Origin of the sequence: Gordonia asplenii (assembly GCF_012933505.1) — a bacterium.
GTDB lineage: Bacteria > Actinomycetota > Actinomycetes > Mycobacteriales > Mycobacteriaceae > Gordonia > Gordonia asplenii.
Map to the genome: position 1 here is coordinate 1 of NZ_JABBNB010000015.1, position 57,671 is coordinate 57,671.

Below are 57,671 nucleotides of genomic sequence, written 5' to 3' on the forward strand. Positions count from 1 at the left end.
ATGCGCGTCGCCGAATCCCCGTTCCCCCGTTAGGCTTTCGGGTCACCAGCCCCCTCGTTACACCGAAGCTCGTTCCTCGCTTCGGCACTCGGGGAGCAGAAGATTGCGACGCGACCGACGTCAATTGCACTCCGGGGGCAGGAACGCTCAGCGTCTCCGAAAGCCGGTTCCCCCGGTCTGCTTTTCGGCTCACCAGTCCCCTCGTTACACCGAAGCTCGTGCCTCGCTTCGGCACTCGGGGAGCAGAGAAGGTTGCGGCACGACCGACGTCGACAGCATTCGGGAAACGATGCACGTCGCCGAATCCCCGTTCCCCTGTGGGCTTTTCGGGTCACCAGCCCCCTCGTTACACCGAAGCTCGTTCCTCGCTTCGGCACTCGGGGAGCGGAGGCGTACGACGCGACCGACAACGTGGACGGCACCCGGGGAGCGGACGGTTGCGGCGCGACCAACAACAACAGCGCTCGGGGAGCAGAAGGTTGCGCACCCGCGGAGCGATGGGTTGCGCACCCGCCGAGCGATAGGTTGCGCACCCGAAGTCCGGCGTCGCGGCGCCCGATCGTCACGCACTCGGATACGGTGGCAGTTCGATGTCTGTCGCGAACCGATCTGTCAGCTTCATCATCAACAGGAACAATGGCGATGCCTTGAAGGTCCAGTTGCGCAAGGTGATTCGTGCTTTCGATGCCGGCGCCAGGAACGGCCCGGCGCTTGCCTTGCGGATCACCTTGGAGTACCGGCGCATCAGGTCGTCGTAGCACGCGAACGCCACCCGATGATCACCGTCCGCTCGAGCCAGTTCGCCCGCCAGCACATACGCACCGACTATCGCCAACCCGGTTCCGAAGCCGCCCAGCGTGTTTCCGTAGGCGGAGTCGCCGACCAACGCCACTCGCCCGCGCGTATAGCCGTCCATGGTGACCCGACCGAACGAGTCGAGATAGAACTCGGGCGTCGCAGACATCTGCTCCAACAATTCGGGAACCCGCCATCCGGCCCCGGCGAAGTTGTGCCGCAACAGCTCTCGCTGCTTCACCTCATCATCACGGTCGTGGCCTCGCTCCGACGAGGCGAACACGTACAACTGCGCGGCCTTCTGACCACCGGTCCACACCAGCCGCCCCGGCTCGTTGTAGCCGATGCCGTGCGCGCGCTGGTCGCTGTGCTCACTCGCGCCGACCACCGCGTAGTAGTACCCGAGGAACTCGACGAACTCCACCTCTGGGCCAAAAGCCAAGCGCCGCACCGCAGAATGAATTCCGTCAGCACCGACGATCAAGTCGAACGACTCCGCAGCCGACCGCGCGAACACCACATCCACCCGGTCATCGCGCTGAGCGAGCTCGGTGATTCGGTCATCGAATATATAACGCGTCGTATCTTTGGTCCGCTCATACAGAATTGCCGCCAGATCTCCCCGCGCGATCTCGACGTCGCCGCCGATGAACTCGCCCGGAATCACCGCCTTCTTGCGACCTCGAGCGTCGACGATCTCCAGATCGGTCTTGCCCGTTTGCCTTGCGTACACCTCGTCGCGAATACCCAACTCGCGTAGCACGCGGTCGTGAACGGCTCCCTTGAAGTCGACGGCCTGACCTCCGGGTCGCAAACCCGCGGCGAGTTCGACGACCGTGACGTCGTGCCCATAGCGCCCCAGGCTCAGGGCCAACGCCGGACCCGCGATGCTCGCCCCGGAAATCAGGATCTTCATTGCTTCTCCCCTAAACTGTGTCTGTAGGACACGGTTTAGAGTAAGTCGAGAACAATGACTGCGCAACCACCCGACGGAGGAGTCGATGCCCGACCACGCCAGGACGCACGAACTCTTGTGGGGCACTCCTCGGGCGCCGCGACGAGGCCCCCGACCATCGATGACGCTCGACGCGATCGTCGAGACCGGCATCGACATCGCCGACCGTGAGGGTGTCGCGGGTGTGACCATGCAGAAGGTCGCCGCCGCCCTCGGCGCGACCAAGATGGCGATCTACCGGTACGTCCCCGGTCGCGACGAGTTGCTCGCGGTCATGCTCGACCGCGCCATCGGTGGCGCGCCGGACCTGAGCACAATCGGCTGGCGCGACGGGCTCGCCGACTTCGCCCGGAAGATGTACGCGAGGAGCGCTGCTCACCCGTGGATCTTCGACGTCGCCAACGGCGTCCGGGTGTACGGACCCAACGAGTTGTCCTGGCTCGAGGCGGGACTCGGCACATTGGCGACGACGACGCTGCCAGGCCCGGCAAGGCTCGACACCATCGTTCTCGTCACGGCGCATGTCCGCATGTTGACCGCACAGCACACGCAGTCGCAGGCAACCGAGACTGAGATAGCCGCCCTGATGGCCAAAATCCTTACACAGCAACCGGATTCGTTCCGACATGTCGCCAGCGTGTTCAGCGACCCGGACCGCGCGGGCCGGGACAACGCCTTCGACTTCGGCCTCTCGCGAATCCTCGACGGCGTCGCGGTACTGGTCGAGCAATCCCATGAGTCTTGACTTTCCAAGCAGGAAAGTAGAGACTACTTTCCACCAAGGAAAGTGAGGGAAACAATGTCCGGTATCGATCATGACCAGGCGCGCAGCGCTCTCGACGCAGCCAGGCGCGCACAACGCAGTGTCGCCGACGAGGTGGGGCTCCCCCGCGGCTATTGGTGGGGAATGGCTGCCGGTTGGGTAGTGCTCGGCCTCCTCGCCGACTTCACCCCGTCGTGGGTCACCACCGTCGCGACCATCGCCTTCTCGTTCGGTCACGCCCTCCTGGCGACCCGACTGCTCGACGGTCGGCACCGGACGTCGGGCATTCAGCTCAGCCGGGAAACCGCCAGCCGCAAGATCCCGCTGATCGTGACCGGGATCCTCCTGGTGATGGTTGCCCTGACGATCGCCGCCGGATTCGCGCTCGGCGCCGACGGCGCCGCTCACTCGGCGTCGTGGGCAGCGGTGATCGTCGGAGCCGTCGTCGGATTCGGTGGGCCCGAGATCTTCTCCGCCGCACGACGTCTGGCGCACGCGTGACACCCGACGGATTCGATGAGTTGATTCATCCGAGCACCAGATTGTCGCTGATGGCGACGCTCTCGGCGGCCGACTGGGCCGAGTTCGCATTCCTCCGCGAGCGGCTCGGCCTGTCCGATTCGGCTCTGTCCAAACAACTTTCGACCCTAGAGGACGCCGGCTATCTCACCACCGAGCGGCAGGCGACGGGGCGACGTCGAACAGTGCGGGCACAGCTCACCGACAAGGGCCGGCAGGCACTCGCCGGACACCTGGCGGCGCTGCAGGAGATCGTGTCGCAGAGCGCGCCCACCCGATGACAAACCTGCCGGATGATCGTTCGACGTATCTGGAGCGATTACATACCGACCTACCCGGCCACATCGTCGACGTGTTCGTGTACACGGTCGTGCTCAATCTCGCGATTCAGTATGTGCCGCAACTCATCAGCGAGACTTTCACGCTGTCGTTGTTCACCGCGATCCTGCTCAAGTTCGTCCTGGAACTGATCGTGTCCGCGAAGACCCGCCTGAAGCGGAACTTCCGGGCGGCTTCGTCGCGGGCGGGCCGCGTGGGCGCCGCGGTCACGCTGTGGCTGGTGCTGGTGGGCAGCAAGTTCTTGGTGATCGAACTGACGCACCTGCTGTTCGGTGACCGCGTGCACCTCGGCGGCTTTTGGTCGGTCAACGGTCTGATCGTGGTGCTGATGCTCGCACGCGGCGGGGTGCGCCTACTCATCACACCACCTGAACTCAGCCCCGAACTTCGTTCTCCACAGCCATCCCCAGCTCCGCCCGCTGACTAGCCACCCACGACGCCAACAGTTTCAGTCCGTCCGCGGCGGGTGTACCCGCTGCGGCGGTGTAGATGTTGAGTTGCAGTCCCGGCTCCGACGGAAGTTGCAACGCCTCGAAGTCCAGATCCAGCTGCCCGACGGCGGGGTGGCGCAACCGCTTTCGACCGCTGCGATGGAAGCGCACATCGTGCGACGCCCAACGCTGACGGAAAAGCTCACTGCGCGTGGATAATTCACCGACCAGCTCGATGAGGGCCTTGTCGTTGGGATTGCGGCCGGCCTCCATTCGCAGAAACGACGCGGCGTCGGCGGCGATGTGGTCGTAATCGACGAATAGTTCGCGGGCCCGCTCCGGGTAGAGGTAGATGAACCGTGTCGTATTCGCCGGGCGCCGCGGGTCGTCGAACACCGGTACATACAGGGCACGCGCGAGATCGTTCATCGCGAGGATGTCGTGGCGGCCGTTGCGTACCCAGGCCGGGGCGTCCGGGATCGCGTCGAGTATCTGCTGGACCGCGGGGCGCACCGTCTGCGCGGTAGCACGCGTGCGGCGTCGACCATGCTCATTCGACGCTCGCGCCAACGACGACAGATGGTCGCGCTCGGCCTCGTCCAGCTGCAGCGCCGCGGCGAGCGAGTCCAGCATGCTGTCCGACGCCCCGGACAGACTGCCTCGCTCGAGCCGGATGTAGTAGTCGACCGACATGCCGGCCAGCATCGCGACTTCCTCGCGGCGCAGTCCCTTGACCCGGCGGTTGCCGCCGTATGCGGGCAATCCCGCTTGATCCGGAGTGATGCGGGCACGCCGTGTACTCAGAAACTCGCGGATCTCCGCACGTAGATTCGCTGAACCCATCACTCCACGGTAGGCCCCGCGCACCGACGAAGGGAGGTACCGCCAATACCCCGAACGATCGTCACTCCCCAGCTCGACGCCGGAGGAGTGAAGTAGAAGGCATGCGAGCAACCTACATGTACGGTGCGGGCGACGTCCGCGTCATCGAAGCGACCGATCCGACCATCGAACTTCCCACCGATGCCCTGGTGCGCGTGGTCCGCGCCTGTGTCTGCGGCAGCGACCTTCATCCCTACCATTCGATGCCCCCGACCCCGGGCGGCTCGACGATGGGTCACGAGTTCATCGGCGTCGTCGAGGAGATCGGCTCCGACGTGTCGACGCTGCAGGTCGGCGACTTCGTGATCGCACCCTTCGCAGTCTCCTGCGGTGAGTGCGAGTTCTGCCGCGCCGGCCTGCAGACGTCGTGCCGCATCGGCGGATTCTGGAACGACGCGCACCTCGGCTCGGCCGGTGGACAGGCCGAAGCGGTCCGCGTTCCCTTCGCCGACGGCACTCTCGTGCCCGTCCCGGTCGACGAGTCCGCCGACGACGCCCTGCTGCACTCACTGCTCACGCTCTCCGACGTCTACGGCACCGGCTGGCACGCCGCGGTACAGGGCCGCGTCCAGCCGGGCAGCACCGTCACGGTGATCGGCGACGGCGCCGTCGGTCTGCTCGCGGTGCTGTCGGCGAAACAGCTTGGTGCACAACGGATCGTGCTGATGGGACGCCACCGCGACCGCACCGATCTGGGTCGCGTGTTCGGCGCCACCGACGTCGTCGAAGAACGCGGTGACGAGGGTATCGCCGAGGTCGTCGAACTGACCGGCGGTCTGGGAAGCGAGATCGTCTTGGAGGCCGTCGGACATCGTCCCGCCTATGATCAGGCCCTCGGTGTCGTCCGCCCCGGTGGCGTCATCAGCCGCGTCGGGGTACCCCAATACGCCGATGCGCCAGTCGGTTTCGCGACGCTGTTCGGCCCGAACATCACCCTGACCGGTGGCCCCGCTCCGGTGCGCGCCTACATCGAACGTCTGCTGCCGGCGGTGCTCGACGGATCGGTGAATCCCGGTCGGGTATTCGATTCTGTTGTCTCCCTGGATGACACGCCGGCCGGCTATGCAGCGATGGATGCGCGCGAGGCACTGAAGGTGGCAGTACGACCGTGACGACCGATCTGCGTGCGCCGACGACGTCGGCCTCACCGGCAAAGGCCGGTGCGATCCTCGCCATCATTCTCGTCGGCTATTTCATGGTGTTGCTGGACAATTCGGTGATCTTCACCGGTCTGCCGAGTATCCGTGCGGGACTGGGACTTTCGGCGGCGCAGTTGTCGTGGGTACAAGACTCCTACGTGCTGGTGTTCGGCGGTCTGCTCCTGTTGGCCGCACGGGCCGGCGACATCGTCGGTCGTCGTCGACTGTTCATCGTCGGCTTGGCGATCTTCGGCGCGGCCTCACTGCTGGTCGGCGTCGCACCGTCGGCCTGGTGGATGATCGCGGCGCGGGCCCTCCAGGGCGTCGGAGCGGCCATCGTCGCGCCGACGTCGCTGGCGTTGATCACCACCTACTTTCACGGCGAAGCGCGCAGGCGAGCCGTCGCGTGGTACGCCGCGGCCGCCGGCATCGGCGCGAGCGCAGGGCTGTTGATCGGAGGCGCCGTCACCGAATGGCTGTCGTGGCGCGCGGCGTTTCTGATCAACGTCCCGATCGCCGTGGCGATGATGGTCGCCGCACACCGGATTCTGGCCGAAACCGACCGTCGGACAGGACGATTCGACGCGGTCGGCGCAGTGGTGTCGACGCTCGGCGTCGGGTCCCTCGTCTACGGTGTGATCACATCGTCGGAGACCGGCTGGGGTTCGTCGCGAGTAGTCGGATCGCTGACCGTCGGTGTGCTCCTCCTCGTGCTGTTGGCGATCAACGAGAGTCGTGCCGACCAACCGATCATGCCGCTGCGCCTGTTCGCGAGCCGAGAGCGCAGCGGAGCGTATGCGGTGCGTTTCCTGTATCTCGGCGCGATGATGGGCTTCTTCTACTTCACGACCCAATTGATGCAGGACGCGTTGGGCTTCACGCCATTTCAGGCGGGGCTGGGCTTTCTCCCGATGACCGCCGTCAACTTCGCTGTGGCGCTGACCATTCCACGACTGGCCCGCCGCTACTCGACGGGAACCTTGCTACTCGCGGGAACTTTCGTCACGCTGGCGGGCATGGCCTGGTTGAGCCGCGCGTCCCTCGACGACTCCTATCTGCTGTCCGTCGCCGCCCCGATGGTCTTGATCGGCATCGGCCAGGGGCTCGCTTTCGCACCGATGACCGGTGCGGGCATCGCACGTGTGTCGCCCGACGACGCCGGTGCCGCGTCGGGCGTGGTGAACACCGCACACCAACTGGGTTCCGCGATGGGACTCGCTGTGCTGGTGGCGATTTCGTCCGGGATCGGCGGACTCTCCACGCCCGACGGTGTCGTCGCCCAGGTGTCGGCAGCTCTGTCCGGCAGCGCCGTCCTATTGCTCGTCGCGACCGTGATCGTCGCGGTCGTGATCGTTCCCGCACAACGCAACCAACCCGAAGGAGTAGTGCGATGACTGTTCCCACCATCACCCTCAACAGCGGAATCACCATGCCCGCCTTGGGCTTCGGTGTCTTTCAGACTCCGCCGCAGGAGACCATCGACGCGGTCACCACCGCGCTCGATGTCGGCTACCGCCATATCGACACCGCCGCAGCCTATTTCAACGAGCGCGAGGTAGGCGAGGCGTTACGACGGTCGTCGTTGGATCGCGACGAGATCTTCGTCGAGACCAAAGTGTGGATCAGCGATTTCGGCTACGACGCCACGCTGCACGCGTTCGACAAAAGTGCGGGAAAGCTGGGCATCGAGCACATCGATCTGCTGATCCTGCACCAGGCGCTGCCGAGCCGATTCGATCTGACCGTCGGCGCCTACCGCGCGCTGGAAACGCTTCTCGCCGATGGGCGCGTGCGAGCCATCGGCGTCAGCAACTTCATGCCGGATCACTTGCGAAACCTCCTCGACGCCACGTCGGTCGTGCCCGCAGTGAACCAGATAGAGGTGCACCCCTACTTCCGGCAGACCGCGGTGCTCGACGCCGACGCCGCGCACGGCGTCGTGTCGCAGGCATGGTCACCGATCGGCGGAATCACCTTCTATCGCGACAGTGGGCACTCGTCGACGCTGACCGACCCGGTCATCGGCGCGATCGCCGCCGCACACGGGAAGTCCGCGGCCCAGGTGATGCTCAGGTGGCACCTGCAACAGGGGCGCCAGGCGATCCCGAAGTCGGTGACGCCCGCTCGCATCGCGCAGAACTTCGACATCTTCGACTTCGAGCTGAGCGAAGGAGAATTGGCGCAGATCGATGCGCTCGACACCGGCAGCCGGGGCGGTCCGGAACCTGAGCAGATCACGCTGGAAACCTTCGGTCGGGAAATCCCCGAGGCGTAGGGCGGCGTCGAACAGCCCGGCGTCGAACTAGAACGTGTTACAGTTCCCGGTGATACCGTGCGTCTGCCCGAGGAGGGTTCCACCGTGGGACAGTTCAGTCGAGCCGAACTCGAGGCCGAGTTCCAGCTTTTCGAAGATCGCGCGAATACCGCTGCGGTGACTCATGATTGGGATCAGTGGGCAGACCAGTTCGCGATCGACGCCGAGTATGTCGAACATGCGATGGGCAACTTCGGTGGTCGCGAGGAGATCCGACCGTGGATCAAGAAGACGATGAGCCGCTTCCCCGGAAATCACATGACGTCGTTTCCGTCGCTGTGGCATGTCATCGACGAGGACACCGCTCGGGTGATCTGTGAGATCGACAATCCGTTGCGCGACCCCGGCGACGGTTCGGTGCACTCCGCCACCAACATCACCATCCTGACCTACGGCGGTGACGGCCGATGGGCGAAGGAGGAGGACATCTACAACCCGATGAAGTTCCTGGAATCGGCCAAGGGCTGGTGTCTGCGGGCGCGCGAACTCGGCACCATCACCGACGAAGCCGCGACGTGGTTCGACCGGATGGGACGCTTCTAGCCGAGATACGCGCGTATCAACTCTGCCGGAACCTCTGGTTCCGGATCGTTCGTCGTGCTTACCTGAGATACGAAGGTACAAACAGCGTTAGTTTGTATCTCCGGAACGAAGGGGACACATGATGGATCACAGCGCAGTCAGCAGGCGCGACGCGCTGAAGCTCGGTGGGGGAGTGCTCGGCTCGGTGGGCGCGCTGTCGCTGCTCGCGCCACCGGCCCGCGCCAAACCGTGGACGTGGTCGCCGGCCGGATCGGTCGCCGGATCCGGATCCGGAAAGGACCCGCGCACCAGGTGGGATCCGGAAGCCGACCCGGTGATCGCGAATGTCATCGAGCACCACGATGTGCCGAGAATCAATGCGGCACTGAGGAGTTGGGTACGCAACGATCAGCAGCTGCCGGCCGGTCTGCCGAACGAACTGCGCGATTTCATCGAGTACGCACGCGTGCTGCCGCCGTGGACCGACCAGGGCAAGCTGGCCGCCGGCTTCGAGTACACGAAGAAGCACGGGACGATCATCTCCGCGCTGTATGCCTTCGCGAGCGGCATGATGTCGACGGTGATCCCGCACGAGGCGCGGGCGGTGTACTACTCGCAGGGCGGCAAGTACTTCAAAGACCGGATCGCGAAGACCGCCAAGCTCGGATACGACATCGGCACCGTCAACGCCTACGGGCCCGGCGGCGAGATGATCGTGACCTGCGTGAAGACCCGGATGATCCACGCGGCCGTGCGTCATCTCCTGCCGCAGGCGCCGTATTGGCCGGCCAACGCCGTCCCGATCAGCCAGGAAGATCTGATGATCACCTGGCACAGCCTGCCGACGACGATCATGCAGAACATGCTGCGGTGGGGTGTGCCGACGCCGGCCGACGAATCGGTCGGCTACCTGCACACCTGGCAGGTCTGCGGGCACCTGCTGGGCATCCGCGACGAGTACATTCCGGCGTCGTGGAGACAGGCCGACATTCAAAAGCGCAAGGTCCTCACGCCGGTTCTCGCGCCGACGCGGGAAGGCAAGGCCTTGGCGCAGGAGTTGTTGAAACTCGGCAACGACCTCGACCTGACCCTGCTGTCGAAGCCGATCCTCGGCGCGTTCACCCGGTTCATTCTCGGTGACCGCATCGCCGACTGGATCGACATTCCCCGCGAACCGGTCTGGAGTCCGCTGCTCGAAGTCAGCTGGGGGCCCTACATCGCCGTCCGCGAAGGTGTTCTCGGCGCGATTCCGCCGACCGACAACGCCTATTGGTTGTTCGACGAATTCCTCCGGCAGTTCGTGCTCTGGTACATGTCGGAACTGCGCATGCCGATCAGCATCGAGATTCCGACTATGAACCGGAAATTCTGAGTACCCACTCACCGTCGATTTCAGGAGAAGACAATGGCGTTCTACTTGATGATTCAGGACTGGCTCAATCGGCTCGACGTGGGGTCGTCGGGGTACGGTCCTTGGTGAGGTTCGCGGCGAGTCGCCGCTGGATCACACACAGATGCTGGACCGACGAGGAGGTACCCGGTGGAGTCCACGACGGGCGTCGACGCCCAGGCGCCGGGATCGGCGGCGATGCTCGCCCGTGTACTCACCGACGTGATGAGCGGCTCCGACGCCGACGACCGGCTGCGTAAGCGCATCGTCGACGCCGCAAGCGAACAGTTCGGGCAGATCGGCGTGCGGCATTCGACGATGGAAGATGTGGCGCGTCGGGCCAATGTCGCGCGAATAACCATCTATCGTCGCTTTCCCACGAAGGACGCATTGGTGGAGGCGGTGACGGCGCGCGAGTTCCGGAACTATTTCGCGCAGTTTCTCGTCGATATCCGGCGAGCCGAGACGGTTGCCGATCGAGTGGTCCTCGGATTCGTGAGTTCCCTTCGGGCGATGCGTAACAATCCGGTACTGGGTGGATTACTGTCCGTCGATCCTCACTTATTGGCGAGCTCGATGATCGGCGACGGCGGAGAAATGGTGTCGGTGGTCCGGCAATTCGTCGCCGGCCAACTTCGGCGCGAGCAGACCGCCGGACACGTCGCACCCGACGTCGACGTCGACCTCGTCGCGGAGATGATGGTGCGGGTCTCGGCGTCGTTTCTCGCCATCCCCAGCCGCGTCGTGGATCTCGACGACGACGAGCAGCTCGCCGATCTGGCTCGCTGGGCTCTGGTACCACTGCTCGCCGGACGCTGACCGCCCGCGATCTGTCGCGAATGTTCAAGCCTCGCCGCGACGCCCCGCGATAGCGTGGGGGAATGGAAACGATACCCGTAACATACTGCGCCGCTGGAACTTTCAGTGTCGCGGAGATGACTCCGCAAGCATACGAATCATCGGTGACGACCGGCACGCCGACCGGCTTCGCTCTGATGCGCAAGGAATTCGACGGCGCGATCGACGGTTACGCCGAGACCCTCTTCGTCTACGCCTACGGTGAGACCGTCGGCGGCACCTACGTGGCGCTCGAATCGTTCGACGGAACTATCGACGGACGCCGCGGCACCTGCAACATCGCACACAGTGCCACGACGTCGGGGACCGATCGCAGCCTGGAGATGCTGGTGATCGTCCCGGGCAGCGGCACCGCTGAGTTGCGCGGAATCACCGGTACCGGGACGATCACCATCGACGCCGATGGGACGCATCACCTCCGCCTCGACTATTCGGTCGACGAGAGCACGTTGTCCGCGTAGAACGCCAGATGGGCACGGGCGGCAGCCTCCCAGGTGAGGGATTTCGCCAGCGCCCGCCCGCGTTCGGCGCGGCTCGCGGCACCGCCCAGCGCCTCGCACAGCCCGGCGGCGAGCGCCTCGGGGTCGGCTCCGTAGGCCACGGCATCGCCGAAAACCTCACGCAGAATGGGCAATTCGCGTGCGACGACCGGTCTGCCCGCCGCCAGGGCTTCCATGGCGGCAAGGCCGAAGCCCTCCTTGGTCGACGGGAAGGCGAACACGTCACACGCGGCGATCACCGAGGCGACGTCGGCATCGCGCAGCGCACCGAGGACGATCGGCTGCACCTCCAGTTCGGCGGCGACCCGGTCGAACTCCGCCCGGTAGTCCCGATAGTCGAACAGCGTCTCCCCGCCGCCGAAGACGAGTTTCACGTCTGGATACTGTTGGCGCGCAACGGCATACGCCCGCACCAGGTCGATGCTGCCTTTGCGCGGTTCGATGCCGCCGACGGCCAGCACGAAGGGACCGAACTCGTCGTGCCAGCGGCGCCGGGCGGCAACGGCGTTCGCGTCACCCGACGCTGCGTCCGAGAAACGTTGATACTCAACACCATTGGGGATGACCGTGGGAGTCAGTCCCCACCCGGCTTCCACTTCGCGCGCCACCGCGCGCGACACGCAGATTCGGGCGTACGGGTTGACGATCGCCTTCTCGTGGCATTCCACCAGCACCGGGGTCGTGAATTGATCGAGGTGGTGGATCGTGCGGATGCAGGTACCGACGGCGTTGGCGCTGATGCAGTCCTGCGCATGCACGATGTCGTAGTCGTCGGCGGTGAACGCGGCGCTCATCGCGTCGATCGATCGCACGATGCGATCGGTGACGGTCTCACCGTCGACGTCGGGGAAGGGGATGAGCCGCACCGTGACCGCGTCGTCGACGTCGCGGAAGAAGCCTGCGTCGCCGCCGCGGGCGAGCGACCAGACGTCGACTCGCACTCCCAGTTCGCTCAGCGCCTCGGCCAGGTTGAGGGTGTGCACCACACCGCCGCGGGGCTTCGTCGAATAGGTCAGCAGAGCGACTCGCAGGCCGGTCATCGACGCACCTGATCCTGCCCGGCGAGCCGGTACACCTCCGGGCGCAGCTCACCGAGGTGATTGAGAACCCTTCGGGCGCGGCCGATTTCGGCTTCGACGTCGACTTCGGCCGACGCCAGCCCGCCCTTGGACCGCGTCGTCGCCAGAATGTCGCCACCGGGCCCGACCACCTTGGCCTGCCCCAGAAAGCGCAGCGAGCCGGTCACGCCGGTCAGATTGGACGACACCAGAAACACCTGGTTCTCCGCGGCCCGCGCGCAGTCGTAGAGGTCGAACAACCGGGCCTGGCGGTCGGCGGGAAGCCGCGCCGCGCGATCGGTCACACTGGCCGGCCAAGCGGAGAGGGCGGCCAGGATGGTCGCACCGTCGAGGGCGAGGGTGCGCGCGGACTCGGGGAATGTCTTGTCGTAGTCGATGAGCATGCCGATCCTTCCGACCGGAGTGTCGAAGGCGGCGAACCGATCACCCGCCCGGTACGCCGCGGATTCGCCCGCGGGTTGATGAACTTTGCGATGGATGCCGAGCACACCGTCCCCGGACAGGCACACCGCGGTGTTGTAGTGGTCACCGCAGTCCTGTTCGGTGATTCCGATGCAGACGGTCATGTCTCCGGCGGCGTCTGCGATCGCTCTCAGTTCGGGACCGTCGGGGTCGATGGCGGGTGGCAGATCGTCGGGATCGGGATGCGCGAGGTCGCCGATGTAGCCGCCGAGCGTCGCATCGGGGAAGACGAGCAGATCCATCCCGTCGCGCGACGCCGAGGAGACGATGCCGACCGCCTTCTCCACGCCCCGTGCGACGTCACGGCCGAAATGTCCCGCGAGCGCACCCATGTAGACCGTTCCCATGTCATCGCACCCTACCCATCAGCGGACCCGTCTGTACTGCTCACGCCGCTGGCACTGCTCACGCGGTGCCCAGTCCGGTGACCGTGGAGGCGACGGCGGTGGTGACCGCCCCGTCCGGCCACCGCAGGCGTACACCGGCGTCGGCCGTCAGTCGCCCGCACGCGGCGGAGGTCGCCGGACTCCGATGCGGTTGCCGTGGTTCCCGATCGGCGGTCAGCATCGCGAAACCAGGGAAGCAGGTCAGCCACGCACCCATCGTGACGTCGCGTGGGCGCGGGATGGCGGCGACGTCGAGCTCGGCGCCCGTTCCCGACGCCTCGGCGAGCATGCCGAGGGTTCCCGCCAGACCGGCCATGCTGACATCCTTGACCGCCCGCGGTCGCAACTGTGCGACGAGTGATCCCATGGCCACGAGCTCGTCGCTGGTCCGGGAGCTGGTGCTGTCCCACTGGCGGTCGGTGTAGCCGGGCCGCCACGATCCGCCGAGGTCGGCGGTCAGCGACACCACGTCGCCAACCCGCCCACCACCGGCGGGCAGCGGCGCCGGGGTGGTTCCCAGCGCGGTGACCGACAATGCCGACGGCACACCCACCTGCGTATGACCGCCGAGAACCGGTGTGCGCCAGGCCTGTGCGGCTGCCGCGATACCGTCGATGATTCGACTCAGGTGCGCGGTGGTGGGCGCACCGACGGCATCGAGCAGGCCCACCGGGCGCGCACCCATCGCGGCGAGATCGTTGAGGTTGACCAGCACCGCGCACCATCCCGCCCACCGCGGATCACGCTCGACCATCGACGGCAGGATCGCGTCGCAGGCCGCGACGATCTCACTGCCGGGGACGGGGACACCGTCGTCGCCGCGAAAGCCCGCCGGCCCGAGGCCGCCGGGTTGGCGAGACAACGGTGCGAGCGCCTGGGCGAGAACCGATTTGGTTGCATCCACCGTCGCTTGGATGCGTCCGATCGGCCACCGCACCTGGCGGTGCGCACGACCGCGGAGGGTTTCGCCCGGGCCGCAGTCCGCCCAGCCGAGGGAGCGAAAGAGCCCCGCGTACCGATCTTGCACGCAGGCGTCGAATCGGAGCGCACCCGCCGACTCGACGAAGGCGCACGCCGCGTTGATGAGCGCGGCGCCGACTCCCGATGTCGCGGCGCGCGGCGTCACCACCAGCCGACTGCCCGACCACCACCCGATGTCGAGTGGCGTGCACGGGGCCACCCGGACCCCGCCGATGGCGGTGCCGTCGCCGGTCACCGCCACGAGCACCACGGTGCGTGGGTCGGCGTCGACGTCGTCGAGGTCGGTGTGGTCGAAGAGTTGTTGCCGCTCGACGAACTCGGTGTGCCGCAGCCGTCGGTACGCGCAGGTCAGCTGATCATCGGCGGTGACGATCAAGTATTCGCGCGGCGGGGCCGCCGGTGTCCCGGCGAGGATGGACAACTCCGGCGCACCGCTGCGACTCCGGGCGACTTTCGGTGCGGGCGACCAGGTTTGGGTGTCGAGCATGTCATCCTCCGACGTTCTGCAGGATGCTGCACGCACCGCACGCGGCGCATCCTGCTCGTTGATCGTCACCCGCCATGCCGATCAGCCGGAGGTGGTGGGCCACCTCCCGACTGATCTTCTCCACGACGGCGCGCTCCGGGCCGACGGCATGATCGACGTCGACGGCCAGGGTGCCCTGTTGCGGTCGGAACGGCACGATGAAGGGGTACACCCCGGTGTCGGCGAGTTCTTTTGCCGCGGTGATCATTTCGTCGGCGTCTTCACCGAGACCCACCAGCAGGTAGGTGGAGACCTGATTGCGGCCGAAGACTCGGACGGCTTCGGCCCAGGCCGCTCGGTAGTCGCTCAGCGGCACCGACGATTTGCCCGGCATCCAGCGGCGCCGCACGTGGTCGTCGAGCGACTCGACGTGGATGCCGATGGCGTCGGCACCCGCGGTGCGCAGGTCGGTGATCACCGCGAGATCGGCCGGCGGCTCGCACTGCACCTGGATCGGCAAATCCGGCACGGCCGCCTTCACCGCGCGGACACATCGGGCGAGATGCTTTGCGCCCCGGTCTTTACCGGCGGACGTGCCGGTGGTCATCACCATCTGCGTGACGCCGTCGAGGGCGACGGCGGCCCGCGCGACCTCGGCGAGCTGCTCGGGCCGCTTGACCGCGACGGTGGTGTCGGCTCGCAGCGATTCCTCGATCGAGCAGAAGCGGCACCGTTGGTCCTCGCGGTAGCGAATGCAGGTCTGAACAACGGTGGTGGCCAACACATTCCGACCGTGAAGGCGAGCGATCTTCTCGTACGGCACACCGTCGGCGGTTGTCAGGTCGTAGAACTGCGGCCGCGCGATCGGCTGCACGTCGACGCCGAGGTCCGCACCGTCGCGAAGTACTCGATCACCGTCGAAGACGAAGGGGCTCTGCGGGTTTCGGGGAATCGCCGCATTGAGTCCATCGATGACGAGGTGGCCGTCGTCACTGGGACCTGCTCCGCCGGTCCGGCTGACCGGAGGCGTGCCGCGGATACCGAGCAGGGCGAGGTCGACACGGGTGGAGGCGGTCATCGTTCTTCTCCGTTCGGGGGTCTTCGCTACTCGCCCGAGGCGAGCCGTAGGCGGGTGTCACCGAGCGCGGCGACGACGGTGTCGGCGATGTGCCGGGCGTCGTGGTCGATCCCGAGGAATCGGCCCGAACCCCAGGTGTGCATCCACGGGAGTCCGATGAAGCTGAGTCCGGGAACCTCTGTGACACCACGGGTTTGGATGGGGCGGCCCCCGCCGTCGAACGCGCTGACCTCGAGCCATCGATAGTCGGGGCGATAGCCGATGGCCCAGATGATGGTGGTGATCCCGGCGTCGAGCAGATCGAGCGTCGTCGGGTCGGCGGGCGGTTGCCACACGGGCTCGTAGCGCGACGCCGGAGGCGCGGCGACGTCGTTGGCGTCGATGTAGCGGTCGATGTCGGCGCATATCGAGTTGTACACGGCATCGGCGGCGTCGAGTGATTCGGTGAGCGTGGGGGCGAAGGTGAGGACGGCGTCCTTGCCCGACGTCAGATGTCCGTAGAGTTTCATTCCCTGCGCGGCGAAGGTACGCAGATCGACGTCACGTCCCCCGTCGCGGCCGGTGACGTAGTGATTCGTCTTCTCTTGGGCTGCCCGGCCGCCCGGATACTGTTGTGCCGGTGTGTCATACACGCCCATGTCGGCCAGCCAGGTCATGCAGTCGCGGCCGCGGTAGAAGCGTGCGACCCGCGGTGCGTTGCCGATCGCGAGGTGCACCTCGCGCCCGGCCAGGTGCAGATCCTCGGCGATCTGGGTACCGGATTGGCCGGAGCCGACGACGAGTACGGCACCGTCGTCGAGCTGCTCGGGGTTGAAGTACTCCTCCGAATGAATCTGTGCGACAGCGCTATCCAGCGCCGGAGCGTATGGCGGCAGTACCGGCAGCGGGTATCCGCCGGTGGCGATGATCGCCTGGTCGCAGGTGATCTCCTCACTGCCGCCCGCGGATTCGAGCGTGAGGAGGAATCCCGTCGCGGTGCGCTTGAGGCGAGTGACGGTGGTGCGGGTGCGAATCGGGACGTCGAATGTCGCCAGCCAGCCGTCGAGCCATTCGACGACTTCGTCGCGGGTCATGAAGCCGTCCGGATCGTCGCCGGTGTAGCTGTAGCCGGGCAGGCGGCAATGCCAGTTGGGTGTGACGAGGGTGAAGTTGTCCCAACGTTTGTCGGCCCAGGCGTGGGTCGGGGTGTGCGATTCGACGACGAGGTGATCGATGCCGGCGCGGCCGAGATACCAGCTGACCGAGAGACCGGCCTGACCGGCGCCGACGATGACGACCGGGACGTGTGCGGTGGAGGTGGATCGGGGGATGGTGTCGGTGGTGCTCATGGTGGCTCCAGGAGGAATTGCATCGGAGGAACTTCTAGGGAATTGCCCGGGGGACAGGGTGATTGAGGTCAGCGCGCGGAGGACAGCGGCGGCCGCAGGTCGAGAACCTCGACCGTCGACGTCGGACCGTAGGTACGCGCGGCGTCGACGATGTCGTCGGCGGCCGCCGCTGCCGAGGTGCAGGCGAAGCCGAACTTCTCACGTACTCGCTCGGTTGCCTGCGCCAGGGCTTTCGTCGAGCGCGCGGTGAAGTCTTCGACGGTGTAGCTCGCGCCCGCCGTCAGGAAGTCGTGCATCACCAGACTCGGCGAATAGTACTGCCGCACTTGGCCGTCGGGCCAGCGCACGCTGAACGTCATCTCAGGCATGAGCGAGGTCCCGCCACGGTGCCGTTCCGGTGGCGTCGAGCTCGGTCAGTTCGGCATAGACGTCGGGCCGCCGGTCGCGCAAGTGGAACATGCCCGCCCGCATCGCGGTGAAGGTGCCCGCGATGTCGACGTCGGCGACGGCGAGGCCGCTGCCCAACAGGGTGGTGTCCAAGACGTTGCCGCCCGGATCGACGATTTTCGCGTTGCCGACGTAGCGTAGCGAGCCGAAGGTTCCGGATTGATTCGACGCGATCCAGAACACCTGATTGTCCAGTGCGCGAGCGGTGTCGAAGAGGTTGAATCGGTACGTCCAGCGGTCGTCCTGGAGGTTCTCGGCGGTCGCCGTGCGGGCCGCCGGCCACGCCGACATGCTGGCGATGATCTCCGCTCCCCGCAGCGCCATCACGCGTGCCGCCTCGGGGAATGCTTTGTCGTAGCAGATCTGCAGCCCGACGCGGCCTACCGGAGTGTCGAAGACACCGTAGTCGGAGCCGGAGGCGTACGACATGTTCTCCCCGAGGGGCTGATGCACCTTGCGGTAGCTGCCGTAGATCTGCTCGCCGTCGATGACGGCCGCCGCGTTGTAGCGGGTCTCGCCGTCGTCGGCGAGTTCGCAGAAGCCGATCGCGATCACCAGGTCGCCGATGATCGACTGAACTCGTGCGATCTCTGGGCCGTCGAGCGTAATCGCCGGTGGCAGTGAGCGTTTGGTGTTCTTGACGGTGTCACCATGATTTCCCAGCGACGACAGGTAGCCGCCGATCGCGGCTTCGGGGAAGACCAGGAAGTCGACGCCGGCGGCCCGCGCCCGCGCGACGTAGTCGGTGATCACCGCGTAGTTCTGTTCGAGGTCGCGGGTAAAGTTGGCCGCGACCGATCCGAGCGTAGTCATGCGTTCCTCGATGTGATCTGTTGTCCCACAGTTCGATTCAGACCATGTAGGTGGAGTTGATGATGGCGCCCTTGCGGGCGAAGTGGATCAGCGCGTCCTGAACGTCGAGCGGGTGTGCCGGGATGACGCCCTCGATCAGATCTTCTTCCCGGCCGCCGTGCAGGGCCAGCCCGAAGCGGCAGCAGAAGACGGTTCCGCCTTCGGCGATGAACGTCGCCAGCGAGTCGTTGATGTTCTGCTCGCCCGGGAAGCCGGAGTCACCTGTGGTCGGAAAGCCCCGCGTCGCAAGGCAATTGATGGCGCCGGGTCCATAGAAGTAGATCGCTGACTCGAATCCTTTGCGCAAGGCGCGAGTGGCCTGCAGGACTGCGACGAACGACACCGAGGACTCGTGGGCGATCCCGTGGACGAGGGTGAAGTAGCTTTCGCCGTCCTCGGCCTGGTAGTCGGGGAAGATCTTGGTTCCGCCGTAGATGTTGGAACCCTTCGGCAGCGACGGGTGGGGGATCTCGGCGACCGATTTGGCGATGTTGGCTGTGATGGTTTCGTCGAATACAGCGGACATGGGTATCCTCGTGTTCAGCAGTGCCCGTGGCGGCGGGCGATGTGTGGGGGAGTGGGCGGCGTTGCCCGGATGTGAAAGGTGACAGGGAGACCGAGTAGGTATCCGGCTCTTGTTCGATCACCTGGTACCCAGTTCACCGCCGACTGATTTCCGAGTGGTTACCGACGGAATAACTGATCGACGAATTCGTGTAACAAAGGGCCCGACGCCGCTTTCGCGGTTTCCATCCCCATCACGTTGTGCACAGTCCGGCCACGTCAATGCACATATCCACAGATTTCGCCAGATTTGTCAGTTGCACCCGAAAAATGCAGAACATCCCATTACTGTCGTCGCATGACTCGGGGGGACAACGATCATCGCAGTGACGAGCAGCTGCTCGACGCGCACATCGCCGGGGAGCCCGATGCCTTCGCAACGCTCATCGAGCGCCACCAGACGAGGCTGATGGCCATCGCCTATCGCACCACCAACTGTCCCGAAGACGCCCACGACGCGTATCAAGAAGCACTGCTGAACGCGCATTGCATGGCAACTCACTATCGGGCCGAGGCCAAGGTGATTTCCTGGCTGCACCGCATCGTGGTCAACGCGTGCCTTGACCGGATCCGGCGCAACAAAAATCAACACACTATTCCGATACCGTCCTTCGATATCTTGCCGCTCGCCGATCCGCGCGACCGCACCACCGACGTCGACCTGGCCATCTCCGTCGGCCAGGCCCTCGATTCGCTTCCCGCCGATCAGCGCGCGGCGGTCATCGCCGTCGACGTCGAGGGACTCTCCGTCCTCGATGCCGCCACTCGCCTCGGCGTGCCGACCGGAACCATCAAGAGTCGTTGCGCACGAGGGAGACTCAAACTCGCGACACTGCTCGGGCATCTGCAAGAGTCGGTGTGACGCTAGAATCCGTTACACCACAACGACTTACCGAGTATCGGCCCGTTTGCGGTGGTTGAGCCGCGCTGATGTCGCCGTCCTGGTCTGCACCGACTCACCGAAATCCGTTGTGTCACCGTGGTTTCGACACGGGCTTGCGCTAACGCTGCGGACCGGCTCAACCGGCGGACGGGGTCGGCTGTCGCTGGACCCAGGCTCAACCAGCCGTGACCGCTGAGACTCGCTCGGAGAGCGGAAATTGGTCGATGAAATGTGGAACCAAACGGGCTCCGGCTGCGTCGTAGAGTGAGAGCATCGAATGCTCGCACACCGCGTCGACGAAAGCATGGGATATGACTCCATTCGAGCCCGGCACCCCGTCCGCCGGGGCAACGGGTCTACCTGAACCGCCGTACTCGCCGGAACTGCTCGCCGACCTGCATGCCGATGCGCTGGAGCCCGACGTCGCAGCACACGTGCGCGCACGCATCGTCGACGACCCGGCGGCCCAGGAGACCCTTGCATCACTCGATCGCACCCGCGCGATCCTGCGACGTCTGCCCGTCGTCGAGCGCGAGCTTCCGCCCGCGGTACGTGCCGCCACCGACCGCACGCTGGCCACCATCGCCGCAGACCAGCGTCGTCGATCAGCTCGTCAACGTCGGGTCCGAGCCGTCGCCGTCGCGGCGTCGCTGCTCATCGTCGCCGCGATTGCGCCCACCGCATGGCGAGTCACTCGCTCCGACGATCCCGCAACACCCGTCGCCCGTCCGTCGAGCGTCAGTCCGAGCGAAGCCGCAACGGCGTTGTCGTTCGTCGGGCGCAGTACGACGGCTCCGCTGACCATGACCGCCCTGCGTCGATGCACGGCGGCCAACGGAGTGCCCGCTTCGACGCCGGTCGTCGGCTCCGGGGAAGCCCGCATCCGCGAGCAACCATCGATCGTCATCCTGCTCGCGACGCGTCACGCGGGCCGGTTCGACGTCCTCATCGTCGCACTGGACTGCGATACCGGAAATCCGGCCACGATCGCGCGATCGACCATCGGAGCGTGAGGCGACTCACGCACCCGGGAACAACTGTCTCTACCCTTGTGTTGAACAAGCGGAACGAGCTCGGCGCCTGAATCAAGACTTCTGCCGAGCCCAGGTGAAACCCGGAGGACGAATTGACCGACAACGACCAGATCCACGACATCATCATCATCGGATCCGGACCCGCCGGTTACACCGCGGCCGTCTACGCCGCCCGCGCCGAACTGTCGCCGATCGTGTTCGAAGGCACCCAGTTCGGCGGCGCGCTGATGACGACCACCGAGGTGGAGAACTTTCCCGGCTTCCAGTCCGGCATCCAAGGGCCCGCACTGATGGACGAGATGCGCGAGCAGGCGTTGCGCTTCGGCGCCGACCTGCGCATGGAGGACGTCGACGCGGTACGCCTGGCAGGCGACGTCAAAGAGGTCGAGGTCGACGGTGAGATCTACCGTGCTCGTGCCGTGATCCTCGCGATGGGCGCCGCCGCCCGCTACCTGGACGTTCCCGGCGAACAGGAATTGCTCGGCCGTGGCGTGTCTGCCTGTGCCACCTGTGACGGGTTCTTCTTCAAAGATCAGGACATCGCCGTCATCGGTGGCGGCGACTCGGCTATGGAAGAAGCGACCTTCCTCACCAAGTTCGCCCGCAAGGTTTACCTGGTGCATCGCCGCGACGAGTTCCGTTCCTCGCGCATCATGCTCGACCGCGCCCGCGACAACGAGAAGATCGAATTCATCACCAACGCCGCAGTCGAATCGGTGCACGGTGAGACCGGCGTGACCAGCCTGACGCTCCGCAAGACCGACAACGGCACCGCCGGAGACGAGACCGCAACCCTCGACGTCACCGGCATGTTCGTCGCCATCGGCCACGATCCGCGTAGCGAACTGGTCCGCGGCCAGGTAGAACTCGACGACGACGGCTACGTCAAGGTCTCCGGTCGCACCACCTACACCTCGCTGCCTGGCGTTTTCGCCGCCGGCGATCTCGTCGACCACACCTACCGACAAGCGATCACGGCCGCGGGCAGTGGTTGTTCGGCCGCCATCGATGCCGAACGCTGGCTCGCCGACCAGAAGCACGCCGCACCGGTCGCCGCAGCCACCGTCTGATCATTCACCCCCTCATTAAGGAGACAGCCATGGGAAACAACACCATCGCAACCACCGACGCCACCTTCTCCGCCGACGTCATCGAATCCGGCAAGCCCGTCCTCGTCGACTTCTGGGCTACCTGGTGCGGCCCGTGCAAGATGGTCGCCCCCGTCCTCGACGAAATCGCCCGCGACTACGGCGACAAACTCACCGTCGCCAAGCTCGACGTCGACCAGAACCCGGTGACCGCCCGCGACTTCCAGGTGATGTCGATCCCGACGATGATTCTCTTCGAAAACGGCAAGGCGACCAAGACCATCGTCGGCGCAAAAGGCAAGGCAGCGCTGCTGCGCGAGCTGAGCGGCGTCGTCGAAGCCAAGTAGTGCGACACGCCTGAGTTCAGGCGTTCTGTGGGGGTCGGACGCCCCCGACGAGATCATGCGATAACTCACGATCATTTGTCTGGCGGCGTCTACCCCTGCAACAATCTTTCTGCACGGTAAGCTCGTCTTGCCGTCGTCCGTACCAAGCCAGAGTCACCGAGGAGTACATGGATGCCGTCGTTCAGGTTGGGTGACCACGGCTCAGCAGTCGCTGAAGTCCGATCCATCCTGATCAGCCATGGGCTGTTGGCCGGGTCCGCGGCCACCGACGTCACTTTCTCCAGCAACGGCTGGACCAGCCCCGACGCCGTGTTCGACGCCGCAACCGACCACGCGGTGCGAGCGTTCCAGCAGCAGCGCGGTCTACTCGTCGACGGTGTCGTCGGGCAGGCCACCTACCGGGTGCTGCGCGAATCGTCGTACCACCTCGGAACGCGCGTACTGCTGTACCGCCTGTCTGCTCCGATGGTCGGCGACGACGTCGCCACACTCCAATCCAGGCTGCAGAACCTCGGGTATTACACGTCGGTCATCGACGGCATCTTCGGTGAAACGACGCACAATTCGGTTTGCCTGTACCAGAGTGAGTACGGGCTGTCGTCGGACGGCATCTGTGGTCCGGCAACGCTGCGCTCCCTCGAGCGCCTCGGCACCCGCATCACCGGTGGCTCGCCGCACGCCATCCGCGAGGAAGAGCATGTGCGCGCCTCCGGCCCACGATTGAGTGGCAAACGCATCCTCATCGACCCGGGATCCGGAAACGGTCAGCCGTCCACCGAACTGGCCGACTTCGAAGCCCAAGTGCTGTGGGATCTCGCATCGCGCCTGGAGGGCCGCATGTCGGCTGCAGGCATGGAGACCTTCATCTCGCACGACGGCCGCGGTCGACCCACCGACCAGGAACGCGCCCGCGTCGCCAACGCCGTCGACGCCGACATCGTGCTGGCCCTGCGGTGCGCCTCGAGCGCGAGCTACTCCGCCAACGGCGTCGCGACGTTCTACTTCGGTAATTCACACGGGTCGTCGTCGATGATCGGACGCAACCTGTCGAGCTTCATTCAGCGTGAGGTCGTGGCACGTACCGGCCTGGCCGACTGCCGAACCCACGAGCGCACCTGGGACATCCTCCGACTCACTCGGATGCCCGTGTCGCTGATCGACGTCGGGTACCTCACCAATTCGAACGATGCCGCGATGCTGGCCGACGCGGCGACGCGTGACGTGATCGCCGAAGCGATTCTGGTCGCGGTGAAGCGGCTCTACCTCCTCGGCAACGACGACCGGCCCACTGGCACATTCACTTTCGCCGATCTGCTCGCGGCGGAGAACATCGCCAACTGAGCAGTCCGACGCGCCTTGCCGGGAAGATGTCATCCCACCGGCAGGGCGTCGATCTTTTCCTGACGTGAGGTCAGTTCCAGCGCCGCTTCGACGACCAGCTTCTCCAGCGCGCCTTCGACGGCTGACTTCCAGCCGAGGCCCTCATCGAGCTCTAGACGGAAACGTGGGAATCGTGGGTGAGGCGCCACGAGGTCGAAACCGGAGTCTTTCAAGAAGTCGGCGTCCATCATGCAGTTGGTGCAGAGGTCGGTGACCAGCTCCGCGATTCCGTCGTCGGCGCCGATGATGCCGAATGCTTCGATCGCGCGAACACCGCGCTGCATGAGATCGGACACCACGGCGTCGAGCAGTATCGGTGCGGCTTCAGCGAAACCCGCTTCGGCGGTGATCGACGTGAGCAATACCGCGTCGGGGCTGACCGGGGAAGTGGGGAAGTGGCTCGCGCGCGGCACTCGAGCCGGCGGGGCGTAGAACGCGGTGCCGACGACGGTCTGCAGCGTCGACTCGACGGCGAGCTGCGCACACGTTCCCCATTCGAGGAGAAGGCCCGATACCCACGCTTCCTTGTCGAATTCACTTTCAAAGATCGCGGTCGTCGTCGATGCCGCATCGGCGAACATCGGGGTGGCCAAGCTCTGCTCGACGGTGGCTGGATCCACTTCCCAGTAGACACATCGTCGAGTGTGTGACGGCAGATTCTCGAATCCGGGGAGATCGAGGCGGACAATGGTCAGTCCCATAGTCAGTTCACCGAGTCCTAGCCACGCGGATATGGAAATCGTTGTCCCGCAATATCTTTCGCAAGATATCCAACTTTCTCCGCTTCAATCGTCACGGTGACGTAATTATCCGGTACTCGGGCCTAGGGAAAATCGCGGCTATCCGCGCCCCTGTTCGGAGATCATCTCGACAATCCGCTCGAGGTCGTCCACCGAGCCGAACTCGACCACGATCTTGCCTTTGCGCTTGCCGAGACTGACCGTCACGCGAGTGTCGAGCTTGTCGGACAGCCGCTCGGCCACGTCCTGCAAGCCCGGCATCTGCATCGGCTTACGTCGTCCCGGCGTCGGGGACGTCGGAGCGTCCTCGCGATTGGCTAGCGTGACGGCTTCTTCAGTCGCACGAACCGACAGACCCTCGGCGACGACTCGAGCGGCCAACGCTTCCTGCGCATCGCTACCGGTCTCGAGGGCGAGAAGTGCACGCGCGTGCCCGGCGGACAGCACCCCCGCCGCGACCCGGCGTTGAACCGGGATCGGCAGCTTCAGCAGGCGGATCATGTTGGTGATCAGCGGCCTCGAGCGGCCGAGCTTGGCCGCGAGTTCTTCGTGTGTCACGTTGAACTCCTCGAGCAGCTGCTGGTACGCGGCAGCTTCTTCGAGCGGGTTGAGCTGCGCCCGGTGAATGTTCTCCAGCAGCGCGTCACGCAGCATCGCGCTGTCGCTGGTCTCGCGCACGATCGCCGGAACAGCCTCGAGGCCGGCTTCCTGGCTGGCTCGCCAACGACGTTCACCCATGACGATCTGATAGCTGATGCCGTTCGCTGTCGGCTTCGCCAACGGGCGGACGACGATCGGCTGCATCAATCCGAACTCGCGGATCGAATGCACCAGCTCGGCCATCGCCTCTTCGTCGAATACGGAGCGGGGCTGATGCGGGTTCGGCTGGATCTGATTGGGTGCGATCTCGCGATAGACGGCGATGTCGCCGGACACCGACGAGCTATCTCTGTCGAGGTCGGGCACGGCGGTCGGTCGGGGAGTGGCGACGTGCGTCGAGCCGCCGCCACCTATCAGTACATCCGCCGCGGCGCTCCCGAGCTTCGGGGCGTTGATTCCCGGTGCGGCGGCCGTTTCCTCCGGGGGAGTGGTCGGAATCAGTGCCGCGAGCCCGCGGCCCAGACCGCCTCGACGCTGTGCTTCCCGACTCATTGGACACCCTCCGCGGCGACGGCTTTGAAGGCGAACTCACGCGCGGCGTCGAGGTAGCTCATCGCTCCACGTGAACCCGGGTCGTATTCGATGATGGTCATGCCGTATCCGGGCGCCTCGGAGACCTTCACACTGCGCGGGATGATCGTGCCGAGCACCTTGTTCCCGAAGTGATTGCGCACCTCTTCGGCGACCTGATCGGCGAGTTTGGTGCGGCCGTCATACATCGTCAGCAAAACCGTCGAGACATGCAATTGCGGATTGAGGTGCGCCTGCACCAGCTCGATGTTGCGCAGCAACTGACCGACACCCTCGAGGGCGTAGTACTCACATTGAATCGGGATGAGGACCTCACGCGCCGCAACCATTGCGTTGACCGTCAGCAAACCGAGCGACGGCGGGCAATCGATGAGGACATAGTCGATGCCGAACTCGGCCAGCGTCTCATGTGCAATCGCATTGCGTAGGCGATTCTCGCGCGCCACCAGCGACACCAGCTCGATCTCGGCGCCTGCGAGATCCAGCGTGGCCGGAACACAGTAGAGGTTCTCGTTGCTGGGCGACTTCTGGATCGCCTCCCGCAGACTGACTTCCCCGAGGAGGAGTTCGTAGACCGAGGCGATGTCGGGTCGGCGATGGTCGATCCCGAGCGCTGTGCTCGCGTTGCCCTGCGGGTCGAGGTCGATGACGAGTACACCAAGCCCGTGCAGCGACAGACCCGCTGCCATGTTGACCGCAGTCGTGGTCTTTCCGACGCCGCCCTTCTGATTGGCGACCGTGATGACTCGCAACTCTGGCGGGCGGGGGAGGTTACCGCTTGCGCCCGGCGTCAGAACCTGGCTAGCGCGGGCCGCGGCAGCGGCGATCGGCGTGTCATTGAAGTCCGGCTGCTGCGGTTGCCTCGCGGCGTCGGCCGTTGTTTCACGTGAAACAGTCGGTCTTTTGTGGGCCACGCTGGAGCTCCTCGGGTCTTCACTCAGTGAATGTGAATCGACACTATCGGTGCCCACTGACACTCGTTGGTCGCGATCTCTATTGTGCGCTTTCCGGCGCCTCCAAGCCAACTTCAGCCCCTCTCGGATCCGCGATGTCGACGTGGCTTCGAGTTCTTCGCACCACGCCCCTTGGCCGCGATCGTCTTCTCACCGATGATCACGATCGTGGGCGTCGACAGTACCTCGGTCCCGCATTCGCGCACCGTCAGTCTCTCGAGACCGACCCGACGTGCCGCGGCGGCGTGGGTGGCGATCTCTTCCGCGGCTGACGAGCCTTTGAGTGCAACCAATCGTCCGCCGCTACGGATCAGGGGAGCGGACCACCGCGCCAAACGGTCGAGCGGCGCGACTGCTCGCGATGTCACGACGTCGGCACCACCGGCGCACTCGATGACCGACGGCTCCTCTGCTCGACCACGGACAACGGTGACGTCGAGGCCGAGGTCGTCGACGACCTCTTGTAGGAACGTCGCGCGCCGCAGAAGTGGTTCGACCAAGGTGATTCGGACGTCCGGGCGTGCGATCGCGAGCGGTATCCCGGGTAGACCCGCGCCACTCCCGATATCGACGACGCGCTCCCCGGCGTCGAGGCATTCACCGACCACCCCGCAGTTCATGATGTGACGTTCCCACAGGCGCGGAGTCTCGCGTGGTCCGACCAACCCGCGTACCACTGCGGGCCCCGCCAACCAGTCCCAATACTTTTCGGCCGTGGGTACCGCTGCACCGAAGATCTGCTCCGCGAGCTCGGGCGCATTGCGGGCCACCGTCGGGTCCAGTTCTATCGGCTCGTCAGTGTCGTGAGCCATTGATCGATCCCTTCGTCGAAGACGATGTTTCACGTGAAACGGCGTCAAGTCTGCCGTCACCGTTTCACGTGAAACATCCGGTCGAGGGGCGAATGACACAGATGTGATTTGACCCCGAAACCAAGAAATCCCGGCACAGCACCGGGACGCTACTTCCTGGATATGACTCTAGTGCGTCACCGTCGACGTCGGCGCGAGAGACCGGACTGAGGTCAAAGCTCACCGCGGGGGAGGGGAGGGGTTCATGAGTTGCGCACGCCGTCGTCGGCGTATGTGGGTCTTCATCGGGGCGAGGATGTCGCCGGGTTTCGACTCGCTGCGCTCGCTCAACCAGCGAGAGGATGCCTCGGTCGTCTGTGTGCCGCAATCCTCTCTGTGCCGGCGAACCGCGGCTCCTCCACCGCCGGTTGAGCGAGCGCAGCGAGTCGAAACCACACCGGCCTACAGGCTTCACATGGCCTTCGCAGCCGACCCTCCGCCGCGGATCAACCACGCGAACCGCAGCACTCCTCCGCCGATTAAGCGAGCACAGCGAGTCGAAACCACACCGCCTACGGGCATCACATGGTCTTCCCAGCCGTCCGTCCTTGTGCGTCTCGATGCAAACAGGACCGCCGAAGCGCGCTGAGTCACCGTGATTTCGACTCGCTGCGCTCGCTCAATCGGCGGGTTGTTTACGACTCGATCCTCAGCCAGCGCTCGGTCCGGGAACGCTCCCGCTGACGCCGCGGCCACGTAGCTGGCGCAGACCGTCCGACAAGACCCCATATTGGATCACCCCTACGAACAGTTTGCCCCGCTGCCTCGGACGCTCAACGTCTCCAGCGTCGCAACGACCGGCACACAGTGATCGCCGGCGGTGTGGCTCGTCGTCGTGGTTTCGACACGGGCCTACGCTTGCGCTTCGGCCCGGCTCAACCACCGGCGTGGGCCTCGGCTTGCGCTTCGGCCCGGCTCAACCACCGGGGTGAGCCTCGGCTTGCGCTTCGAATCAAAACACCGTCGATTGAGCGAGCGCAGCGAGTCGAAATCATGGCGACGCGAGGACCTCGATGAGTTCGACTCGGCCTCGCTTCGCTCAGCCGGCAGGACAGCGCAGCGAACGCCAGCTCAACCAACGGAGAACTTCATCGACGATGTTTCACGTGAAACCCCCGCTAACACCAATGCGCGCAGTTGAGCACTGACGGTGTTGCCGCTCACCCCTACGAGACGAAGCGAGCATGGAGCCGACCCCCTTGGCCGGTCGAATAGCAGACGTGCGAGCGCAGCGAGCCCCGCCTGCATATCTCGAGACCCAGCGACACGAACTCCGATCACCACCGGAAAAGCGCAGCAGCAACAGAGCAGAACTCACATGACGGAGAACTACGACCGCAAGTGGTGGGGTGCGTCGAATACCGCGTCTCACCCGATCTCGATACGCCGACGAGCTCGTTCACTTCGACTCGTTCCTCGCTCAGTCCGGCGCCTCACCCGACGCCCACTCGATCAACCAGAGACAGCACCCCCACCACCGCAACAGCGCCTACTCGATCAACCAAAGGCAACACTCCGACCAACCGCAGCAGCGGCCTCAGCTGAACAGCATTGCCAACTAACGCAGAAGTGGCCCCGACCTTCGGCCGGGACCACTTCATGTCATCGCCGCGAAGCGGAGACGCCTAGCTCGTCTTGATCACCACGACGTGCCGCTTGGGCTCGACGCCCTCACTCTCACTGACGACGCCGTCGACGGCCGCCACAGCGTCGTGCACGATCTTGCGCTCGAACGGGGTCATCGGGTCGAGCGCCTCACGACCGCCCTTCTCCGCAACACGATTGGCGACCTCGGTACCGAGCCGCGCCAGCCGGTCGCGTCGATCGGCGCGCCAGCGGGCGATGTCGAGCATCAGCCGACTGCGATCGCCGGTCGCCTGCTGTACCGCGAGGCGAGTCAGCTCCTGCAGGGCGTCGAGCACCTCGCCCTTGCGCCCGACGAGCTTCGACAGATCGTCGCCGCCGTCGATGCTCACCACCGCACGATCGCCGTCGACGTCGAGGTCGATGTCGCCGTCGAAGTCGAGCACGTCGAGCAATTGCTCGAGGTAGTCGCCGGCGATCTCACCTTCTTCTACCAAGCGATCTTCGTCGTCCGGTGCCTCGGCCGGGGCAGCGGTCTCGGTGGGGGAGGGGACACCCTCGGACTCCACACCCTGCTCGGCGACCGTCTCTACCGCTTCCTCTGCGGCTTCGGGCTGTGCGGCGTCGTGAGCCGCAGCTTCCGTAGTCATCTCATTCACCTAACTGTCATCCGTCACCCAGCGCCGAGGAACGCTCAGTCGCGTCGGATCCGGCTTTCTACAACGTCTGCGGGGGGCGACGGCTAATGCCGTCCACCCTTGCGCTGGCCCTTGCGGCGATTCTTGTTTCCGCCGCCCGGTTGCGGCTTTCTCGACTGAGCCGCTGACTCACCGGAGGCGGTGAGCTTGTCAGACGCACCGTCGGAGTCTTTGACGAGGCTCGACGTCGACGGCGGTTCCGCACTCTCAGCAGCCGACTCGCGCTTCGTTCGATCCGGACGAGCACCCGGCTTGGGCGCATTGGCCTTCAGCTTCTCCTGTTTGGCTTCACGGGCAGCACTCTCTTCGCGCTCGATGCGACCGAACACGATGTGTTGCTGGCCGTAGGTCCAGACGTTGTTGGACACCCAGTAGAGCAGGATGGCGACCGGGAAGAACGGACCGGTGACCAGAATGCCGAGCGGGAACACGTACTGCGACAGCATCGTCATGAAGCGTGTCTGCGGGTTCTCCAGGGCCTCGGCGGTCATCCGCTTGGCCGACGCGCGAGCGTTCATGTAGGTCGCGAAAGAGGCGATGATCATGATCGGGATGACGACCATCGCGATGTTGGCGCGGGTGAAGTCGATCGCGTCGGTCGGGTGGGCCATGAAGGCTTTCCACTCATTGACCGGTTCGGTGATGAACGACGACAGCGGCACACCGAAGAAACGAGCGTCGAGGAAGTTCTGCACCTGGTCGACGCTGAAGAAGTAGTTCGGATGCAACCGGGTCTGTTCCGGCGTCATGCCCAGCTGACCCACGCCGGTCGCGGTGCGGTTGAACGATCGCAACACGTGGAACAACCCGATGAAGACCGGGACCTGCAACAGCATCGGCAGACAGCCGAGGAGGGGATTGAAGCCGTGCTCGCGCTGCAGCTTCTGCATCTCCTCGGTCATCTTGACCTTGTCTTTGGCGTACTTCTTGCGAACCGCCTGCATCTGCGGCTGAATCTCTTGCATCTTCTTCGTCGTCTGAATCTGTTTGACGAAGGGCTTGTAGAGAATCGCACGCAGGGTGAACACGAGGAACACCACCGACAGGCCCCACGCGAGGCCATCCCAGCCGGGACTGCTGGGGAGCACGGCGTCGAACAGCCAATGCCACACCCACATGATTCCCGACACCGGGTAGTAGATGAAGTTGAGCACTTCTTAGGAACCCCTCACTGCTTCGCTGACTCGGGCCTGTGGCACCGGGTCATATCCAGGCTTGTGCCACGGCCCGCATTTCGCGAGTCGTACCAACGACAGCCAACTGCCATATAGAAATCCGTGGGTGTCCAACGCCTCGACGGCGTAGGCACTGCATGTCGGCTCGAACCGACACGTTGGGAGCCGCATCGGGGAGATCCACGTGCGGTACAGCTCGATGATGAAGATCAGCGTTCGACGCGGCGACCGATACACCGCAGACCACCAGGAGCGCTCGGTCATGGCCGCACCGCACCCGACGTCAGCGAATCAGACACCGGCGAATCGGCGCCGACGACGCCGGCTTTGGCGAACGCACGAACGAGCTGCTCACCGAGTTCGACGCTGCTGCGTTCGACGACGCTGGGCCGGGCCCGGATCACGACGTACGTCTCGCCGAGGTCGACGGTGTCGGCAAGATACGCAAAAGCCGCCCGCAACCGGCGTGCCACACTGTGGCGCACGACCGAGTTGCCGACGGCTTTGCTGACTATCAATCCGAACCAGGGACCACCGGTGAGCGCGACGTCCTTGCGCACGCCGGTCTCGTCGGGCCAGTCGGAACCGACCTCGAGGAAGTGGATCGTCAGATCGCGACTACCCACTCGTGCGCCGGATTTGATCGTGCGGCCGAACTCGCCGGACCGAAGTTTCCCGGCTCGAGCACTGCTGCGTCCCAATCGGCGCGAAGACTGCTGTGCATTCATCCACGCCTCGCCTCACGCGACCCGATCCGGTGGATGTCTCATCCACCGATTCGCCTGCGCCGACGCTGCGGTCGGTTCAGCCGAAGTCCAGGTCAGCTACCTGCCCGATGAGACTCAGGCGGTCAGCTTGGCGCGGCCCTTGCTACGACGACCGTTGACGATCGCGCGGCCGGCGCGGGTGCGCATACGCAGGCGGAATCCGTGCACGCGGGCACGACGGCGGTTGTTCGGCTGGAAGGTACGCTTGCCCTTGGCCATGGGGTACTCCTCGGTTCAGGCCATCGATGCCGGTCACACACTAAGTGCACCCGTCAGCGACAGCATTTGCAGTCTTGGCGGTCCGGGGGATGGTGCCGAGCGATCTCGGTTCGACCGAACTGCAAAATTCCGCGCAGGCCAGTCCGCAAATCCACACCCTGGTAGACCGCTCGAGACTACTGACCGCGCGGTGACAAATCAAACCGCGCCGATGTACACCACGTCACCGCGACACGCCCGGCGTCATAGCGAATTTCAGATTGTTCTTCCGCGAAGAACGTTTGCTCTGTTAAGTTTCTCAACACGGCCGCAACGACGCCGCCGGCGATCTTCGCCGTCGCCGACCCGACGCGTCGATCCGCTCGCAGGCTGTCGCGAATCCGAGGAACGCTCCACCAGTTGTTCACACCTGTGGATAAATTGTGTGGACAACTTGGCACTGGGGCCCCGTAGGTGGCAACCTCACTGCAGACCAAGTCGTCGATCTGCGCCATTCACAGGGTTATGAAGGACATATCCACAGCCCCGACCGGCACCCGCGGACCGACGCTCCCGAACTACCGCACGTGCAGGAGGGCCAGTCCGAGATGACATCGGAACGTGACTCATTCGGCGAGGTGTGGACGGCTGTCGTCGCCGAACTCAATGCCAATTCCGACGCCATCGACCACCATCCACTCTCGCGTCAACAAAAGGCGTGGCTGTCTCTGGTAGAACCCTTGACTCTCGTCGAAGGCTTCGCGCTGTTGACGGTTCCCAACCCGCTCGTCCAAGAGCAGATCGAGCGGACGCTGCGCGAACCGATCCGGTCCGCATTGTCGCGCCACCTGGGACAACCCGTCGAACTCGGCGTCCGGATCGCCCCGCCGACCAAAGAGCCGGCGCCGGTCGAGGCCCCGCCCGAATACGACGCACCGCCGCCGCACGCGATCAGCGAGGGTCATCCCGGCCGCCGACGATTCTCCGGCCGCGACGAGCCGGAGAGCAGTTCGCGCGGCGACTGGTCGAGTTTCTTCAACAACGACGTACCCGACGCAGGCGCCACCGGTCCGACGGCGCGCAGTCTGCACCCGCGCTACACCTTCGACACCTTCGTCATCGGGGCGTCGAACCGCTTTGCGCACGCCTCGGCGGTCGCGGTCGCCGAGGCGCCCGCCCGCGCCTACAACCCTCTGTTCATCTGGGGGGAGTCGGGACTGGGTAAGACACATCTGCTGCACGCGGCCGGTCACTATGCGCAACGTCTCTTTCCCGGCATGCGGGTGAAGTACGTCTCCACCGAGGAGTTCACCAACGACTTCATCAACTCGCTGCGCGACGACCGCCGCGTAGCCTTCAAGCGTCGTTACCGCGACGACATCGACATCCTGCTCGTCGACGACATTCAGTTCTTGATGGGCCGCGAAGGTATTCAGGAGGAGTTCTTCCATACCTTCAACACCCTCCACAACTCCGGCAAGCAGATCGTCATCTCCTCCGACCGGCCGCCCCGCCAGCTCGCGACTCTCGAAGATCGCCTGCGCACCCGCTTCGAGTGGGGACTGATCACCGACGTTCAGCCGCCCGACCTGGAGACCCGAGTCGCGATCCTGCGTAAGAAGGCGCAGATGGACGAGATCACCGTCCCCGACGACGTGCTCGAATTGATCGCGTCGAAGATCGAGCGCAACATCCGTGAGCTCGAGGGTGCGCTGATCCGCGTCACGGCATTCGCATCGCTCAATCACACCGAGCTCGACAAGGCGCTCGCCGAAGTCGTCCTGCAGTCGCTGCTGCCGGAGACGAATGCCATCGAAGTGAGCGCGGCGCGCATCCTTTCAACCACCGCCGATTACTTCGAACTGTCGGTCGACGAGTTGCGTGGCCCCAGCCGCACCCGGGCGATCGCTCAGGCCCGGCAGATCGCGATGTACCTGTGCCGTGAACTCACTGACCTGTCGTTGCCGCGGATCGGTGAGACCTTCGACCGTGACCACACCACCGTCATCCACGCGGACAAGAAGATCCGTGGCGCGATGGCCGAACGTCGCGATATCTACAACCACGTCCAGGAACTGACCGCCCGCATCCGTCAGGGCGCTCAGGGCTGACCCGCCACACCCTCGAGTGACACCCGAGGGTTCCGGCGAGCGGTCGTCGTGCTCGAGCGCACGTGGCGAATCGCTGTGTACAAGCTCCGGATAACCGAACCGAATCTGTGGATAACTCGGGGACGGCCGGAGAACACTGAATCGACTGTGCACAGCCGTCCACAGCTCGACCAGAATTCGTCCACCACCGGCCAACACCCCGAAAACCGTTCCGAACTGGGAAAAAGCCGGTTCTCCACAGGCTCCACAGGCCCTATGACTACTACTGAGTTCTATCTAGGAAATCTCTTTAAAAGTAGATCTGTGCACAACGTCGCCTCGCGTGCGCTCGTCACGAGCGCACAGCTCGACGAAACCAGCCCAAGCCACCCCCGCCTCGGCGTCGCGTTCTACAGTGGAAGCCCAACCCGAAGAAACGACTCCAGGCGAAGGTGACTCCCAGGCATGAAATTCCGTGTTGCTCGCGATGACTTTGCAGACGCAGTTGCCTGGGTTGCCCGCAGCCTGCCGTCGCGCCCACCGGTTCCCGTCCTCGGCTGTGTGCTGATCACCAGCACCGACACCGGTCTGACCGTCTCCGGCTTCGACTACGAGGTCTCGGCTCAGGAGAGCCTTCCCGCTGAAATCGCCGAACCCGGAACCGTCCTGGTCTCCGGGCGTCTCCTCGCGGACATCACCAAGGCATTGCCGAACAAACCGGTCGACGTGGTACTCGACGGCTCTCGAGTCGCCATCACCTGTGGCAGCGCCCGTTTCTCGTTGCCGACGATGCCGGTGGAGGACTACCCGCAGCTGCCCGACGTCCCGAGCGTCACCGGCACTGTGCCCTCGAGCGTGTTCGCCGAGGCGATTTCGCAGGTCGCGGTCGCGGCGGGTCGGGACGACACACTTCCTATGCTTACCGGCGTACGCGTGGAGATCGACGGCGACAAGGTCGTTCTCGCCGCCACCGACCGATTCCGCCTCGCCGTCCGTGAGCTCGAGTGGCAACCGACCGATGCCGGCGCCACCGGCGCCGTGCTCGTCCCGGCCAAGACACTTTCTGAGTCGGCCAAGACCGCGGGTTCGGAGACCGGGTCCGACGTCTCGTTGGCATTCGGCACCGGCTCAGCTATCGGCGGCGAGGGCATTCTGGGCATTCTGGGCTCGAGCAAGCGCACCACCACTCGACTGCTCGACGCCGAGTTCCCCAAGTTCCGTCAGCTGCTGCCGGCGAGTCACACGGCGGTCGCCAGCATCGAGAGCGGTCCGCTCCTCGAGGCCATCAAGCGTGTCGCCCTCGTCGCCGAACGCGGCGCTCAGGTGCGGATGGAGTTCAGCGAGGGATCGGTTCTGCTGACCGCGGGCGGCGACGACGCGGGCAAGGCCGAAGAAGAACTGCCGGTGAACTTCTACGGCGAACCGCTGACCATCGCGTTCAACCCGGCGTATCTGCAGGACGGCCTCAACGCCATCGGAGCCAACGCCGTCGACTTCGGCTTCACGACGCCGAGCCGCCCAGCCGTGCTGCGTCCGGCTACCGGCGATGAACCCGTCGCCGACGAATCCGGCGCATACGTCGCACCTGATTCGGCGTTCAGCTATCTGCTGATGCCGGTTCGACTCCCCGGCTGACCGGCCCCAGGTGTTCGTCCGCGAGCTGACCCTCCGCGATTTCCGGTCCTGGCCACAGGTGTCACTGTCGTTGCGGCCCGAAGCCACGATCTTCGTGGGCCGCAACGGATTCGGGAAGACCAACCTCGTCGAATCACTGTTCTATCTGACGAATCTGCGGTCACATCGGGTCAGCTCCGACGCCGTGCTCGTACGGACCGGCGCGGCGGATGCACAACTCACGGCCACCGTCGAGCATGCCGGTCGTGAGCTCACTGTCGACCTGACCGTGCGTAGCGAAGGCTCCAACAAGGCCGCCATCAACGGCCGTCCGGTACGACGAACCCGCGAGGTCGTCGGAATCCTGCGATCGGTGCTATTCGCACCCGAGGATCTGGCGCTCGTCCGCGGCGAACCCGCCGATCGGCGTCGATTCCTCGACGAGATCGTCGCGAACAGGGGCCCGGGGGCCATCGCCGACAAAGCCGACTACGACCGCGTGTTGCGTCAACGATCCGCATTACTCAAATCCGCAGCCGCCGCCATGCGGCGAGGTGGCAGCGAGGCCGCGTCGATCATCTCCACTCTCGATGTCTGGGATGCACAACTCGCGGGCTTCGGCGCCCGGGTGACCGCCGCGCGCATCGACGACGTCGCAAAGCTGAATCCGCTTTTCACCCAGGCGTATTCGGCGATCGCACCGCATTCGCGCCCGGCGTCGCTGACCTACCGGTGTTCGCTGGGACCGGAGGTGATCAACCCCGACGGCAGCGCCGTCGACACCGCGGCCATCGAAGCGCTGATGATCGAGAAGCTCGCCGCCGTCCGTGGCAAGGAGATCGATCGGGGCCAGTCGCTGCTCGGCCCGCATCGCGACGACCTTGACATCGTGCTCGGCTCCGACGTAGCGAAAGGCTTTGCCTCCCATGGAGAATCGTGGTCGCTGGCGTTGTCGTTGCGGCTGGGGACAGTCGAGCTGCTGCGGACCGAGGGCATCGAGCCGGTGATCATGCTCGACGACGTGTTCGCCGAGCTCGACGCCGCGCGACGTACCCACCTCGCGACCTTCGTCGAATCCGCCGAGCAGCTGCTGATCACCGCCGCCGTCGCCGAGGATCTGCCGGACGGGATCGGCGGGCGCATCATCGGCGTCGATATCGAGGACAATGAGGGTGAACGTCGTTCCCAGATCCGCGAGGTGAGCCATGAGCGGTGATGCACAGTCGTCGGCATCGGCGTCGGACGGGCTAGAGGGCCTGTCCGGCTACGAACTGGCGCGCAAAGCGCTCGAGCAGGCCCGTGCGCAGGGGAAGGTCGTCGGGAAGGGCAAGGCGTCGCCGGTCCGACGCGGCGCGGCCGGCGGTCGGACCCGCAAGCGGTGGTCGGGACCCGGACCCGACGGTCGGGATCCGCAATTGTTGGGCGTGTTGACCGGCCGGCTGGCCAACGACCGCGGCTGGAAACCGAGGATCGGGGAGGGAACGGTCTTCGCGCGATGGCCCGACATCGTCGGTGAGGAGATCTCCGCCCACGCCACCCCGACGTCGTTGCTCAACGGAATCATGCAGGTCCAGGCCGAATCGACGGCATGGGCCACCCAGTTGCGCTACGTGCAGGCGCAGATTCTGGCGAAGATCGCGGCTGCCGTCGGCGACGGAGTGGTGACGTCGCTGCGGATCACCGGGCCCAAGCCGCCGTCCTGGCGCAAGGGCGAGCGCCACATTTCCGGCCGCGGTCCACGCGACACCTACGGGTAGTCGCTGACAGCCTGCTGAGCAAGATTTTCGTTCCACACCCACAATCGGACCGCGATCACGTCTCGTTCGTCGTTCTGTGCGCAAATCAGCGTGGCGCAGCGCTACCTCTAGTTCGTTCACCAAATGACCAAGTACTATGTAGGGGTGCCCCGTCGAACACTCGGCGCGGGGCCCATCACCTGCGGGGTAACACCTGGTCTGTCCCAGACCTAAACGTGCAACGACGCCGATGCGTTCGCGTGCGGTGAGCAGCGACATAGAACAGGAGCGGACGCACGTCGTGACCGACACCAACAGTTCCGACTCGTCAGCCAGGGGCTCGAAGAAGAGTTCCGATTACGGCGCCGATTCCATCAGCATTCTGGAGGGCCTCGAGGCCGTCCGCAAACGCCCCGGTATGTACATCGGTTCTACCGGTGAACGCGGTCTGCACCATCTGATCTGGGAAGTCGTCGACAACTCGGTCGACGAGGCGATGGCCGGCTACGCGTCGCAGGTCGACGTGACGTTGCTCGCCGACGGCGGTGTCCAGGTGGTCGACGACGGTCGTGGCATCCCCACCGACATGCACAAGACCGGAGTCCCGACCGTCGAGGTCGTGATGACGCAACTGCACGCCGGCGGCAAGTTCGACTCGGACGCGTACGCGGTGTCGGGCGGTCTGCACGGCGTCGGTATCTCCGTGGTCAACGCGCTGTCGACCAAGGTGGAACTGTCGATCAACTACGGCGGCTTCCACTGGGAGCAGTCCTACGACCACGCCGTCCCCGGACCGCTCGACAAGGGCGCGGCCACCCGCAAGACCGGTACCACCGTACGGTTCTGGCCCGACGCGAACATCTTCGAGACCACGACGTTCAGCGCCGAGACCGTCGCGCGCCGGCTGCAGGAGATGGCCTTCCTCAACAAGGGCCTGACCATAACCCTCACCGACCAGCGCCTCTCCGACGAGGCCGCCGAGGCCGAAGCCGAGATGGGCGGCGACGGTGACGACACCGCCGAGAGCGTCGGCAACAAGGAAGACAAGGCCAGCCGTGTCGCGCGGATCAAGACGCGCACCTATCACTACCCGGACGGCCTCGTCGACTACATCAAGCATCTCAACCGCACCAAGAACCCGATTCACAACTCGGTCATCGGCTTCACCGGCAAGGGCACCGGCCACGAGGTCGAGATCGCCATGCAGTGGAACAACGGCTACTCCGAGTCGGTGCACACCTTCGCCAACACGATCAACACCCACGAGGGCGGCACCCACGAAGAGGGTTTCCGCGCGGCGCTCACCAGCACGGTCAACAAGTACGCGGCCGACAAGAAGCTGGTGAAGGAGAAGGACGGCAAGCTCACCGGCGACGACATCCGGGAGGGTCTCGCCGCGGTCATCTCGGTGAAGGTCGGCGACCCGCAGTTCGAGGGCCAGACCAAGACCAAGCTCGGCAACACCGAGGTCAAGGGCTTCGTGCAGAAGATGTGCAACGAACATCTCGCGCACTGGTTCGAGTCCAATCCGGCCGAGGCGAAGATCATCATCAAGAAGGCGTCGGACTCGGCGCAGGCGCGCATGGCCGCACGCAAGGCGCGAGAGTTGGTGCGCCGCAAGACCGCAACCGACATCGGCGGCCTGCCCGGCAAGCTCGCCGACTGCCGCAGCAACGATCCGTCCAAGTGCGAGGTCTACATCGTGGAGGGCGACTCGGCGGGCGGCTCGGCCAAGTCCGGGCGCGACTCGATGTACCAGGCGATCCTTCCGCTGCGCGGCAAGATCATCAACGTCGAGAAGGCCCGGATCGATCGCGTTCTGAAGAACGCCGAAGTGCAGTCGATCATCACGGCCTTCGGCACCGGCATCCACGACGAGTTCGACATCTCCAAGCTGCGCTATCACAAGATCGTGTTGATGGCCGACGCCGACGTTGACGGACAACACATTTCGACGCTGCTGCTGACTCTGCTGTTCCGCTTCATGCGGCCCCTCGTCGAGCACGGGCATGTCTTCCTCGCGCAGCCGCCGCTGTACAAACTCAAGTGGCAGAAGGGCGCGGCACCCGACTTCGCCTACTCCGACCGTGAGCGCGACGCCATGCTCGAGGCCGGTAAGGCAGCGGGCAAGAAGATCAACACCGACGACGGCATCCAGCGCTACAAGGGTCTCGGCGAGATGAATGCGAAGGAATTGTGGGAGACCACAATGGATCCCGACGTGCGCATCCTCCGCCAGGTCACCCTCGACGACGCCGCGGCCGCCGACGAACTGTTCTCCATCCTGATGGGTGAGGACGTCGCCGCGCGCCGCAGCTTCATCGCGCGCAACGCCAAGGACGTCCGCTTCCTCGATGTCTAGACGATCCGCCCCCGACGACGCGCGCCGAATCGACATCGCGGTGAAAACTGTTGGGGCACAACATTGTTACGGCATCACTGACTTCGAAGGTGCGAAACTTCAATGACTGACACCACTTTGCCACCCAGCGGCACCGACGACGACGGCGGTCGCGACCGCATCGAACCCGTTGACATTCAACAGGAGATGCAGAGCAGCTACATCGATTACGCGATGAGCGTCATCGTCGGTCGCGCGCTGCCGGAGGTCCGAGACGGCCTCAAGCCGGTGCACCGACGCCTGCTCTACGCGATGAACGACGCCGGCTTCCGCCCGGACCGCAGCTACGTCAAATCGGCGAAACCCGTTGCCGAGACGATGGGTAACTACCACCCGCACGGCGACACCGCGATCTACGACGCCCTGGTGCGTCTGGCGCAGCCGTGGTCGTTGCGTTATCCGCTCGTCGACGGCCAGGGCAACTTCGGCTCCCGCGGCAACGACGGCGCTGCCGCGATGCGTTACACCGAAGCCCGGCTCACGCCGCTGGCGATGGAGATGCTGCGCGACATCGACGAAGAGACAGTCGATTTCATTCCCAACTACGACGGCAAGACGCAGGAACCGACGGTGCTGCCGTCGCGCATCCCCAATCTGCTGATCAACGGTTCGGGCGGCATCGCCGTCGGCATGGCCACCAACATCCCGCCGCACAACCTCAATGAGGTCGCCGACGCGGTGTTCTGGGCGCTGGCCAACCCCGAAGCCGACGAAGAGGCGACGCTCGCCGCCTGCATGGAAGCGGTCAAGGGCCCCGACTTCCCGACGGCCGGTCTGATCGTCGGGGGACAGGGCATCAAAGACGCCTACACCACCGGCCGCGGTTCCATCCGGATGCGCGGCGTCGTCGACGTGGAGGAGAACAAGGGCACCACCACCCTCGTCATCACCGAGTTGCCCTATCAGGTCAACCCGGACAACCTCATCGCGTCGGTCGCCGAGCAGGTCAACGAAGGAAAACTCAAGGGCATCAGCCGAATCGAGGATCAGTCGTCGGATCGTGTCGGCATGCGCATCGTCGTCACGCTGCGCCGCGACGCGGTCGCCAAGGTCGTGCTGAACAACCTGTACAAGCACAGCCAGCTGCAGACCAACTTCGGCGCCAACATGCTGTCCATCGTCGACGGCGTGCCGCGTACCCTGCGCCTGGATCAAATGATCCGGCTGTATGTGGCGCATCAGATCGACGTGATCGTCCGCCGGACCCGCTACCGGTTGCGCAAGGCCGAAGAACGCGCGCACATCCTGCGCGGCTTGGTGAAAGCCCTTGACGCACTTGACGAAGTGATCGCGTTGATCCGAGCGTCGGCGAACACCGACGAGGCCCGCCGCGGGTTGATCGACCTGCTCGACATCGACGAGATCCAGGCCGATGCCATCCTCGCGATGCAGCTGCGCCGACTGTCGGCACTCGAGCGACAGAAGATCATCGACGAGTTGGCTGACATCGAGCGCGAGATCGCCGACTTGAAGGACATTCTCGCCAAGCCGGAACGCCAGCGCGCCATCGTCCGCGATGAGCTCGCCGACGTCGTCGACAAGTACGGCGACGAGCGTCGCACGAAAATCGTTGCGGCAGAAGGCGATGTGACCGACGAGGACCTCATCGCACGCGAAGACGTCGTCGTCACGATCACCGAGACCGGCTACGCCAAGCGCACCAAGACCGACCTGTATCGCAGTCAGCGCCGCGGCGGCAAGGGTGTGCAGGGAGCCGGACTCAAGCAGGACGACATCGTCGCGCACTTCTTCGTCTGCTCCACGCATGACTGGTTGCTGTTCTTCACCACCAAGGGACGGGTCTACCGTGCCAAGGCATACGAACTGCCCGAGGCCAACCGCACCGCGCGTGGTCAGCATGTCGCGAATCTCCTCGCGTTCCAACCGGAGGAGCGGATCGCGCAGATCATTCAGCTCAAGTCGTACGCCGACGCGCCGTATCTGGTGCTCGCGACCCGCAACGGTCTGGTGAAGAAGTCCAAGCTGGAAGATTTCGACTCCAACCGGTCCGGCGGCATCGCCGCGATCAACCTGCGCGGCGAGGACGAACTGGTCGGCGCACAACTGTGCAGCTCCGACGACGACCTGCTGCTGGTCTCCGACCACGGACAGTCGATCCGCTTCAGTGCCACCGACGAGGTGCTGCGCCCGATGGGCAGGCAGACGTCGGGCGTGCAGGGCATGCGATTCAACGACGAGGACAAGCTGCTCTCGCTCAACGTCGTCGTGCCGGACACCTATCTGCTCGTCGCGACGTCGGGCGGCTACGCCAAGCGGACCGCGATGGACGACTACCCGGTGCAGGGCCGCGGCGGCAAGGGCGTGCTGACGATTCAGCACGATCGTCGCCGTGGAAACCTCATCGGCGCGCTCATCGTCGACGACGACACCGAGCTGTACGCGATCACCTCCGGTGGCGGGGTGATCCGCACCGCGGCCAAGCAGGTCCGCAAGGCCGGCCGACAGACCAAGGGTGTCCGCCTGATGAACCTCGACGAAGGCACTACGCTGTTGGCGATTGCCCGAAACGCGGACGAGCCCGACGAGGAACTGTCGAGCGACACGACCGGTAAGAAGTAACGTCGGTACCGTGAGATCAACGTCCGCGCACCGCGCCGGACCCACCGCCCGCATCGTCGATTCAAGGAAATGTCATTGAGCACAGCGAATGAGCCAGATGAACACAAGGTCGACGGTGCGGGATCGTCGTCCGGCGGCCAGGCGGCCCGGGCCACGGTAGTGCCGCCGTGGCAGCGCGGCCAGGCGGCCACGGCAACCGAGTCGTCGGAGACCGAGTCGGGCGAGCGCGGCGGCCCGCCACCGCGCGGCGTCGTGAGCGGGACGCCCAGGGGCGAGGCGAGCGCGTCCGACGATGCCGATGCGCCGACGCCGACGACCCCGCCGGCGTCGGGGGAGCGTAAGCCGGACACATTCGTCGAGTCGCCGACGCGCCACATCGACCGGTCCAATGTGGCGACGCAGAATCTGCCGGATCTCGATGCGATCCACCATGCGGAAAGCGCCAAGGCGGCCAAAGCGGTGCCGACGTCGACGCGTTCGATTCCCGCGCAGGTGGGTCCGGGGCGCGCGCTGCGGGCGTCGGTGCAGATCCGTCGGATCGATCCGTGGGCGATGTTCAAGATCTCCGCGGTGCTGTCGATCGTCGGATTCTTCGTGTGGCTGATCTCGGTGGCGGTGCTGTATCTGATCCTCGACGGCATGGGTGTCTGGGATCAGGTCAACAGCTCGTTCGGCACGTTGACGACGGCTGACGGATCGTCGGGCGGTGGTGACATCTTCGGAGCGGGCACCATCTTCGGCTGGGCCGTCGGGCTTGGGGCGATCAATGCGATTTTGCTCACAGCGTTGGCCACCATCGGAGCGTTCATCTATAACTTGTGCGCCGATCTGATCGGTGGCGCGGAGGTCACTCTCGCCGACCTCGATTGATTCAAACCGGGTGTGACCTGCGCGGATGCCACCGTTTTGATTATTGGTGGCATCCTGCGGTAATCTCACTTCTCGGTTCAAGGGCCTATAGCTCAGGCGGTTAGAGCGCTTCGCTGATAACGAAGAGGTCGGAGGTTCAAGTCCTCCTAGGCCCACCGCGAACGTCGAAGAGATTCGGCCGACGCAACCCGATGAAGTCCGGGAGACCGGAACGGGGCCTTAGCTCAGTTGGTAGAGCGCTGCCTTTGCAAGGCAGATGTCAGGAGTTCGAATCTCCTAGGCTCCACAGCAAAGACACCTGAAAGCGACCGTCGATCGACGGTCGCTTTCGTCGTCCGCGGCGCCGATCGCCTTGCGACGCTAGTCAGCCAGCCACGCCCCGTGCAGCCCGGCAGGAACCCGCTGTGGCATCGCGATCTCCGCTATCGGTCCATGATCCAGATCGTCGGCCGCGAGTATGACGAACCCCGACGTTCCGTCTCGCGGATCGTTGGTGAAAGCCCCCCAGTACTCGTTCTTGGTTCCCGGCAGGAAGATCGGTTCGCCGTAGACCAGACCAGGCTCAGCGACCAGCTGATCGGCCCCAGTATTCATGTCGAAGAACCGCAACGCATTCATCGGGCCTGGACCGTCGTCGACCTTTCCGACGGTCGAGATCCACCGATGTTCGCTGGTGCTCAGCCGGTCGTCGATGCGGGGAAACTCGATGTCGTGTGACGCTCGGGCGTCGCGGGTGATGTCGCGTGTCGCGGGGTCTATGGTCGCCCGAACGAGTCTCGACGTCGCCGGTTGCCCAACATCGGCGAAGCCGCCGGGGTAGGTCCACTCGACGTAGTCGACGACGACGGTGCCGTCGGTGCCGTCGAAGGCGTTCGCGAAATGCCACACCCAGAACGCGTCGGTGTCGAGCCAGGTGATCGGCGACCCGTCGCGAGGTATCAATGCGATGCGAGTCCCGGCGTCGGGGCGCCAGTCGAGCACCGAACCACCGGTCATCGCAGCGGCGATGTCGAAGACCAGGGGGCACAAGAACAAGACGACGTAAGTGGGCGTGAGCGCCATGTCGTGGATCATCAGCGACTGCGTAGCGCCGGCCACTGGCGTCGGAGGACGGCTGCACGTGCCGTCCGGCGCGACTACCGCCCACGTCAGATACGGCGCCTCGAGGAGATAGTTGAACAACACCAGCTCGCCCGTCGTCGGATCGAGTTTGGGATGCGCGGTGCTGCCTACTGCCATCGCGCCGTCGCAGGTCTCCCGTCCCAGCGTCGCGAGGTCGGCGGGATTCAGCCCATACGGCGGAGCCGATTCCGCCATCGCGAGTAGCCGCCCGCCGTGGCGCACGATATTGATGTCGGGAAGGTCACGTGTGGTGCCCGCGAGTGCGGGCCCCACCTCGTCGGCGTCCGGTGTCCACAAATCGGTCACGCCCGGCCAGATGGCATGGCCGACCTTTTCCTCTTCGACGACCATCGGTGTTCGAACGAAACGATTGACGTAGTCTGCCCGCCCCTCCCGAAAGGTCAGCCGATGGACCATGCCGTCGCCGTCGAGCGGGTACACGTAGCGCCCCAACGGGTCGAATCGGGGGTTGGGTCCGTTACGCAGATAGGCGCCGTGCAAATCGGCGGGTATCTGCCCGGTGACCGCCAGGTCGTCGACCGAGATCTCCGTACGCTGTGGCGCGAAGACCCCGGTCAAATGACTGTGGTGGGCGACGTCGACGGGTGTGGGGCGGGCGAACGGATCAGCAGTTGTGGGCATCTTGAAGACTCCCGACTCGAAGGTTCCGGTGTTTACCGTCACAACGCGACGTCCCTAATGCTACAAGTTTTCGTTGTGTGTCGGTGATTCTCTGATCCACGCCGGTCGTCTGAGAAACGGGTGCTGCAATTGTCCAGCAAGACGGGTGAAGTCATCACCGAGTCCTTCGACTACGACGGTGGCCGCTGTGTCAGCGTCTACGTTCCGCGGCGCGCGGTGGAGGCAATCGTGTTCGCTGGGGACGGCCAGTTGATCGCGTCGTGGGGCGCGGAGGTGGAGCGCGCCGGTGCTCCGGCGACGATGGTCGTCGGCGTGCACCGACCGGCGGACGAGACGGAGCGTCTGCGCGAATACTCGCTCGGCTTCGATCCAGAGCGATTCACGGCGCACGAACGGTTCTTCACCGACCAGGTTCCAATTTGGATTGCCGCGGCGTTCGGAGTGTCGATGCCGGTGAAGCGCACCGCTGTAATGGGGGTCTCGGCGAGTGGCGAACTGGCGGTCGCCCTGGGCCTGCGGCATCCCGAGTTGTACGGGGCGATCCTGTGTGCCTCTCCGGGAGCCGGCTATCGCCCGCCCGCCGAGTTGTCCCCTCCGATTCCACACGCCTACTTCGTGGCAGGCGACCAAGAGCCGTTCTTCCGCGACAACGCCGCCCGCTGGGTCCACGCGTTGCGAGCGGCCGGCACGGAGGTCGTCGCAACCGAACGACGCGGGACGCACGGCGGCCCGTTCTGGCGCGAAGAGTTCCCGTTGATGGCCAAGTGGGCCTTCGGGACGTAGCGCCGCCACGCGACTGGTCGTGAAACCGGATGCCGTGGCCGCCCGAGGAAGCAACCACGGTCGTATCCGGGTCGGAGATGCGGATCAGTCTCGCGACCTGCGCGCCTCACCGTCGACGATGGTGTTCGTGAGGATCCCGAGACGGTCGACTTCGACCTCGACGACGTCGCCGGGCTGCAGGAGCCAGGCGGGGGTTCGGGCGTAGCCCACGCCCGACGGTGTGCCGGTCGCCAGTAGGTCGCCGGGCCGAACGGTGAACGTGCGCGAGATATGCGCGAGTGTGTCGCCGACGGTGTAGACCATCTCGTCGGTGTGAGCGTCCTGCACGGTCTCGCCGTTGACGCGTGTGCTGATGTGCAGTCCATCGCGCAGGTCACCCACCTCGGCGGCGGGCACGAGCGGACCGACTGGGCCGGATCGGTCGGCGTTCTTACCCAGAATCCACTGCGAGGTGAGCTTCTGTGCGCGTCGGGCGGTGAGGTCGTTGAAGGTGGAATACCCGACGACGGAGGCGAGCGCCTCGTCGGGAGTCGCGTCGATGAGTTCGGCACCCACCCAGGCCATCACTTCACCTTCCCAGTCGAGGCCGTCCTCGTCGGCAGGCACGGGAACGTCATCGCCGTCGACGGTCAGCGACGTCGACCAGCGGGCGAAGAGGGTTGGGTATTCGGGCAGGGGTTCGGACCGATAGCTGCCCTCGGCCACGTGTTTGAGGTAGTTCAGTCCGATGCAGATGACTCGGGCGTCCGGGAGCACGGGCGGGACCAGCGTCACGTCGTCGCGCCGGAGGACTTCACCCCCGCCGCGCGCGATGTGTTCGCCGGCGGCCGACCAGAAGTCCGACAGTTCCGCGAGGACGGAGAGGGTCTGCCCGTCGTCGGCGAGGTCCGCGACCTCGACGAGGTCTGAACCGGTGCGGGTGATTCCTACGAGTCGCATGTGTGCTCCTGAGATTGATCAAAATAAAACTTACAAACCCTTCTAAACCTTCGCAGGTTTATGGTTCTATGGAGACTATGCCTGAAGAGACACCACGTAAGCAAGGGTCACGCGCCCCGCAATCCAAGGTGTTCGTCGCCCGTGCGGGGGCCTTCGCTCAACGCACCCGCGCCGAGGAGTTGGCTGCGGCGCTCGATGACCGCATCCGTTCCGAGCGTCTGGCGGTCGGAGAGCTGGTCGGCACGCTGGACTCGTTGCGGGCCGAGACCGGCTTCGCGTACTCCACCGTCAGTGAAGCGGTGCGGCTCCTACGCGATCGCGGAATTCTCGAGATCCGCCCCGGTCGAAACGGCGGATTGTTCGTCGCCGAGTCGGGCCCGGTGGTCCGGATGCGACACACGCTGCTCAACGTGTCGGAAGCGCCGGAAACGGTTGCCGACGCGATTGAACTGCGTGATCACCTCGAGGCGTTGATCGACGTCAGCGCCGCACGACACTGCACCGACAGCGATGCCGCGGAACTCACCGGGCTACTGGAAACCATGCGCGCGGCGTCGACCTGGGATGACTTCCTGCACGCCAATTGGGCGCTGCACGAGCGGATCGCGGCGATCTGCCCCAACGAAATGGCTCGCGCCGTCTACGTCGGAACGCTCGGGCACCTGGGGAGCACCTCTGCGCGAATCGATGACAGCGACGCCGACGAATACCGCCGTCGGAGAACACAGATTCACGTCGATCTCGTCGACGCCATAACTCGTGGTGACGAGCAGGCCGTGCGCGAGGCCGTCGCCCGCCATAACAACACCACCGTGTGAAAGGAACACTCATGACCGCAGAATTTCGGCGATATCTGTTCGCCGACGATCATCCCCGGCTCGCCGACGTGCGAGGAATGGACGCCTACACCTACCGGACGGCCGCTCGCGAAGAGGGAACGTTCACCGGCGACCTGGTGGTGGGCTGGACCCCGCTGTACCTCAACGAGTTCCGGGGCGTCACCGAAGACGGAACGCTACGTGACGGTGTCCACCCGTTCGAACCGGCCCGGCCGGGCGAAGAAGCGCCGGTCGCCGCGATGGTGTCGGCCGCCGAGGATCTGCTCGCCGCGCTCGACCCCGATGCACGTGCCGCTGTCTCCTTTGCCGTCGACGCGCCCGAATGGCAGACCTGGGCCAACCCCGAGTTCATGCAGTTCGACACCGGACTGCGCCTGGAGTTTCAATCCGCCGACGTCCAGCGCAAAGCATTGGCGCTGATGGCGGCGTCGTTGAGCCCGGAAGGCTACGACCTGGCCCACAACATGATGCTGATCAACGGGTTCCTGGGGGAGGTCGTCGGACTGCAGAGCATTCTCAATGAGTTCAGCTACAACATCGCCATCTATGGCACCCCGGATCTGACCGCTCCATGGGGCTGGCAGATCTTCGGACATCACATGGCGGTCAACTGCCTGGTGATCGAGGGCCGCATGGTGATCAGCCCGGCATTCCTCGGCGCGGAACCGAACGAAATAGACGAGGGCGACCACGCCGGCGTCGAATCATTCACGCCCCGTATCGATCTCGGTATTCGACTCATGGGTGCGCTGACCGCCGAACAACGGACTGCGGCAACGACGTACGAGCAGATGGTCGACCCCGCGATGCCGCCGGGACGGGTCCACCCGGGCGATGAGCGACACCTGGCCGGTGCGTTCCAAGACAATCGGCAGATACCCTTCGAAGGGGTCCGGGTCAGCGACCTGTCAGATGACGCCCAACAGCTGGTGCTGGCAATCGTCGAAGAATTCGTCGGGTTGCTGCCCGAGGGTCCACGCGCGGCGCGGATGCGCGAGGTCCGCGAAAATCTCACCGAGACATGGTTCTCCTGGATAGGGGGGCACGCACCGGGCGATGTGTTCTACTACCGCATCCAATCGCCGGTCATCATCGCCGAACTCGATCATCACTGCGGCGTCTTCCTGGACTACGACACACCCAAACCGTTCCACATCCATACCGTTCTGCGTACGCCCCACGGCAACGACTACGGGCGGTCTTACCTGCGACAATGGCAGCAGGCGCACTCGTGAGCACCGATGCGGACAGCTTGGCAGGCGCCGTCGCACGACATCACATCGCCAACCTGCTCTACACCTACATCGACATCGCCGACCGCAAGGACGTAGCCGCCGCAGTGGATCTGCTGGGCGCTGCCCGGGTGCGGTTTCCACACGCCGGCTACCACTCAGCCGACGCCGCACCGTCGTTCTTCACCGGCCTGTGGGCCGCGCCGACGGCACATCGACACGACGTCACCAACCTTCAGGTGCATCGGGACCGGGGTGACCTTTGGCGTGCCGACGCCCACTACACACGCTGGATCATCGCCCCCGACCCGGTCCTGCACACGCTCGGCCGCTACACACTGACGGTCGACAGCGAGACCTGGTCGATCACCGAGCTGATCGTGGACCGGACGTGGACGAGAGGGTGACGCGATGGCCGACATCGGTCGAGCAACGCTGATCCTCGACGCGATCGCCGAGGGACGAGAACCGCTCACCTTGACCGAGCTGGCCACCCGCACCGGACTGCCGAGATCGACGGTGCACCGCATCGTCCAAGCGCTCGAGCAGGAGTTGTTCGTCGTGCGGGTTCCGGAACGGCGCGGCTACACACTCGGACCCGGCTTGCTCAAGTTCGGTATGAATGCGCACCTGCGGCTACTCGGCAGCAACCGCAACCAGATGGCCGTTCTGGCACGCGCGGTGAACGAAAACGTCGAACTGGCCGTTTTCAGCGGCCGAGAGGTCGTCGTCGTCGACCAACTCGCTTCGCCGGACCGGCTCCGCGGGGTCACCAAGGTGGGAAAGTCGTTCTCGTTGCACGCCAGCTCCATCGGCATGGCGTTGCTGGCGCATCTGCCCGACGAGCAGGTAGCCGAACTCCTGCAGACTCCGCTGACCCGGTTCACCGCGAACACCGTCACCGACCTGACACAGGTCCGGCACCGGCTCGACGAGATCCGCCGGTCGCACATCGCCATCGACGTCGAAGAGCACGACCTCGGAATCTGTGCGGTCGCCACCGGCTTCGTCGGTCCCACCGGTGCCCTGCAGGTTGTGTGCGTGGTGATGCCCACCGGTCGCTTTGCGGATAAACGTGCGCAAGCGATCGAAGGCCTGCAACGAATCAACCCCGCAATCGTCCCGTCCGCGGTATCGCTGCGCCGCTGATACAACGTGGATCCGTTCGCTGGTTCGGCGGGGAGAAAATCGTCCGAATAGTCGGTCGCCGAGGGCATTTTGCCCTTGCTCACCAGCAGTTTTCCTGTTTTTCCGGCCCGTGTGGCATGTGTATGTCTCGCGCCGGGACGGTCGCAAGGGTGTGTGTGTGTGCGGCTGCGGTCCTGCGTTGACGCAGCGGTTGTCGAGCTCCCGCGGCGGCAATCGGTTCCCGCGGACGTAACCCCCTCTGCGCATTGCGTTCCTCTGCCGTTTGAGCGAGCGGAGCGAGTCGAAACCCCATCGGCCGGGCAAGTGACGCAACCCGCAGCGTCACCGTGGTTTCGACTCGGCTTCGCCTCGCTCAACCAGCAGGACGCGGCGAAGCAGGGTGAGCGCAGGATATCAATAACATTAGGCGCGACGCGCCGCTAGCCTCACCGAAATCCGTTGTGTCACCGTGGTTTCGACACGGGCCTGCGCTAACGCTCCGGCCCGGCTCAACCAGCAGACTGCGGCCCGGCTCAACCAGCGGAAGGGGCATACGGTCGGTGAATCCAGAAACAAAAAATCGGCGGTTCGGTGCATCATGCACCGAACCGCCGGTTCTGTTCGATCGGTTACGCGAGCACCGCGTCGGCCGACGGTGCGGGCATCACCGACAGCTGGTCGGAGAGCGTTGTGTTGCGGGTATGGGCCGCGCGGTCGGCGAAGTACAGGCTGATCACCGCGATCAGGCAAATGGCTGCAGCAGCCGCGAACGTCGAGAACAGGCCGCTCGCTCCACCCGCGGCGATCGCGCTGCCACCCAGCACAGGGCCGAGGAACGCGCCGATGAACGACGTCCCGTTGGACCAGCCCAGCGCGGTAGCACGCACCGGCAGCGGAAAGATGTCGGCGGTGGTGGTGTGCACCAGGTTCATCGTCGAGTGCCCGCCGATGCCCATCAGCGCCACGCAGACGACGGTGGTCTCGATCGACAGCGGGACCACCACCATGCCGATCAGGCCCACCAGTGTGCAGGAGCTGGTCACGATCGCGATCAGCGCCGAACCACGCCGGTCAGCCGCCCAGGCGGTGACGAACGATCCCAGGACGGCTGCGCCGGTGAGGGTGAAAGTGACTATCAATGCCGTGTTGAGGGAGTAGCCGAGATCGACCATGGCCTTGGTACCCCACACATTGAGGCCCTGCCAGGCGACCATGTTCGCAATCGCACATCCGGCGATGACGAGTGTCGCGATCATGCCGCGGCCGGAGAACATGACGCTGAGTTTCTGACGTGCCGACCACAGACGGCCGGCGAGCTCCTGCGGGGTATCGGTGGGCAGGGTCATCCGGGCGACCGCGATCATGATGATCACCGCGGTCGCCGCACCGACGAAGAACATCGGCCGCCAGCCGAACGCGGGCAGCACCGGAATGGCCAGCAGAGCTGCCACCACACCGCCGAGCGGAATGCCTGCCATCGTGATCGTGACGACCAGTGACGCGTGCTTCGACGCCGAGCTGTTGCGTGCGGCGGTCATCGCCGTGGTCAGTGATCCACCGACGCCGAATCCGGTGATGAAACGCGCCAGCGCCAGCATCGGCACGCTGATCGCGGATCCGGTCAAGATCCCGCCGAGCGCGAACAACCCGATTGCGCAGAGCAAAACTCGCTTGCGGCCCATCCGGTCGGCCAGCCACGGCACGCTCACCGACCCGAGGATCGCCCCGATGTAGACCAGCCCGCCGATCAGTCCGGTCTGCTGATCGGTCAGGCCCAGCCTGGCGTCATCCAGCAGCAGCGGAACCACCGATCCGTACACGATGAGGTTGAACCCCTCGATGACGGTGATGAACATGCACAGGGCGATGACCCCGGGATGCGACCGAGTCTCGGCGGCCTGTGGCGAAGTGGTCAATTGCATGGGATGTCTCCAGGTATATCGGGCGGGGTGCCGGCTCGATGTGAAGTGGCAAGCGTCATCTTGAAGTGCCCGATGTGGTGCGGATAACCCCATCGTCCCGGAAACCGGGACACCTCTGTGACCGACACCACGTTCCGGGCGGGCCGAATTGCCAAGGGCCCCAACGTCGAGAGTTTCTGTCCCGGAAATCGGGACGCCGACAGTGACTCGGGCCACACGAGGACGCATGGTCGTTTCCAAGCGCTTGCACGACGTTGATCGAGACGACCTCAGCTAGAACGGACCCGCTATGAACACCAGCCACGCACCCTCACGTCGAATGACCACCGAGGTACTGATCGTCGGCTTCGGACCGGTGGGCAAGCTGCTCGCCATCAAACTCGGCCGGCAAGGGCACACGGTGATCGTGATCGACCGCAACGCGGCCGCCTACCCCCTCCCACGGGCGGTCACGCACTGTTCGGACTTCGCCCGCATCCTGCAGTCGGTCGGGCTGGCCCCCGACACCATCGGGCACATCACCGAGCCCTACGACGACATGTACTCCTGGCGCAACGGCGACGGCCAGACGTTGGTGGAGGTCGACTGGAGCGGACGCGGCGAATCCGGCTGGTACAACACCTATTTCTTCAACCAGCCTGCCCTCGAGGATGCCCTCGACGCGATCGTCGCCGACCTCGACAACGTCCGGGTGATGCGTGGGTGGGAGGCGATCTCGCTGACTCAACGAACCCAGGACGCGACGGTGGGTGTGCGCACCGCGACCGGGGAACAGGTGTCGGTCACCGCCGACTGGGTCGTCGGCGCCGACGGCGCCAACAGCAAGATCCGCAGCCTGGCCGGGATCGACTGGCACGACGACGGCTACTTTTTCGACTGGCTCGTCGTCGACGTCAAACCCCGCGCCGGAATGGAGTTTCCGCACATCGCCGTCCAGAACTGCGATACGCGACGTCCCTCGACGATGGTGCCCGGCGGCCCCGGTCGTCGACGCTGGGAATTCATGCGCCTGCCACACGAGTCCAAGGAGGAGCTCAACCGGGCCGACAAGGCGTGGGAACTGCTTGCGCCCTATGGCCTCTCGGCTGCGAATGCGCAACTCGAACGGCATTCGGTGTACACGTTCCAGTCGTGCTGGGCCACCGAGTGGCGGCGCCGGCGGGTCGTGATCGCCGGAGACGCCGCACATCTGATGCCACCTTTCGCCGGCCAGGGTCTCGGGGCCGGGGTTCGCGACGTGATGAATCTGTCCTGGAAGCTCGACGCCGTTCTGCGTGGGCAGGCCGATGACACTCTGATCGACACCTACGGTGCCGAACGCGTCCATCACGCGGTGGCTTTCGTGAAGTTCTCGACTTCGCTGGGTCAGGTCATCTGCATCACCGATCCCGCGGAAGCCGCCGAACGCGACACTCGGATGATCGCCCAGTGGGCGGCCGGGATGAAGCCGCCCGCGCCGCCGCGCCCGGGTCTCGGTGCCGGTGTGCACGTCGGCTCCGCCGGTGGTGCGCTCGCCCGCCAAGGACGGGTACGCGTCGACGGCGGCCACGACGTCGTGCTCTTCGACGACGCCTTCGGCGGACCGGGCGCCGTCATCACGCGCACCTCCACCACCCTCGCGACCGTCTCCGTCGACGCGCGAGAAGCACTGTCGGACCTCGGAATCACACTGGTCGCGCTGTCCGGTCCCAGCGGCGTCGACTCGATCGTCGACGACGTCGACGGCACTTATCATCGATGGCTCGACGAGCTGGGTGCGGATACCATCGTCATCCGCCCCGACTTTCATCTCTACGGGTCCAGTGCGGCCGCCGGGACCGCGGACCTGATCGACGGGTTCTTGTCCCGGGTCGGCAGCCGATCCGCCAGCGCGGCCCACGCCGGTTAGCCACCCGGCAGACAAGGAGAGAATCATGATCTTCACCGACGTAGATCAATTGCTCGATCCCACCCCGTTGCCCCTGGAAACCGGGTACGAACGTCTCGCGGACGGGTCGTTGCACGTCGCGGTCCGCACCGACATGCACGGGTGCGTCGGCGCGATGCTCGAATGGTGGTTCCGCTGGCGGTGCGACACACAGAAATACATCTGGTGGCATCCCATCGACCACATCTCCAGCAACTGGACGGGCAATCTCGCACCCGACACTCACATCGGCAGCGAACACATCGTCGTGGAGAGACTCACCGAGATCGACACCGCCGACCTGATCGTCCAGTTCCGCGATCCCGAAGAATTCCTCACACCGCACCTGTACCGCAAAGCCCGGGAGAACGCCGACGTCAGTTGCGCCGTCACCGGCCGAATCGCAACCAGTCACACTCCACCGCGCACCGACGACGGGCAGGTGCTCGGCGGGCGGCTCATGCACATCGGGCGTGACACCCCGTGGGGTCTCGCCCTGCGGAGCCACTTCTTTGTGGGCACCGACCTGCCGGCCGCAGGGCTGACGCCCGCCGAGGTGGAGCAGCAGGTACCGACTGCGTTGGCCGTCGGATTGCTGCAGCACGCCTACAACGAGTTCACGTTTCTGTCCCGGATACTCCCCGGTCTGTACGTCGCCGAAAACCGCGACGACATTGCGCCCGTCGCCCCGTGGTGACCACCACGTCGCTCGCACGTCTGGCAGAAATCGGCAGATAGTCGGGGTGATGAGGCGATGTGCCCTTGTCGGACCCATGTGGTTGATTAGACAGCGTGAACGTCCGGTGGGGAAACGATCAGGTGCTGACCCTGGCGCCCGACGCTGCCTCCGTCACGGCGGGACGCAAGATCGCCTCCGCGGGGTGGTCGGACGAGGGAGCCACCGAGTCGGCGGTGTGGGGACTGTGCAAGGGCAGCGGCAAGAACCCCTATCAAACGATCGTCGACGTCACCGGTCCCGCGTACAAATGCTCCTGCCCATCGCGCAAGTTCCCCTGCAAACACGCGCTCGGCCTGTTGCTGCGGTGGAGTGCTGGAACGGTGCCCGACGCCGAACGGCCGGCACCGTTCGCGGCGACGTGGCTCGACGCCCGCGCGGCGAAAGCGACGGCCACCACCGATACCGCGAAGAAGCCCCGCGACCCGGAGCAGGCCGCGAAGACCGCCGCGGCCCGCCGCGCCCGTGTCGACACCGGCGTCGCCGAGTTGCTGATGTGGGCCGACGATCAGATCGCGTCGGGCCTGGCCGGCGCCGACGTCAACCCGTACGCGCGCTTCGATCCGATGGCCGCGCGACTCGTCGACGCCCAGGCGTCGGGGTTGGCCCGCCGCATACGACGCCTCCCCGAGGTGATCACCGGAGCCCACTGGCCCGCCGACCTGCTCACCGAACTCGGGTCGGTCTGGGCGCTCGCTCGCGCGCATCAACGCCTCGACGAGCTCGAGCCCGCACTGGCTGACTCCGTCCGCAGGCATGTGGGCTATTCCGTCCCGAAGGACGTCGTGCTCGCGACCCCCGGCGTCGAAGACACCTGGGTGGTACTGGGAACGCTGGATACCGAGGAAGATCGACTGCTCACCCGGCGTACGTGGCTGTACGGTCGGCATTCGCAGCGATACGCCCTGCTCCTCGACTTCGCCCCACCCGGTGCGTCCTTGCCGGGCAGGCCGCCGGTGGGGGTGGCCGTGACCGCGACGCTGCACTACTACCCCGGGGCCGTCGCACAACGAGCAGTACCGGCCGGCGAGCTGACCGCGGTCGACGCCGTACCCGCCGCGCCGCTCGGACTATCCGCGCGCGCGGCCCGCAACGTCCTCGCGCAGGGCGTGGCAGCCGATCCGTGGCTCGCCCTCGTGCCGGTCGCCGTCGACGGTCGGCTGGGGACCGCGGGCCAAGCGCATGTCGTGATCGACGACGCCGGGGACGCACTCCCTCTGCGGGTAGGTGACTGGGCGAGTGCCGTCGCGATCAGCGCAGGTGCCCCGGTGGTCGTGTTCGGCGAGCTCAGCAGCACCGGACTCAAGGCAATGTCGATGACGGTCGACGGACGGGTGTGGCCACTATGACCACGCCGCAATCGCAAGGCGCACAACACCAGTGGGACTCGGTGGTCTCGGCGGCGCTCGTCGGTGTCAGCGGACGCACGGTGAATGCCGTCGGTGCTGACCCGGCCATCGTCGAATATCTCAGCGGCACAACAGATTCTGCTCAGCTGGTGTTGGAGACCGCCGCACTGGCGTCGACGGCGGCACGGGCCACCGTCGACGTGATCGGCGAGGCCGAACCAATCGAGAGCGCGCCGCCAGACGACCGACCGCCGATGACTCCGACCGCTGCCGAGATCGCGATTCGCATGATGGACATGGGCGGCGAGATGAACGAATGCGCACGGGAGCTGCTGCTGCGCTCCGGCCGCGCACCCACGCCGACGCTGCTGCCGGTTCTGTTGCGGCAGACGAGATCTGCGACCCTTCGAGGTGACTCGACGCAGCTCGCCGACATCGTCGGGCCGCGAGGCCGGTGGCTCAGTGGGCGAGTTCCCGAGCTCCAGGCGATGCTGCCGAGCGCCGAATCACTCGAAAACCGTGATGCCGCAATTCTTTCCGACGACGCGACGTGGAGACTCGGAACGCTCGACGATCGGGTGAGATACCTCGAAGCCCTGCGACGAGCCGACCCGCGGCGCGGCGTCGAACTGCTGTCGGCCGGGTGGAGAGGGGAGTCGGGTGAGGACCGGGAACGACTGATCCTCGCACTCGCGATCGGCGAGGCACCCGACGACGAGCCGTTTCTCGAAGGCGCGCTCGACGACCGCCGGGGTGCCGTACGACGCCACGCGGCACGACTGCTGACCGGGCGGCCCGACTCGGCGTTGGTGGCTCGGCTCGACGCCGTGCTGTTCGGCATCGTCACCGTGGCTCGCCACGGTCCGCTCGAGTTCGAAATCGACCGGACCGCACGTATTCCCGAATCTCTGGCGCGCGACGGGATAGTCGCCGGGCGGGCCCGCGGTGCCATTCGCTTCGACGATGCGCTGAACCAGCTCATCGGAGCAGTTCCGTTGTCGCACTGGGAGTCTCGCTTCGGCGGTACTCCCGCGGAGATCTTCGCGGCCGTCCCCGACGATCCCGCTGTCTATCGGGACGCGATGGTCGCAGCCGTTGCCGTCCAGCGCAACCGGGAGTGGGCCCGCGCCATCGCGCCGTCGCTCTCGTCGACGGAGCACACCGGGCTGATCCGCGAGCTGATCTCCGATGAGCAGCTGCTTGCGGCCGCAGCTGACGAGCTCGACCGCATCGACGCCGCCGGGAACCTGTCCATGCTCGCGGCGGTGCCCCGACCGTGGCCCACCGAACTGTCGCTGCGGGCGTGCGGCCTGCTCCGGGCGGGAGGCAGCGCCGCGCGATCACGCACCCTGCTCGGCTTCATGCGGACCGCGCTCCCGGTCGACGACGCCACCGCCGACTCTCCCGGTCGGTGGATCGTCGAACTCAACCGGATCCGCGAGCAGGCCCACGCGCAACTGCAAGCACCCATCGCCACCACCGTCGAAGCCCTCCAACTCCGAATAGCACTCACAAGGGAGCTCTCGTGACCGACAATCTCCTTCGCCCGCACGCCGAGCAGACTTTCGCGGCCGAACTCGCGGCCCTGGCCCGCGCGGACACCGCCGCCCGGCCGGCGAATTGGAACCTCTCGCCGACCGCGGTGGTCGACTACCTGATCGGCACCACCCTCGACGACGCCACCGTCATCACGCCGAAGTACATCGGTCCGCGCCGGATCATCGAGGTGGCGGTCGCAACGCTGGCCACCGACCGTGCACTGCTCCTCCTCGGTGTGCCCGGAACCGCGAAAACCTGGGTGTCCGAACATCTTTCGGCCGCCATCTCGGGACGGTCGACGCTG

Annotated in this window: 56 protein-coding genes and 2 tRNA genes (1 of these 58 running past the window's edge); 35 read left to right on the top strand and 23 right to left on the bottom strand. The window is 65.3% G+C overall.

The annotated features are described in order from the left end of the window. Positions 1–562 precede the first annotated feature (562 nt). Complete coding sequence (locus HH308_RS15185) at positions 563–1,711, bottom strand: FAD-dependent monooxygenase (protein ID WP_170195069.1); 1,149 nt, start codon at positions 1,709–1,711, stop codon at positions 563–565. A 160-nt stretch (positions 1,712–1,871) separates the two neighbouring features. Between HH308_RS15185 and HH308_RS15190 the strand changes: the two genes are divergently transcribed. The 4 genes from HH308_RS15190 to HH308_RS15205 are packed head-to-tail and all read left to right on the top strand — an operon-like array spanning position 1,872 to position 3,798. Then, positions 1,872–2,495 (top strand): TetR/AcrR family transcriptional regulator, encoded by a 624-nt coding sequence (locus HH308_RS15190; RefSeq protein ID WP_246284632.1) that lies wholly within the window; start codon positions 1,872–1,874, stop codon positions 2,493–2,495. A gap of 54 nt (positions 2,496–2,549) precedes the next feature. Next, positions 2,550–3,014, top strand: coding sequence for a hypothetical protein (locus HH308_RS15195; protein WP_170195071.1), 465 nt, complete (start codon positions 2,550–2,552; stop codon positions 3,012–3,014). Then, entirely contained in the window at positions 3,011–3,313 is a 303-nt protein-coding gene (locus tag HH308_RS15200; RefSeq protein ID WP_170195072.1) for a winged helix-turn-helix domain-containing protein, read from the top strand. The genes HH308_RS15195 and HH308_RS15200 overlap by 4 nt, the downstream gene beginning before the upstream one ends. Next, on the top strand, positions 3,310–3,798 hold the full coding sequence (locus tag HH308_RS15205; protein ID WP_211188529.1) for a hypothetical protein: 489 nt from the start codon (positions 3,310–3,312) through the stop codon (positions 3,796–3,798). Before HH308_RS15200 ends, HH308_RS15205 begins: the two co-directional genes overlap by 4 nt. Here HH308_RS15205 and HH308_RS15210 read toward each other — a convergent pair. Next, on the bottom strand, positions 3,746–4,645 hold the full coding sequence (locus tag HH308_RS15210; protein WP_170195073.1) for a helix-turn-helix transcriptional regulator: 900 nt from the start codon (positions 4,643–4,645) through the stop codon (positions 3,746–3,748). The genes HH308_RS15205 and HH308_RS15210 overlap by 53 nt on opposite strands. A 101-nt stretch (positions 4,646–4,746) precedes the next feature. Between HH308_RS15210 and HH308_RS15215 the strand changes: the two genes are divergently transcribed. The 7 genes from HH308_RS15215 to HH308_RS15245 all read left to right on the top strand — a co-directional run bounded on the left by HH308_RS15215 (position 4,747) and on the right by HH308_RS15245 (position 11,368). Next, positions 4,747–5,796, top strand: a complete 1,050-nt coding sequence (locus HH308_RS15215; protein ID WP_170195074.1) for an alcohol dehydrogenase catalytic domain-containing protein — start codon at positions 4,747–4,749, stop codon at positions 5,794–5,796. Continuing rightward, entirely contained in the window at positions 5,793–7,217 is a 1,425-nt protein-coding gene (locus HH308_RS15220) for an MFS transporter (protein ID WP_312870609.1), read from the top strand. Before HH308_RS15215 ends, HH308_RS15220 begins: the two co-directional genes overlap by 4 nt. Then, on the top strand, positions 7,214–8,098 hold the full coding sequence (locus tag HH308_RS15225; protein WP_170195075.1) for an aldo/keto reductase: 885 nt from the start codon (positions 7,214–7,216) through the stop codon (positions 8,096–8,098). Before HH308_RS15220 ends, HH308_RS15225 begins: the two co-directional genes overlap by 4 nt. A gap of 84 nt (positions 8,099–8,182) precedes the next feature. After that, positions 8,183–8,680, top strand: coding sequence for a nuclear transport factor 2 family protein (locus HH308_RS15230; RefSeq protein WP_170195076.1), 498 nt, complete (start codon positions 8,183–8,185; stop codon positions 8,678–8,680). Between the two features lie 121 nt (positions 8,681–8,801). Beyond that, complete coding sequence (locus HH308_RS15235) at positions 8,802–10,031, top strand: oxygenase MpaB family protein (RefSeq protein WP_170195190.1); 1,230 nt, start codon at positions 8,802–8,804, stop codon at positions 10,029–10,031. A gap of 216 nt (positions 10,032–10,247) precedes the next feature. Then, positions 10,248–10,868, top strand: coding sequence for a TetR/AcrR family transcriptional regulator (locus HH308_RS15240; protein WP_170195191.1), 621 nt, complete (start codon positions 10,248–10,250; stop codon positions 10,866–10,868). A gap of 116 nt (positions 10,869–10,984) precedes the next feature. After that, on the top strand, positions 10,985–11,368 hold the full coding sequence (locus tag HH308_RS15245; RefSeq protein ID WP_211188530.1) for a DUF3224 domain-containing protein: 384 nt from the start codon (positions 10,985–10,987) through the stop codon (positions 11,366–11,368). On the opposite strand, the gene HH308_RS15250 is transcribed toward HH308_RS15245, so the two are convergent. The 8 genes from HH308_RS15250 to HH308_RS15285 form a co-directional block, all read right to left on the bottom strand. Then, the gene (locus HH308_RS15250) at positions 11,335–12,438 is read right to left on the bottom strand and encodes an MSMEG_0565 family glycosyltransferase (protein ID WP_170195192.1); all 1,104 of its coding nucleotides are present in this window, start codon (positions 12,436–12,438) and stop codon (positions 11,335–11,337) included. The two genes, HH308_RS15245 and HH308_RS15250, sit on opposite strands and share 34 nt — an antisense overlap. A gap of 5 nt (positions 12,439–12,443) precedes the next feature. Continuing rightward, entirely contained in the window at positions 12,444–13,295 is an 852-nt protein-coding gene (locus HH308_RS15255) for a carbon-nitrogen hydrolase family protein (RefSeq protein ID WP_170195078.1), read from the bottom strand. Between the two features lie 58 nt (positions 13,296–13,353). Then, positions 13,354–14,802, bottom strand: coding sequence for an MSMEG_0567/sll0787 family protein (locus HH308_RS15260; protein WP_170195079.1), 1,449 nt, complete (start codon positions 14,800–14,802; stop codon positions 13,354–13,356). A 1-nt stretch (position 14,803) separates the two neighbouring features. Continuing rightward, complete coding sequence (locus tag HH308_RS15265) at positions 14,804–15,859, bottom strand: MSMEG_0568 family radical SAM protein (protein WP_170195080.1); 1,056 nt, start codon at positions 15,857–15,859, stop codon at positions 14,804–14,806. A gap of 26 nt (positions 15,860–15,885) precedes the next feature. Beyond that, positions 15,886–17,187 carry an MSMEG_0569 family flavin-dependent oxidoreductase gene (locus HH308_RS15270; protein WP_170195081.1) on the bottom strand — a complete coding sequence of 434 codons (1,302 nt, stop codon included), beginning with the start codon at positions 17,185–17,187 and terminating at the stop codon, positions 15,886–15,888. A 68-nt stretch (positions 17,188–17,255) separates the two neighbouring features. After that, positions 17,256–17,555: an MSMEG_0570 family nitrogen starvation response protein gene (locus tag HH308_RS15275; protein ID WP_170195082.1), complete on the bottom strand. Its 300-nt coding sequence runs from the start codon at positions 17,553–17,555 to the stop codon at positions 17,256–17,258. Beyond that, entirely contained in the window at positions 17,548–18,447 is a 900-nt protein-coding gene (locus HH308_RS15280; protein WP_170195083.1) for a carbon-nitrogen hydrolase family protein, read from the bottom strand. Before HH308_RS15280 ends, HH308_RS15275 begins: the two co-directional genes overlap by 8 nt. Positions 18,448–18,484: 37 nt before the next feature. After that, entirely contained in the window at positions 18,485–19,012 is a 528-nt protein-coding gene (locus HH308_RS15285) for an MSMEG_0572/Sll0783 family nitrogen starvation response protein (protein WP_170195084.1), read from the bottom strand. A 336-nt stretch (positions 19,013–19,348) separates the two neighbouring features. Here HH308_RS15285 and sigM point away from each other — a divergent pair, with 336 nt between their 5' ends. The 5 genes from sigM to HH308_RS15310 all read left to right on the top strand — a co-directional run bounded on the left by sigM (position 19,349) and on the right by HH308_RS15310 (position 23,743). Beyond that, complete coding sequence (gene sigM / locus HH308_RS15290) at positions 19,349–19,912, top strand: RNA polymerase sigma factor SigM (RefSeq protein ID WP_170195085.1); 564 nt, start codon at positions 19,349–19,351, stop codon at positions 19,910–19,912. 332 nt (positions 19,913–20,244) lie between these two features. Then, positions 20,245–20,946 carry an RsmA family anti-sigma factor gene (locus HH308_RS15295; protein WP_170195086.1) on the top strand — a complete coding sequence of 234 codons (702 nt, stop codon included), beginning with the start codon at positions 20,245–20,247 and terminating at the stop codon, positions 20,944–20,946. 113 nt (positions 20,947–21,059) lie between these two features. After that, positions 21,060–22,037 carry a thioredoxin-disulfide reductase gene (gene trxB, locus HH308_RS15300; protein ID WP_170195087.1) on the top strand — a complete coding sequence of 326 codons (978 nt, stop codon included), beginning with the start codon at positions 21,060–21,062 and terminating at the stop codon, positions 22,035–22,037. Positions 22,038–22,066: 29 nt separating this feature from the next. Then, on the top strand, positions 22,067–22,402 hold the full coding sequence (gene trxA, locus HH308_RS15305; RefSeq protein WP_170195088.1) for a thioredoxin: 336 nt from the start codon (positions 22,067–22,069) through the stop codon (positions 22,400–22,402). A gap of 171 nt (positions 22,403–22,573) precedes the next feature. After that, complete coding sequence (locus HH308_RS15310; protein ID WP_170195089.1) at positions 22,574–23,743, top strand: N-acetylmuramoyl-L-alanine amidase; 1,170 nt, start codon at positions 22,574–22,576, stop codon at positions 23,741–23,743. A gap of 29 nt (positions 23,744–23,772) precedes the next feature. Here HH308_RS15310 and HH308_RS15315 read toward each other — a convergent pair whose 3' ends face one another. From HH308_RS15315 to HH308_RS15360, 10 genes are all read right to left on the bottom strand, one after another. Continuing rightward, a complete protein-coding gene (locus HH308_RS15315; RefSeq protein ID WP_170195090.1) occupies positions 23,773–24,483 on the bottom strand; it encodes a hypothetical protein in 711 nt (236 codons plus the stop codon). 138 nt (positions 24,484–24,621) lie between these two features. Beyond that, entirely contained in the window at positions 24,622–25,674 is a 1,053-nt protein-coding gene (locus HH308_RS15320) for a ParB/RepB/Spo0J family partition protein (protein WP_170195091.1), read from the bottom strand. Further along, a complete protein-coding gene (locus HH308_RS15325; protein ID WP_170195092.1) occupies positions 25,671–26,627 on the bottom strand; it encodes a ParA family protein in 957 nt (318 codons plus the stop codon). Before HH308_RS15325 ends, HH308_RS15320 begins: the two co-directional genes overlap by 4 nt. A gap of 113 nt (positions 26,628–26,740) precedes the next feature. Beyond that, positions 26,741–27,478: a 16S rRNA (guanine(527)-N(7))-methyltransferase RsmG gene (gene rsmG, locus HH308_RS15330; protein WP_170195093.1), complete on the bottom strand. Its 738-nt coding sequence runs from the start codon at positions 27,476–27,478 to the stop codon at positions 26,741–26,743. A 1,664-nt stretch (positions 27,479–29,142) separates the two neighbouring features. Next, positions 29,143–29,751, bottom strand: a complete 609-nt coding sequence (locus HH308_RS15335; protein ID WP_170195094.1) for a Jag family protein — start codon at positions 29,749–29,751, stop codon at positions 29,143–29,145. Positions 29,752–29,843: 92 nt separating this feature from the next. Further along, a complete protein-coding gene (gene yidC / locus HH308_RS15340; protein ID WP_170195095.1) occupies positions 29,844–30,953 on the bottom strand; it encodes a membrane protein insertase YidC in 1,110 nt (369 codons plus the stop codon). A gap of 3 nt (positions 30,954–30,956) precedes the next feature. Beyond that, positions 30,957–31,238, bottom strand: coding sequence for a membrane protein insertion efficiency factor YidD (yidD, locus tag HH308_RS15345; RefSeq protein ID WP_170195096.1), 282 nt, complete (start codon positions 31,236–31,238; stop codon positions 30,957–30,959). Beyond that, entirely contained in the window at positions 31,235–31,702 is a 468-nt protein-coding gene (gene rnpA, locus HH308_RS15350) for a ribonuclease P protein component (protein WP_170195097.1), read from the bottom strand. Before rnpA ends, yidD begins: the two co-directional genes overlap by 4 nt. A gap of 114 nt (positions 31,703–31,816) precedes the next feature. Beyond that, a complete protein-coding gene (gene rpmH, locus HH308_RS15355) occupies positions 31,817–31,960 on the bottom strand; it encodes a 50S ribosomal protein L34 (RefSeq protein ID WP_006337454.1) in 144 nt (47 codons plus the stop codon). Between the two features lie 176 nt (positions 31,961–32,136). Continuing rightward, positions 32,137–32,454: a hypothetical protein gene (locus tag HH308_RS15360; RefSeq protein ID WP_170195098.1), complete on the bottom strand. Its 318-nt coding sequence runs from the start codon at positions 32,452–32,454 to the stop codon at positions 32,137–32,139. Between the two features lie 93 nt (positions 32,455–32,547). Between HH308_RS15360 and dnaA the strand changes: the two genes are divergently transcribed. The 9 genes from dnaA (at position 32,548) to HH308_RS15405 (ending at position 43,516) form a co-directional block, all read left to right on the top strand. Continuing rightward, entirely contained in the window at positions 32,548–34,050 is a 1,503-nt protein-coding gene (gene dnaA, locus HH308_RS15365) for a chromosomal replication initiator protein DnaA (protein ID WP_170195099.1), read from the top strand. Between the two features lie 444 nt (positions 34,051–34,494). Further along, complete coding sequence (gene dnaN / locus HH308_RS15370; protein WP_170195100.1) at positions 34,495–35,664, top strand: DNA polymerase III subunit beta; 1,170 nt, start codon at positions 34,495–34,497, stop codon at positions 35,662–35,664. Between the two features lie 10 nt (positions 35,665–35,674). Then, positions 35,675–36,859 carry a DNA replication/repair protein RecF gene (gene recF, locus HH308_RS15375; RefSeq protein WP_170195101.1) on the top strand — a complete coding sequence of 395 codons (1,185 nt, stop codon included), beginning with the start codon at positions 35,675–35,677 and terminating at the stop codon, positions 36,857–36,859. Then, on the top strand, positions 36,849–37,400 hold the full coding sequence (locus HH308_RS15380; protein WP_170195102.1) for a DUF721 family protein: 552 nt from the start codon (positions 36,849–36,851) through the stop codon (positions 37,398–37,400). The genes recF and HH308_RS15380 overlap by 11 nt, the downstream gene beginning before the upstream one ends. Positions 37,401–37,680: 280 nt before the next feature. After that, positions 37,681–39,741 carry a DNA topoisomerase (ATP-hydrolyzing) subunit B gene (gene gyrB, locus HH308_RS15385; protein ID WP_170195103.1) on the top strand — a complete coding sequence of 687 codons (2,061 nt, stop codon included), beginning with the start codon at positions 37,681–37,683 and terminating at the stop codon, positions 39,739–39,741. A gap of 102 nt (positions 39,742–39,843) precedes the next feature. Next, on the top strand, positions 39,844–42,360 hold the full coding sequence (gene gyrA / locus HH308_RS15390) for a DNA gyrase subunit A (protein ID WP_170195104.1): 2,517 nt from the start codon (positions 39,844–39,846) through the stop codon (positions 42,358–42,360). 75 nt (positions 42,361–42,435) lie between these two features. Further along, positions 42,436–43,230 carry a DUF3566 domain-containing protein gene (locus HH308_RS15395; RefSeq protein WP_246284634.1) on the top strand — a complete coding sequence of 265 codons (795 nt, stop codon included), beginning with the start codon at positions 42,436–42,438 and terminating at the stop codon, positions 43,228–43,230. Between the two features lie 81 nt (positions 43,231–43,311). Continuing rightward, positions 43,312–43,385 (top strand) — tRNA-Ile (locus HH308_RS15400). A 58-nt stretch (positions 43,386–43,443) separates the two neighbouring features. Continuing rightward, positions 43,444–43,516 (top strand) — tRNA-Ala (locus HH308_RS15405). 74 nt (positions 43,517–43,590) lie between these two features. On the opposite strand, the gene HH308_RS15410 is transcribed toward HH308_RS15405, so the two are convergent. Continuing rightward, positions 43,591–44,994, bottom strand: a complete 1,404-nt coding sequence (locus HH308_RS15410) for a carotenoid oxygenase family protein (RefSeq protein ID WP_170195193.1) — start codon at positions 44,992–44,994, stop codon at positions 43,591–43,593. 129 nt (positions 44,995–45,123) lie between these two features. Here HH308_RS15410 and HH308_RS15415 point away from each other — a divergent pair, with 129 nt between their 5' ends. Further along, on the top strand, positions 45,124–45,777 hold the full coding sequence (locus tag HH308_RS15415) for an alpha/beta hydrolase-fold protein (RefSeq protein ID WP_246284635.1): 654 nt from the start codon (positions 45,124–45,126) through the stop codon (positions 45,775–45,777). Between the two features lie 84 nt (positions 45,778–45,861). On the opposite strand, the gene HH308_RS15420 is transcribed toward HH308_RS15415, so the two are convergent. Next, positions 45,862–46,716 carry a fumarylacetoacetate hydrolase family protein gene (locus HH308_RS15420; protein ID WP_170195107.1) on the bottom strand — a complete coding sequence of 285 codons (855 nt, stop codon included), beginning with the start codon at positions 46,714–46,716 and terminating at the stop codon, positions 45,862–45,864. Between the two features lie 77 nt (positions 46,717–46,793). Between HH308_RS15420 and HH308_RS15425 the strand changes: the two genes are divergently transcribed. From HH308_RS15425 to HH308_RS15440, 4 genes are read left to right on the top strand one after another with little or no spacing between them, the layout of a single operon-like run. Further along, positions 46,794–47,534 (top strand): FadR/GntR family transcriptional regulator, encoded by a 741-nt coding sequence (locus HH308_RS15425; RefSeq protein WP_170195108.1) that lies wholly within the window; start codon positions 46,794–46,796, stop codon positions 47,532–47,534. A gap of 11 nt (positions 47,535–47,545) precedes the next feature. Next, on the top strand, positions 47,546–48,790 hold the full coding sequence (locus HH308_RS15430; RefSeq protein WP_170195109.1) for a DUF3500 domain-containing protein: 1,245 nt from the start codon (positions 47,546–47,548) through the stop codon (positions 48,788–48,790). Further along, entirely contained in the window at positions 48,787–49,194 is a 408-nt protein-coding gene (locus tag HH308_RS15435; RefSeq protein ID WP_312870612.1) for a hypothetical protein, read from the top strand. Before HH308_RS15430 ends, HH308_RS15435 begins: the two co-directional genes overlap by 4 nt. Before the next feature lie 4 nt (positions 49,195–49,198). Beyond that, positions 49,199–49,936: an IclR family transcriptional regulator gene (locus tag HH308_RS15440; RefSeq protein ID WP_170195111.1), complete on the top strand. Its 738-nt coding sequence runs from the start codon at positions 49,199–49,201 to the stop codon at positions 49,934–49,936. Positions 49,937–50,544: 608 nt separating this feature from the next. Here HH308_RS15440 and HH308_RS15445 read toward each other — a convergent pair. After that, the gene (locus HH308_RS15445; RefSeq protein ID WP_170195112.1) at positions 50,545–51,837 is read right to left on the bottom strand and encodes an MFS transporter; all 1,293 of its coding nucleotides are present in this window, start codon (positions 51,835–51,837) and stop codon (positions 50,545–50,547) included. Positions 51,838–52,156: 319 nt separating this feature from the next. On the opposite strand from HH308_RS15445, the gene mhpA reads away from it, so the two are divergent. The 5 genes from mhpA to HH308_RS15470 form a co-directional block, all read left to right on the top strand. After that, positions 52,157–53,725 (top strand): bifunctional 3-(3-hydroxy-phenyl)propionate/3-hydroxycinnamic acid hydroxylase MhpA, encoded by a 1,569-nt coding sequence (gene mhpA, locus HH308_RS15450; RefSeq protein ID WP_246284636.1) that lies wholly within the window; start codon positions 52,157–52,159, stop codon positions 53,723–53,725. A 25-nt stretch (positions 53,726–53,750) separates the two neighbouring features. Then, entirely contained in the window at positions 53,751–54,440 is a 690-nt protein-coding gene (locus HH308_RS15455; protein WP_170195114.1) for a DAPG hydrolase family protein, read from the top strand. A 95-nt stretch (positions 54,441–54,535) separates the two neighbouring features. After that, a complete protein-coding gene (locus tag HH308_RS15460; RefSeq protein WP_170195115.1) occupies positions 54,536–55,828 on the top strand; it encodes an SWIM zinc finger family protein in 1,293 nt (430 codons plus the stop codon). Then, the gene (locus HH308_RS15465; protein WP_170195116.1) at positions 55,825–57,357 is read left to right on the top strand and encodes a DUF5691 domain-containing protein; all 1,533 of its coding nucleotides are present in this window, start codon (positions 55,825–55,827) and stop codon (positions 57,355–57,357) included. The genes HH308_RS15460 and HH308_RS15465 overlap by 4 nt, the downstream gene beginning before the upstream one ends. Further along, positions 57,354–57,671: the 5' end (the start) of an ATP-binding protein gene (locus HH308_RS15470; protein ID WP_170195117.1), read on the top strand. It continues 768 nt past the right edge of the window; 318 of the gene's 1,086 nt are visible here — the first part of the coding sequence; its start codon is at positions 57,354–57,356; its stop codon lies off the right edge, out of view. Before HH308_RS15465 ends, HH308_RS15470 begins: the two co-directional genes overlap by 4 nt.

Bases quoted from the DNA above. Each gene is read 5' to 3' on its own strand.
- HH308_RS15190 (WP_246284632.1), top strand. From the start codon at position 1,872: ATGACGCTCGACGCGATCGTCGAGACCGGCATCGACATCGCCGACCGT.
- HH308_RS15235 (WP_170195190.1), top strand. From the start codon at position 8,802: ATGGATCACAGCGCAGTCAGCAGGCGCGACGCGCTGAAGCTCGGTGGG.
- HH308_RS15455 (WP_170195114.1), top strand. From the start codon at position 53,751: ATGATCTTCACCGACGTAGATCAATTGCTCGATCCCACCCCGTTGCCC.
- HH308_RS15260 (WP_170195079.1), bottom strand. From the start codon at position 14,802: ATGCTCGACACCCAAACCTGGTCGCCCGCACCGAAAGTCGCCCGGAGT.
- HH308_RS15245 (WP_211188530.1), top strand. From the start codon at position 10,985: ATGACTCCGCAAGCATACGAATCATCGGTGACGACCGGCACGCCGACC.
- yidD (WP_170195096.1), bottom strand. From the start codon at position 31,238: ATGACCGAGCGCTCCTGGTGGTCTGCGGTGTATCGGTCGCCGCGTCGA.
- HH308_RS15310 (WP_170195089.1), top strand. From the start codon at position 22,574: ATGCCGTCGTTCAGGTTGGGTGACCACGGCTCAGCAGTCGCTGAAGTC.
- rpmH (WP_006337454.1), bottom strand. From the start codon at position 31,960: ATGGCCAAGGGCAAGCGTACCTTCCAGCCGAACAACCGCCGTCGTGCC.
- HH308_RS15225 (WP_170195075.1), top strand. From the start codon at position 7,214: ATGACTGTTCCCACCATCACCCTCAACAGCGGAATCACCATGCCCGCC.
- HH308_RS15430 (WP_170195109.1), top strand. From the start codon at position 47,546: ATGACCGCAGAATTTCGGCGATATCTGTTCGCCGACGATCATCCCCGG.
- HH308_RS15425 (WP_170195108.1), top strand. From the start codon at position 46,794: ATGCCTGAAGAGACACCACGTAAGCAAGGGTCACGCGCCCCGCAATCC.
- HH308_RS15240 (WP_170195191.1), top strand. From the start codon at position 10,248: ATGCTCGCCCGTGTACTCACCGACGTGATGAGCGGCTCCGACGCCGAC.
- gyrA (WP_170195104.1), top strand. From the start codon at position 39,844: ATGACTGACACCACTTTGCCACCCAGCGGCACCGACGACGACGGCGGT.
- trxA (WP_170195088.1), top strand. From the start codon at position 22,067: ATGGGAAACAACACCATCGCAACCACCGACGCCACCTTCTCCGCCGAC.
- rnpA (WP_170195097.1), bottom strand. From the start codon at position 31,702: ATGAATGCACAGCAGTCTTCGCGCCGATTGGGACGCAGCAGTGCTCGA.
- HH308_RS15440 (WP_170195111.1), top strand. From the start codon at position 49,199: ATGGCCGACATCGGTCGAGCAACGCTGATCCTCGACGCGATCGCCGAG.
- HH308_RS15295 (WP_170195086.1), top strand. From the start codon at position 20,245: ATGACTCCATTCGAGCCCGGCACCCCGTCCGCCGGGGCAACGGGTCTA.
- HH308_RS15445 (WP_170195112.1), bottom strand. From the start codon at position 51,837: ATGCAATTGACCACTTCGCCACAGGCCGCCGAGACTCGGTCGCATCCC.
- HH308_RS15420 (WP_170195107.1), bottom strand. From the start codon at position 46,716: ATGCGACTCGTAGGAATCACCCGCACCGGTTCAGACCTCGTCGAGGTC.
- HH308_RS15320 (WP_170195091.1), bottom strand. From the start codon at position 25,674: ATGAGTCGGGAAGCACAGCGTCGAGGCGGTCTGGGCCGCGGGCTCGCG.
- sigM (WP_170195085.1), top strand. From the start codon at position 19,349: ATGACTCGGGGGGACAACGATCATCGCAGTGACGAGCAGCTGCTCGAC.
- HH308_RS15215 (WP_170195074.1), top strand. From the start codon at position 4,747: ATGCGAGCAACCTACATGTACGGTGCGGGCGACGTCCGCGTCATCGAA.
- HH308_RS15205 (WP_211188529.1), top strand. From the start codon at position 3,310: ATGACAAACCTGCCGGATGATCGTTCGACGTATCTGGAGCGATTACAT.
- HH308_RS15335 (WP_170195094.1), bottom strand. From the start codon at position 29,751: ATGACTACGGAAGCTGCGGCTCACGACGCCGCACAGCCCGAAGCCGCA.
- HH308_RS15195 (WP_170195071.1), top strand. From the start codon at position 2,550: ATGTCCGGTATCGATCATGACCAGGCGCGCAGCGCTCTCGACGCAGCC.
- HH308_RS15185 (WP_170195069.1), bottom strand. From the start codon at position 1,711: ATGAAGATCCTGATTTCCGGGGCGAGCATCGCGGGTCCGGCGTTGGCC.
- HH308_RS15270 (WP_170195081.1), bottom strand. From the start codon at position 17,187: ATGAGCACCACCGACACCATCCCCCGATCCACCTCCACCGCACACGTC.
- dnaA (WP_170195099.1), top strand. From the start codon at position 32,548: ATGACATCGGAACGTGACTCATTCGGCGAGGTGTGGACGGCTGTCGTC.
- HH308_RS15275 (WP_170195082.1), bottom strand. From the start codon at position 17,555: ATGCCTGAGATGACGTTCAGCGTGCGCTGGCCCGACGGCCAAGTGCGG.
- HH308_RS15315 (WP_170195090.1), bottom strand. From the start codon at position 24,483: ATGGGACTGACCATTGTCCGCCTCGATCTCCCCGGATTCGAGAATCTG.
- HH308_RS15255 (WP_170195078.1), bottom strand. From the start codon at position 13,295: ATGGGAACGGTCTACATGGGTGCGCTCGCGGGACATTTCGGCCGTGAC.
- mhpA (WP_246284636.1), top strand. From the start codon at position 52,157: ATGACCACCGAGGTACTGATCGTCGGCTTCGGACCGGTGGGCAAGCTG.
- HH308_RS15360 (WP_170195098.1), bottom strand. From the start codon at position 32,454: ATGGCGCAGATCGACGACTTGGTCTGCAGTGAGGTTGCCACCTACGGG.
- HH308_RS15265 (WP_170195080.1), bottom strand. From the start codon at position 15,859: ATGACCGCCTCCACCCGTGTCGACCTCGCCCTGCTCGGTATCCGCGGC.
- HH308_RS15410 (WP_170195193.1), bottom strand. From the start codon at position 44,994: ATGCCCACAACTGCTGATCCGTTCGCCCGCCCCACACCCGTCGACGTC.
- HH308_RS15285 (WP_170195084.1), bottom strand. From the start codon at position 19,012: ATGTCCGCTGTATTCGACGAAACCATCACAGCCAACATCGCCAAATCG.
- HH308_RS15280 (WP_170195083.1), bottom strand. From the start codon at position 18,447: ATGACTACGCTCGGATCGGTCGCGGCCAACTTTACCCGCGACCTCGAA.
- dnaN (WP_170195100.1), top strand. From the start codon at position 34,495: ATGAAATTCCGTGTTGCTCGCGATGACTTTGCAGACGCAGTTGCCTGG.
- HH308_RS15210 (WP_170195073.1), bottom strand. From the start codon at position 4,645: ATGGGTTCAGCGAATCTACGTGCGGAGATCCGCGAGTTTCTGAGTACA.
- rsmG (WP_170195093.1), bottom strand. From the start codon at position 27,478: ATGGCTCACGACACTGACGAGCCGATAGAACTGGACCCGACGGTGGCC.
- HH308_RS15465 (WP_170195116.1), top strand. From the start codon at position 55,825: ATGACCACGCCGCAATCGCAAGGCGCACAACACCAGTGGGACTCGGTG.
- HH308_RS15380 (WP_170195102.1), top strand. From the start codon at position 36,849: ATGAGCGGTGATGCACAGTCGTCGGCATCGGCGTCGGACGGGCTAGAG.